Here is a 46757-nt window from a genome sequence, read left to right as displayed (position 1 = left end):
CGTGGCTTAAACCTACATTACCCGTATTTAACACTTCATTTAAAGGACGGTTATCTGTATAACCCGCTAGATTACGCGTTGCAAATAAATCTGCGTAATTAGGGCGAGAGATAACTTGTGCTGCTGAAGTACGTAAGATTAAGTCGTCAGCTAAGTCCATAACCACGTTTAAGCTTGGTAAGAATTCATTGTAATCGGCTTTATCTGTAGATAATGTCGAGTCGTAAACACCTTCATCACTTAAATCATAGTAATCTGACGAAATATCAGTTGATATGTAACGAACACCTAAATTACCGCGAATACCACCGGTGTCAAAATCAGCCATCGCATACAAAGCAAAATTTTCTTCTATGGTGCCGTATGCTTGTGGACGTGCTGTATAACCTTCTTTCATTGCTAATAAATCAGCAATCATTAGATCCATATCAGGTTCAGGTATTACAAAACCACCACCCGCAGTCACAGTACCTGGGTAGTATTCATTACCATCTTGTACAACTTTGTGATCGGCATATCTTAAGCCCGTTTTAATTGCGGTAATAACACCAAGTTCAACAGGAATTTCAAAGTCTAAATTTAAGTAACTTTCTTCATCTGAATCAGGGTTATATTCAGGCGCCCAAGTTTGTGGGCTGATGGTATCAGGTAAAATGCTAGCATCGTATGATTGGTTAGCTAAATTAAATCTAGTCACGTCGCCAGTCATATCAATAGACCCATTTAAGTCGCTATTGTTATTTGCAAACAAACCATAGTTTGCCGTTGTTACATCACTGTCTGCGCTTGTTTTACCTACACGACCTTTAAAGGTGAATAACTCTGAGTCATATTTCCAATCTAAGTCAACAGTATCAGACTTCATGCTTGCTTTACGCGCCCATGTTTGGAAAAAAGCCGTGCCATTGCCGTTGATATTACGCGAAACACAGTTACCTGAGGCGTTCGTTTGTTCACATGAACCATCACCTGGGAATATAATGATTTGCGAGTTAGCATTGTTAGCATCTAGCTCTAAACTTGTATAAGTTAGACCTAAAACTAGCGAATCTGATGGCTGATATTGCATAGCTACATTATACGCCGTACGCTCACGAGCTTGCTGAAAGGTTGTGGGTGCCATACCGCCACTCCAACCACCTGACGATTCAATACCGTTACGTTGGTAATCTACTTCTGATAATGAACCCGCAGCTAAGATACCAAATGTTTCACTATCATTTTTCCAGCTGTACAAGCCTGAAAGCTCAGGATCTGTCTCTTCAGATACTGTACCGTAATCAGCTTTAATACTGGCAAATACAGTGTTTGCATCTAAATCTAGCGGTTTACGAGTTTTAACAATTACAGTACCGCCGATACCACCTTCAACTAGGTTAGCTTGAGATGATTTATAAACTTCTAAGCCACCTACTAATTCAGAAGGTAGTAATGAATAATTAAAGCTACGATCGACCGCTTGTTGATCGAACCAGCTAGTTGAGGCAACAGTATGACCGTCAAGTAATGTGCGTGTTAATTGAGCTGATGCACCACGGATAGATACTTGCTGATCCTGTCCAAATTGACGAGATACACTGACACCAGAAATACGACCAAGAAATTCACCTACATCGCCATCAGGAAACTTACCAACGTCTTCAGCTGTTACAACATCAACAACGGCATTTGAAAAACGCTTGCCGTTTAAGTTTTCTTTATTTGAAGCGCGAATACCCGTAACTTGGATTACTTCAACATCTTCTTGAACTTTAGTTTCATCGGCTGCGAATGCAGCACCAGTGAACCCGGCTCATTACTAAGCCGATATTTACTGCTAATAAGCTTTTTTTAAAATTTTTAGCTAACACAGGATTCCCCTTGAATCATTTTGTTGGTTTTTGTTTATCATTTTGCCTACCGCCATGATAGCGCTGTAATGGAAGTAACAATCCATACATGCAAAATTACAATTTTGCTACATTTTTCCGCCCTTCCTGTATGAAAAATAGCCAATTCAACATTAAGCAAATGATTTTAAAGAAATTAATTATTGCATGAAAAAGCCGAATTAAATTTATTTAATTCGTTCACATTTCCAGCATGTACTTGAAGCATTTTTAAATTGATTTTGTTTAAAACGACGTGGTGAGTAGGAATTTTCAAACCGTAAAACATGCTTGTGAGTTAGTGTTTAATAAATTTAACCATTTGATTTTTTGGCTATAAGTAAAATTTATTCAGTATTTACAACCGGTGTAAAAGCCTATTTTATACTGCTAATTGTGGAGGCAATACTCAGCATTTCATCTTTATCTCTGCGCTGCTTTTTGTAATTCAGCAAAGAGTAAAACAGATCAGCAATAAAAAAGGTCAGTAGCAAAAGCGACTGACCTTTCATTAAACCATCAATACAAAGAGGTTTAGCGCACATCTAATTTATATTAAAATTAGGGCGCCCAATACACTTCAATGTTGATCTCAGGGTGATTTAATACCGCACGTAACGGCATGTCATTCACATCGCCCCCCGCTAAAGCTTGTTTATAAACAGCCAGCTTTTCATCGCCACTAATTAACAATTTAACCACTTTAGATTGTGCAATCGCATTTAACGTTAAGCTCATGCGCTCAGTAATACTGCCTGTTACGTCACTTTGTATCGCGTTGATAGCGCACACAAGTTGGCTTGAATCTAGGCCGTTTTTCAGGCCTTGTGCATGTGGGAATAATGACGCGGTGTGGCCATCTGGGCCCATGCCTAAAATAGTCACATCAAAAGGACGTTTTAATGCTTGAAACTGCGCTTCACAGGCATCTACCCCTTGCTCTGCAGTGGCTGCTGTATTTTTCATGCTAATAAAATTAGCCGCTGCACCATGGTTTTGTAACAAAGTACGCTTGATGAATGCTTCATTACTCTTTTCATGACTTGCCTCAACCCAGCGCTCATCAACCATAGCAACATCAATGTTTGCCCAATTTAAATCAAGGGTCGATAAATGTTTATAAGCCGGCTCTGGCGATGAACCGCCTGAAACCATTAATACTGCACGGCCATCACGTTCAATACCATCACGTAAAGCATGCTCTAACGACTGAGATAATTCATCAGTCAGCGCAGCTTTATCGTCAAAAAACTTTTCTACTATTGTTGCCATCACTTATGCCTTATCGCCAGTATTAAACCAAACATGATTATTCTCTGCTAATAATTCATCTGCATCTTCAGGGCCCCAACTACCGGCTCTATACAGTGCTGGTTTACCTTTTTCTTGCCAACGTTCAATTATTGGATCAATCCACTTCCATGCTTGGCGTACTTCATCACGATGAATAAATAATGATGGATTATTCGCTGCAGCATCAAGCATTAAACGTTTGTAAGCATCTGAGTGAAAGCCATTACTATATGCTTGCGACAGCTCAATGTTCATCGTTACAGGTTCAAGTTGCATGTCTAAATTATCTAAACGCTTCGACATCAGCGTTAATTGAATGCTTTCTTGTGGTTGTAAACGGATCACCAAACGGTTTGGCTCGATATTACCTACGCTGTCCTCATACACGTTATGAGATACTTTTTTATATTCAACCACAATTTCAGCGCAGCGCTTTGCCATACGTTTACCGGTACGCAGGTAAAAAGGCACACCCGCCCAACGCCAATTATCAATGTGCGCACGAATAGCCACGAAGGTTTCAGTTTTACTTGCCCCTTCGTTTAGCTCTTCTAAGTAACCTGGGACTATTTTACCGTTTAAATCACCCGGTACGTATTGCCCACGAATAATATTGTCATCAACATCGCTGCCCTCTAATGGGCGTAATGCTTCTAATACTTTTAACTTTTCATTGCGAATACTATTGGCTTTAAGTTTATGCGGTGACTCCATTGCGACTAAGCAAAGTAGCTGTAACAAGTGGTTTTGCACCATGTCACGCAAAGCACCGGCTTTATCATAAAAACCAGCGCGGCTCTCAAGCCCTACCGTTTCTGATAAGCTAATTTGGATGTTATCAATCGATTTAGCATCCCACATGTTTTCAAATAATGAATTTGAAAAACGCAATGCCATTAAGTTTTGAACGGTTTCTTTACCTAGATAGTGATCAATACGGAAGATTTGATCTTCGTCGAAGTACTGTGCAATTTTCGCATTAATAACTTCTGCAGACTCGCCACAATAGCCAATTGGTTTTTCTACAACAACACGTGAATTGGCTGTTATTAATTTTTTAGTAGATAGAATTTCACAACAAGTGCCATACACAGCTGGCGGAAGAGATAAGTAAAACACACGAGATTTATCGCTGTCGTCTTCATCAAGAATCTTTTTCAGTACATCCCAGTTATCATCCGCTTCGGTAACATTACTCACTACAGGCACTAAAAACGCTGAGAACGATTTCCAATCCTTAGCGTTATACTCGCCTTCGCTTAAAAATTCTTGTAATGCTTTGTGTGCGGTATCAATGTATTCATCACATTTACTTTGTTCGCGCACGGTAGGCAAAATACGTGAGCCTTGCGGTAAGTTACCTTCTTGATATGCTCGATACATTGCAGGAAGTAATTTGCGTAACGCAAGATCACCACCGCCCCCAAAAATTATAATATCAAAAGGATTAAGCATAGTTACTCTCTACGTTTATGCTACCTGCCACTACCGTATTGGTAATCAGTTATAGCGGTTTATTATCTGGATATGCAGGCCTTAGCACAAAGCCTACTAATGTTGTTCGTTATATGCGCCATAAAAAATGGGTCTAGGGACACTGTAATTCCTCTCACAAAAATACAGGCCCTAGGACTCCAGCGCTACCCGTTCAAAGGTATTTGGTTACTTATTGTGCAATAAGTGAATGTGTTACTGCGTACGGTGTTGTTTGTAGTACGCCATCAAGCCCTGTGTTGAGCTGTCGTGCTCATTAACCACGTTATCGTCGGTTAATTCAGCTTCAATTTTAGAGGCTAAACCTTTACCAAGCTCAACGCCCCACTGATCAAATGAACATATTTGTAAAAGAATACCGTGGCAAAAAATCTTATGTTCATACAGTGCAATTAAACGACCCACCGCTTTTGCATCAACTGTGTCTAATAATATAGACGTTGTTGGGCGGTTTCCTTGATGAATTTTATGCTTTAGTAGCATTTCAATTTGCGCAGGCGTTTTGCCTTTGGCTGCTAAATCAGCGGTTATCTGCTGCGCATCTACCCCGTTCATTAATGCTTCGGTTTGTGCAAAAAAGTTCGATAATAAAATATTGTGATGCTTATCAACGTTAACCTGTGGTTTTACAGAGCCAATAAAGTCCGCAGGGACAATTACATTGCCTTGGTGCAAACATTGATAAAACGCATGCTGGCCATTTATTCCCGTCATGCCCCAAATAATAGGCACGGTAGTGTAAGGTACGGTTTGCCCATCAAAAGTGACGTGCTTACCGTTACTTTCCATTTCACCCTGTTGTAAATACGCAGGCAACATATGTAATGCTTGGTCGTAAGGTAAAATAGCTTGCGAATCAAATCCTAAAAAGCTGGTATTCCATACACTCAACAACGCCATAATTAAAGGAATATTCTGCTCAAGTGGCGCCGACTTAAAGTGCTCGTCAACTTCAAACGCCCCTTCTAAAATAGCTTCAAATGCTTCAAAGCCGGCATAAAGTGCAATAGGTAAACCAATGGCACTCCAAAGTGAAAAACGACCCCCAACCCAATCCCACATGGTAAATACGTTTTCGTCACTAATACCAAATGCCGCGGTTTTTTCTAATTTGGTGCTTACTGCCACAAAATGCTTTGCTATGGCGCTTTTATCTTTGGCGCTATTTAAAAACCAATCAACCGCTGTTTTTGAGTTGGTCATGGTTTCTGAGGTAGTAAAGGTTTTTGACGAAATAACAAATAACGTTGTTTCAGGGTCAACTTTATTCAATACCGACGCGATTTGTACGCCATCAGCATTAGAAACATAATGAACGTTTAACGGTTTATCAACCACTGCTTTAAGTGCTTCAGTTGCCGTTTGAGGGCCTAGGTTTGACCCCCCTACACCAATACTCACTACATCTTTCACCGCTTTACCGGTGTAACCTAACCACTGCCCGCTGCGTACTTTTTCAACAAAGGTTTTAATTTTAGCAAGTTCGCTATCGACCGCCTCAGTAATATTTTCACCGTCAACAATAAGCGGTGTATGGGCGCGATTTCTAAGTGCGGTATGCAATACGGCACGGTCTTCGGTGATATTTATTTTCTCACCGGCAAACATTTTTTCACGCCACGCTTCAATATCACACTCTTTAGCTAATGAGATTAATTGAGCGAAAACTTTCTCATCAATACGTTGTTTTGAATAATCAAACAATACACCAGGAATGTGAGTAGAAAATTGAGAAAAACGAGAATCGTCTTGTGCAAATAAAGTTTTCAGATGTGTTTGTGCCATCTTTTGTGCACTATTTTCTAGTGCTTGCCAACTTACTAACTCAGAACGGCTCGCCATGTAAACATCCCCTAATTTATTAATCTATTGATTTAAAGCACTTTATTTAATTTTTTACGACGCAAAATAACCGAATTTTGTAAAAAGCAAAGCCCAATATTATAGCTTAAAAAGTCTAATTTGCGTTATTTTTATAAGCTTCGATGCAGATAATAGCGCAATTTTTTGCTTTTGACACCGGTATCATAAAATTAAAAATTGAATTTAACAACTGATCAGCCTCTCTCTTTAATGAAGATTTTATTAATTTCTAACTGATCCAAATTAAAGCGAGCAAAAAAAAGGCCGACAAATGTCGGCCTTTCCTCTAAATAAACAATTAACCGGTTAACGCTAAACCACCCGATAAGTTATAAACACTGCTATAACCAAGCTCAGTCAAATTTGCTGCCGCAATTTTTGAACGGTTACCACTGCGACACACTAAAATATACTGGTTGTTTTTGTCCAATTGGCCTTGCGTAAGTGCATGAGCCATTCGACTTAAAGGAATATTTAAGGTTTTAGCTATGGGTACGTTTAGCAATGCGCTTAAATTATTAGCGCCGTGTTCATAAGGTTCTCGGGTATCAATTAAATACGCATTGCCCTCTACCAGTATTTCTTTTGCTTGGTTAAAACTTAATTGCGAAGTTTCTACAGCAGGCTTAGCATTAACATAACCACAGAGCGTGTTGGCTTGTGTGTGTTGTTGTAAATCTGCTTGCTGTTTTTGTGCGGTAAATTCAGCGTCATCAATATCACCTTTAAGTAAGGCTTGTAATAATGGCGTTTGCTGCTGTTGAACAGCCCAGTTCATTGCAAAGCACTGTTGGTAATCATGCCCTGAACACACCACACTTTGCGGATTAAGCTCTGCTGCTAACATCGTCAAGGAATGCGCCATTTTCATTGCATCCCCGCCATCAAGCGCGGTATTTCCAAGCCCTGCAGGTAAAATTAAATCACCGCAAAAGCAATACTGAACATCTCCATTATTCGCTTTTAATAAATAACTCACGCTATCTTGGCTATGCCCTGGTGTGGCTAGCTTTTCGAGTACGTGAGTGGTTAATTGCAATGTGTCGCTATTCGTTGGCCAGCCTAATTTATCAACCTCTCCAGCGACTAAGTATTCTTTAAGTGCGCTGCGCATTAAATCAAGTGCGCAGTGACGTTCTTGATGCTCATGCGTATTTAAAATAGCGGTAATAGTTAAATTTTGCGTAGTTACTATTTTTTCAAAGCGAGGGATCAGTTCAATAATCGGATCGATAATAAATGCATGTTGATCATCTGTTACATACAACCAACTACATGCACCTTGGTGTCTAAATTGGGTAAGCCCTAAAGCACATACTTCTTGCAAAGGAAAACTGCTATCAGAAATCACTAAACAGTTAGCTTGTAATACCGTTTTAAGCGCTCTAATTTGTTCACATGCATCATCTATTTGCGCCATCGTAGCAGCAGGGCCAAATGACAAACGAATAGCGTTTTCACTTTGCCACTGTGAGGCTCCCATCGCATCAAGCACAAAGCTCTGCGTAGCTCCCGTGCTGCATGCAGAGCCACCGCTGACCCTAATACCTGCAGCGTCAAACAAATCAATAACTTCTTTACTGGTTAAATCGTTAACTGCAAAATTAAGCGTTGTGGGCACAGAGCAGGCAAAGTCATGATTAAAGGTAATACTTCCAAAAGTATCAACTAAGGCGCTATGCAGTTTATCTCGATACAAGTTAAGTACATCTATTGATTTAAAAGTCTCGTCTTGTTTATCTAGCAGCAAACTAAACAGCTTATTGAGCCCAGCTATACCAGGCAGGTTTTCTGTACCAGAGCGCATGCCACTTTCTTGGCCGCCACCGGCTATAAAAGGCGTGTATGGGCTGCCTTGACGAATATACAATAAACCTATGCCTTTAGGTGCATAAAGTTTATGCCCTGAAAAAGGCGCATAATCAATCGTTGTTTCACTTAGGTTTAGCTGTTGTTTGCCAAGCGCTTGTACACAATCAACCATCCAAGTGACTTGGCTATTACGACTACGAATCACCTTTTCTATGGCGCTTAGATCTTGGTAAACACCGGTTTCATTATTAACGGCCATCGTGCAAATCATCAAAGCGTCATCAATATGCTGAGCAATAAAGTCTAAATCTAAAATACCATCACGATTAACCGGAATAGCAATAATATCAGCGTTAATCTCAAGCACTGTATTCCAATGCTTTAGCGTATTAGGCACCGCTTTATGCTCAGTTGCCCCATACAATAAAACGGGGTTTGGCTTTGTATGGTGTTTTGCATTAATAAGCGTCGATACGATGGCGGTTTGAATCCCCTCAGTGGCACCGGAGGTGAATAAAATATCACCTTGCTGCGCGCCAATGACGGTACGGGCTTTTTGCCTAGTTTGTTCTAATAAGTGTTTGGCTTGAATGCCGGTTATATGAGGACTTGAGGGATTACCAAAACAAATTTGCATAGCATGGCACACCACCTCTGCAATACAGGGCAATACAGGTGTGGTCGCATTTGCATCGAGATAAACTTGAGCTTTGGGTTCATCTGGCAATAAAAACTCTGACATTAAAAACGCACCTTATTACTAAAAAATATATCTTATTCCCAATAGTACATAGTTTTGACAGGAATGAATAATAATCTTTCGTAATTAAAGTGCGTTTACTATACCTTTTAGTGACCGAGCTCTTGCGCGAGTTCTTCGTGTTTGGATGACCAAGCATTAATAAGTGCTTTGACTAATGATGCTAATGGAATGGCAAAAAACACTCCCCAAAAACCCCATAGCCCACCAAAAAATAGCACCGCAACAATAATAAATACCGGATTTAAATCAACCGCTTCAGAGAACAATAAAGGCACCAATACGTTGCCATCGAGCGCTTGAATAATGCCGTATATAATTAAAACGGTCCAAAATTGAGTTTCTAAACCAAACTGAAACAGCGCTACTGCGGCCACTGGTATAGTTACTAACGCTGCGCCCACAAACGGAATAAGCACCGAAAAGCCTACGAGAACGCCTAAAAGCGCGGCGTACCGTAAGTCCAGTATGGTAAAAGCAATAAACGACACAGAACCAACAATTAAAATTTCAAATACTTTGCCACGAATATAATTCATTATTTGCTGATTCATTTCATGCCACACTTGTAAAATTAAGCGGCGTTGGCGTGGGATCATTTTAGCAATGCTGGCACTGAGCTCTACTTTATCTTTGAGCATAAAAAACACCAGTAGCGGTACCAAAATAAGGTAAATTAACCATGCTACAGCGTCTTTTAATGAATTAAGCGACGCAGACAATACCACTTGGCCAAAGTCGAGAACTTTGGTTTCAACGGTTACTACAATCGATTGTACTTGCTCTGCGCTAATAAGGCTGGGGTATTTATCAGGCAGATCGAGTAAAAACGATTTACCTTGTTCGACCATATGCGGTGTTTCTTGGACTAGGTTACTGCTTTGCTGCCAAAGCACAGGGCCTATAACCAATATTAAAGTGAGCATAATGCCAATAAATATCAGCATTACTATGCTGGTGGCAGTAAAACGCTTAAGGCCAAACCGTTCTAAGTGAACCACAGGCCAATCTAATAAATAAGCTATGATCAGTGCCACTAACACAGGCACAATTAATGGGCCAAAAAAATACAACATGGCAACCAGTGCCAACAATAAAAAAAGTAAAGTGACTGAATCAGGATCAGAAAACTTTTTTTCATACCATGCTTTTACATATTCAAACACGTAACGGCTCCACTAATAACAACCCCTGTTGTTTATTTAACTTGTAATAATACGCTTTTTTTTGCAAATATCGTTCAATATCATCAGTGTTTTGTTCTTGTGAGATATTAAAGGTAATTGCTTGTTTTAACGATATTGCATCACGCAGCCCTAATTTAAACTGAATAAATTGCTGTGGGCATTTATAAGCGCGTAAATTTAGCTCTAGCATACTCGTTTCGCTACCTATTCACATTAATAATAAGTCCTATAACAGGGCCAATTGAGATTAACCGCAGTTAAATTTAACTTTTTCTTAAAACAACCTCTGCAATGGTTTATCCTTATAGCATCGTTAGCTATCAGGATACGTTAATGCCTAATTCGCATAATAAAGCGCAATTGCCTAGCAATCCAACTCTCAAAGAAATTAATTGGTTTAAAAAGCAAATTAATTGGGGGGAGCTGCCGCATTTTTATCATTTAGTGGCTTCGTCGGTAAGTGAATGTGAAAGTATTTTAGATCACGGATTTGATAATGCCATTAAGCGTATTATCGACAAACGCAATTGGAATTTAGAAGCGCTGGGAATAGACCCCAACGAGCTTTATGAAAAAGAAAGCAATAACAAACCACGAATTTCACTGCATCAAGTGTTTACCGAGCGTGGTTTTGAATTACAAGCCTTCCCTTTTTCTAATGATACCGCCATCGATAGGTACGCACGACATGATGAATCAATGGAGTTTAGGTTATGGGATCCATTGACGATGAAAACCGTTATTCGCATTAATCAGTTACATAAATTCATTGGCTTTTACTTAGACCAAGGCGATGAGGCAGATAAAGCGCTTATATTACATTCTCACAAAGTGGTTCATAAAATTATTGCTTTTTTACAAACTCAATTGAACATTGTTAAGGTTGATGGGGTCACAATAAAGGCGTTTTATCAACTATGTGAAAAGGACAGCCGTTTATACACAGATGATCTTTCAAGTGCTAGTGCCCCTGATAAAAAATAAACAAGGAATATAATGCAGCTAAAATCAGCCTTTATCACTTTATGCAGTGCAGCGCTTACATTTAGCCTACTGATAAGTGAGCCGTTAAAGGCACAAACCAATCTTCAACTGCCCGACTTAGGCACTTCAGCCTTACAAGCATTGCCAATTGAAAAAGAAAAAGCGATTGGTGAAGTGATGATGATGCAGATCAGAGGCTCATCGCCTTTGATTAACGATCCGGTGCTTGATGAATACCTAACAACCTTAGGTAGAAAGTTAGTTGCTAACGCCAATGATGTGCGTTTTGGGTTTTCATTCTTTTGGTTAAATAATCCCGAAATCAATGCATTTGCATTTTATGGCGGCCATGTTGGTGTACACACCGGATTAATAGCCCAAGCCGATAACGAGAGTCAATTTGCATCGGTTCTTGGCCATGAAATTGCACACGTCACCCAGCGCCACTTAGCAAGGCGCATTCAGCAGCAACAAGATAATAGCGGGCTTACCATTGCAGGCATGATTGCTGGTATTTTAGCCGCGGTTGTAGCACCTGATGCCGGTATGGCTATTATTTCAGCCAGCCAAACACAATCAGCTTTCAGTCAGCTGACACATAGCCGTTCTGCCGAGCAAGAAGCAGACAGAATGGGCATGCAAACCCTCAACAACGCAGGGTTTGATGCCAGAGCATCAAGTGAATTTTTAACTAAACTTGCCGCACAAATTCGTTATAAATATAAACCACCGGCGTTTTTACTCACTCACCCTCTTCCTGAAAGTCGTGTGTCAGATGTTCGCCTTCGCGCCGAGCAATACCCTAAACGCCAGGTAAGCTCGAGCCTTAACTTTAACTTAGCAAAAAGCCGAGTACTGGCGCGTTACGATAACAAACCCGAAAACGCAGAAGCGTTATTTAGAAAGTTAATGCGCGAAAACACTTATAACAACGTAGCACTACAGTACGGCTTAGCTATTAGTTTGCTTGATCAAAAAAAGACGGATGAAGCACAACCTATTCTTGATGAGTTACTGGCAGACGATCCTAAAAACTTATTTTATATTGATACCAAAACAGATTTACTCATTGCACAAAAAAAAGCAGCAGAAGCTGTTAGTTACTTAAGCGAGTTAAATAATTATCGGCCAAATAACCAAGTGATCACCTTAAATTACGCAAACGCGGCATTAGAAGCTGAGCAATATGAGTTAGCTGAAAATATATTAAAGTCGTTTTTACTGGAAAAACCCGATCACAGTTTAGGCAAACAGCTTTTAACTGACGCCTACAAAAAACAAGAAAAATTGGCAGCCTACCATGAAGCCAATGCCGATGTATTATCCCAGTATGGTGCGTATTTAAAAGCAGCAGACGAAATACAAAAAGCGCTTAATTTTGTAGAGCCAAGTGAAAATGTTAAGCAACAGCGCTTAAAAGCGTTACTCACACAGTATCGGTTATTGCAAAAAGAGCTTGCGAGGCTTTAAGTCTGGGGTGAGTTCACCTAAAATAGCCACAATTTATACTTTGGATGTATTTTTATGTCAGTTACTATTTATCACAACCCGCGTTGTTCAAAATCACGCGAAACCCTTAACCTATTACAAAGTAAAAACATTGAACCGAGTGTTGTTGAATACTTAAAAACACCGCTTTCTCATGAGCAAATTAGTACCTTAGTTTCTCAACTTGGGTTTAATTCGGCACGAGATTTGATGCGCATCAAAGAAGAGCAGTACAAAGCGCTTAATTTAAAAGATGAAAACAGCGAGTCAGTGCTTATTGATGCCATGGTCAATCATCCAAAACTAATTGAGCGCCCTATTGTAGTAAATAACAATAAAGCCGCCCTAGGTCGCCCGCCTGAAAACGTATTAAGCGTTTTATAATGAGCACAACTATCGTGGTGCTGTACCACTCAAGCCATGGCTCAGTTGAAGCTATGGCGCATGAGATTGCAGAGTCAATAGAGCAACAAGGCGCAACCGCATTACTGAGAACTTTTGTGGCCAAAAGCACGCACGACATTGTGATCAGTAAAGATGATTTAGTTGCCTGCGACGGGCTTGCGTTTGGTACGCCGACCCGCTTTGGCATGATGGCCTCACAAGCAAAAACGTTTTGGGAAACCACCAGCGATCTTTGGCTCAAAGGCCAACTTATCGATAAACCTGCCTGTGTGTTTTCATCATCAAGCAGTATGCATGGGGGCAATGAAGCAACCCTACTCAATTTGTCATTGCCCTTGTTACATCATGGGATGATGTTGATGGGCGTGCCCTACGATGTACCTGAATTGCTCGGCACCGAAACAGGAGGAACACCTTATGGTGCCTCGCACGTTGCAGGTAGCAATAACAGCTCAACCCTGAGTAAAGATGAAATTAAAATATGTCAAAGCGTCGGAAAGCGCCTGACTCAAGTTGCGAGTAAACTTAAATGATTCAAGCAAGCGAGCCTGCTAAAAAACCGGTTACCATTAAATTTCAGCGCCTAGCCTTATTTGGTTATATTGGCCTGCTTATTTTAATGCCGTTATGGATGTTTATATTAGCCCCAAGAGACGGCCACAGTAACACCTTTCTTTTCTTAGTGTATGTATTGCCACTATTACTGCCTTTAAAAGGCATATTACAAGATAAAGCCTACACCTATGCGTGGGCTAATTTTATTGTTATGTTTTATTTTATTCATGGCTTTACATTACTGTGGGTCGCACAAGATGAGCTTATATGGGTATTACTAGAGTTATTATTTGCCTCATCTATGTTTATTGGCTGTACTTATTATGCGCGCCACAGAGGGCAAGAACTTGGGCTTAAAATTCGTAAGCTTAAAGATGAGCTCGCTGAAGAAAAAGCCGCACACGAGCATGATAAAAACAATTCGCAATAAATACCCAACAATGCAAAAACGCGCTAATTAGCGCGTTTTTTTGTAGCAAAACATTAAGTTTTAAACTAACTCGCTTAAAGCTGCCAGCCCCACAATACAGGCTAAACCTAATTGAGCTACAAGACTAAAAACCGACATCATTCTTACTAAAAACAACCCCCATGGGTGTTTTACATGCGGATACAATGAGCAACGCTTTAAGTTCGTTGCAAAGAAAAAACACACCACCGCCGTCATGGTCATAAAAAGAGTAAGCTCACTTTTTATAGTTATGTTTTCATCAAAAAAGAAAAATAACTGTAGCGGTAATAATAAAGCCACAACCGCATGTAACACATGCACCTTTTTAATTCGCTCTAGCTGCCCTTCTGGCGATAACTCTTTAATACCAAAGTCGCGCTCAAGGCACTTAACTAAGTTGCTGGCTTTTATACTAACCGCTAATCGGTAACAACTTAACCCCTCGTTATTTCGCGCTCTAAAGTCATATCCTGCTTTGAGCAGTAAAATCATTAACGATTCGTTTTTACTTATCACCGCGTAATGCAGCGCCGTATTACCTTGGCCGTCTACCGCTTTTTTATCTTGGTACTGCAGGAGTGTTTCTACTACATTTACGTAGCCTTTTTCTGCCGCCCACATAAATGCTGTTTTATTATCTTCATCGGTTAAGGTGCCCGTGGCGCCTTGCTCAATAAAGCGCATTGCCATGGTTTGCTTAGCTTTTTTCTTGTTTAAATGCGCAAGTAAGGCATTTTCTAAAAGCACAATAGAGTCAACATCAGGAGACACCTGAGTTAACAAAGTAAAGTAATCTTTGCCAGCAGCCACTTTTTCACTGGTCAGCTCTGCTAAGTGGTCAATATCAGCAATCGACTGGGGAATATGCGCACTTAAACGCTCTCTAAAATCGACCTCTTTCCAAATAGATAAGGTATCTTCAGCTGAGAGCTTTGCACCTTGCTCTAGCGCATGCTCTATCAGAGTAAAAAAGCGTTTACTAAAAAATAAGCTAATTAAAGAAAGTGGCGTTTCAATGTTATTTTGTGCCGACACACTTGCATACTTTTCAAGTCGCTGACACAGCATTAGCACAATATTTTCTATGCTGTAATCATTGGCAAAATAATGCTCTTTCAGTGCAGCAATATACTCTTGTGCGTTTTCATCATATTCAGAAATATGCTGAAAATAACACTCTTCAAATGGCTCTAAGGGGGTTAACCAGGTTAAATAATAAATTGGGGGTAAAACAGTAGTGCATACACCATTATCTTCTTCAGTAGAGCGACAGGCGGGCCAAGCTTCTAAAGCATCTAAAATGAAGGCACCGTTTTGTTCAACCAGCCCTTTGACCAGTAACGGGTATTCCTTTGGCCAAATTAGTACATTTTCCATTAAAACAACACAACTCCAGTGTAGCTCGGGTGAGTAGTCAGTTATAACAGTATTTAGCTGACACCACGCTTAATCAAAGAAGCCAATATTCTACCACAGCTAGGTAGCCAAGCTAGCGTAAACTCATGCAATATAGGCCAAAATACAAAAGCAGCTAACGACATACGTCATTAGCTGCTTTTAGGTTGGAGCTGTTAATTGCAAAAGTACTAACTTTGCTGAAGTTCTGCTGTGACTTGGTCTAATCCCACATCAGAAATACGTTGAATGATCTCTTTTTGCTTAGCACTGAGTAACGAAATTCCCTCTGCAACAATATCGTATACTTTCCACTGGTTGTTGTTACCTAAACGCAATTTAAAGTGCAAATCAATGGTTGGCTTATTCGGTTCAATAATTTGCGTTTTTACCGTAGCAAATTTAGAGTCGCTTGCAGCAGCGTCTTGCTCAAATATTACATCCTGCCCTGTGTACTTCATAAGCGCACCGGCATATGTTCCTGTTAAGTAATGCTCTACAGCATTAATAAACGCAACACCTTGTTCGCGGTTAATACCTTTAATATGCTTACCTAATAATTTAAACGACACAAACTTAACATCAATATGTGGCATTAAACGCTGCTGAACAATTAACGACATGGCTTCTTTGCTGGCATCGCCTTTCGCATTTACCTGTCCAATATCGTTAAATAATGATTCTGCTACAGTTTGCAATAACTGCTTAGGTGATGGCTGCGTTTGTGCATACAAAGTGCTACTGAAAAAAACAGCAATAACCACTAAAAGCTTTATAAGTTTCATAAAAAATGCATAGTTTAAATAATTAATTTAAGCGTAATTTACGCAAATAACAGGCAATAAAAAAGGCATAAATAAGCAACTTATTAATGCCTAATTGGCACCAATTGAATTAATTAAATAAATTCAATTGGTTAAATAAATCGGTTAACAAGCCATATACAAGCGGCTTTTTGTCCTCATTGAAAACACCAATTCACCGCCCTTATTATCCCTTTAATATTTTGACTTAAACCCTAGTTGGCCGTTATGAAAACCTCATACAACAGACTTTTTGTTCTTGTTTTTACCCTGTTTATATTGGCTACCAAAGCCGCTTATGCATCCTCTAACCATGGTTATGCCGTCGATTTTTTAAAAGGAGAAGGCAATGTAACAGGGACAAAGCTTGCGTATCAATATCACCCTCAAGGAATGCAAAACTTTGTCGGCGATGCTCGTTTTTATTTAGAAAGCAGCGTTAACGTGTGGCAATACCGCCATGATCAACAATCACAATCCAACGTGGTCTTGGCTGTGTCACCGGTGGTGCAATTTCCAGCATTTAGTGTATACAACACCCCCTTTTATGTAGAGGCTGGCATTGGTTTTTCATTACTTGATGAGCGCTATTTTGCTGGTAAAAACCTAAGTACTCACTATCAGTTTGAAGATAGGATAGGCCTAGTGGCAGATTTTGGTGAAACTAATGTAGCGCTGCGAATTATTCACTATTCAAACGCCGGATTTAAATCGCCAAACCCAGGCATTAACTTTTTAACGTTATCGGTGGCACAACGGTTTTAATTGCTTATTTACAGTCCTAGAGAGGATTGCGGCTTTTATTTAAAGTGGTCATAATTACCGCTTAATAAAAAATAAGAGCATCGCAATGCAAATTTGGCAAATCGTACTCGTTATCGTGATTGTACTGGCTATTGTTATCGGCAATTTAGTACTGCTGCGTTTAAGTGCAAAAAGCGAGTTTAAACCTTCAGCACCACGCTCATCTGCGCAAAGCAAAGAAACAAAAAAGCCCTGAATAATCAGGGCTTTTTTGTTTAAATGATTGTTCTAGCCAACTAACCAGTGTGCCATTAAGGCAATAACTGGCAAGGTTACTAAAGTTCTGAGAATAAATATAACAAATAACTCAAAAATATTAACCGGTATTTTACTACCTAATAAAAGTGCGCCCACTTCAGACATATAAATAAGTTGCGTTACACTCATGGCAGCAATAATAAAGCGTGTTACATCGCTTTCAATTGAGCCTGCGGCTAAAATAGACGGAATAAACATATCTGCAAATCCCACCATAATCGTTTGCGCCGCCATTTCAGCTTCAGGTATTTGTAGTAATTCTAAAAATGGAATAAACGGCATACCTAAATATTGAAATATCGGCGTGTACTCAGCAATAATTAACGCAAATGTACCCACAGCCATTACCACAGGTAATACTGCAAACACCATATCAAATGCGTTGTGTAAGCCCTCTTCAATTGTGCCTTTTAAGCCTGGTGCTTTTTCTGCTTTAGTTAATGCAACATCAAGTGAATGCTTAAATAATGTTTTGCCTTCAGGAACCAATTCAGCGTTTCCATCGGGCTCTTCACCGTCAATAAGCACGTCCTTTTTAAAACGCAGTGGCGGTAAACGCGGAACAATTATCGCAGCCACTACACCCGCTAAACACACGGTTAGGTAAAAAGGTGCAAATAAATATTCAAGCTTTACTTGGCCAATAACAACCAAACAAAAGGTAATTGATACAGCAGAGAAAGTGGTACCAATAATCGCAGCTTCACGTTGAGTGTAGTATTTATCTTCATACTGGCGTGCAGTCATTAAAATACCGACGCTGCCATCACCTAACCACGAAGCAACACAGTTAACTGCACTGCGCCCTGGTACGCCAAACAATGGACGCATTACTTTAGTAAGTAAGGTACCCACCAGCTCAAGTAAACCAAAATTAAGTAATAACGGCAGTAACAAGCCCGCTAAAATAAACACCGAAAACAACACCGGTAGTAAATCTTTTAATACTAATAAACCGGTATTTTCTGAGGTAATAGCATGCGGCCCAACTTGAAAATAAGTTAAAAGCACAAACGCCATACCAAATAACCGTGTTACTAACCAAATCCAACTCACATTAAACAAATGATTTAATAAGCGAAATTTGGTTAAGCTTTTCGGTTTAAACACACTAAATATCAACGACATAACGCCAGTAATACAAATAATTGTCGCTATTAACCCAAGCGCTATCTCACTAAATAAAGCTTGAATTGCTTTTGCCATTACCGCAATAGGAATCGTCATTATTTCGCCAGACGGTACTGGCGTCATGAACAAAAAAACACCGATTAAAGAAGGAATTAAAAAAACCAACCATACTTTCAAATCATAACTTTTTTGGACCGGTGCTGGGCGTGATGAATCTAACTGAGACATATTTTCAACCTGTAAAAACCACAAAAAGAGCTAAGTGCTCTTTTTGTGGGAAGTATTTATATTTATTAAATTTTAATACCGCGCTTGATTAACGCCGCTTCTAATGCTTGTTGTAACCCATTCATTGTACCTGGTTCAAGCGTTTCGCCTTTGTCATCCATCCACGTTAGACTGGTGCCACCTTGTTTGATTTTGCTAACCAAAATTTGGTATTGACCTTCATCAATTGGAAGCTCTGTTGGTTCATCGCCCCAAATTGAATCCCACACACTGCTTTCTACTTTCGCATAATCTGCTGTAATTAAACCTGTCTCTTGGTTTACTTCAACAATTGTGAACGACAAACGCTCTAAAAATCCAGAAAAGCGATCGAATACGGTGTCATACGTTTGCTCAGTAACAAGTGCGGCATTGCCTTTGTTATCAAACCCGAGTTCTAACGAGATGATCCCTTGACGCTTACGCATATCAACTTCAAGCTGACGGTAGCGGTAATCAAACTCGCTCACTACTTGGTTAAGCGCACGCACTTCAAGCTGTTGTTTTAATAAATCAGTTAGCGGCTTATCACCTTTAAAATCAATAAGCTCAGCGGTTAAAGACGCTGTGCGTTGGTGTTCTTTTTCTTCAATGGTAAATTTAAAACGCTCTAAATCAACGCTTTCATCATTGCCCCATAACCAGCTTTCTTCAGGCTTTACAATAGCGTACCAATCGGTTACGAGTGTTCCTTGCGTTTTATCTTGCTGTGTTGCGTTAATGTTATTATCAGCAAGCACGGCTTGAATCGAATCCCAAATGAACACATCTAAATCTTCAATGCCGTCATTTTTATCAAAATAAATACGCGCTTGTTTATCTGCTTCCTCAACCCAACTGCCTTTAGCAATGGTTAAAACTTGCGCCGGCGGACGATAGTTTGTTGCCTCCGGATTATTATCATATTGACCAACATCCATTTTATAAACAGGATCTTGAGCGGGTTGAGATAACGATGCAGGCGCTTTAACCGGCTCATGGGCGCGGTAATTACGCTCATTATGAGCATCACTTGTAAATACACTACACCCTGACAAACTTACCAATACACTTACTGCTAGTGCTTTTGGGATCCAATACTGCACAGATAATTCTCCTTAGCATACCCTTAATTGTTTTAACAAATATATGAGTGGGTAATACCGATTTGGTTCAGTGTAAAATCAATATTAACTTTACATTTATAATTTGCTTGCCTAACTGCATTCAGCCTATGAGATAACAAACGGACTAGGCTACAAATAGACACATTTTTGCTATGGTACTTTCACAAGCTTGTAAAAACAAGAAACACTGCACTATTAACCGCCTAAAATTAACCGCCGCTATAGTTTAACGCGGGTTTTGTGTTAAACTTTGCCGCCGTGCAACGCTACGTGTTTATTTTTTTGTTGCCAAGTCGGTTGTTTTCATCCAAGTAACTTAGGTACTTTAAAACCCATGACTGCATTTTCAAATCATCAAATTGTTTTAACCGCAATTGGCGAGGATAGATCGGGCATCGTCAGTGAACTTACGCAACTCGTAAGCGATTGCCACTGTAATATTATAGATAGCCGTATTGCAATTTTAGGCAACGAATTCACCTTTATTATGCTACTAAGCGGTGATATGTCAGCCATTAGCCGCATAGAGCATACATTACCGACCAAAGGTATGGAGCTTGGCCTGCTCACTATGATGAAGCGTACTTCAAGCCATAATCAAAGCGAATTTTGTGCAGGCTATACCTTAGAATATACCGGCATAGACACCCCTGGCACATTAAGTAAAGTAACGCGTTTTTTTGCAGATAATAATATTAATATTTGCTCATTAAAGTCAGACACCTACGAAGAAGAAACTGAGCTAAAAATGCGCTGTGAACTTGAATTTAATATTCCCGTTGACGTTGATATTGACCAATTTAAAATTAGTTTTGAAAACCTTTCGCACGTTTTAAACGTAGATTACATCTTTCGACGTATTCGCTAAGGAGTTTAGCATGAACAAAATTACCCCATTACAAAGTGGCGACACAGCACCGGCTTTTAGCTTACAAAACCAAAATGACGAAACCGTCGTGCTCAGCGAGTTATTAAAAGAAAAACAAGTACTGGTATACTTTTATCCTAAGGCGTCAACGCCTGGCTGTACAGTACAAGCCGAAAACCTGCGTGACCAACAAGCCGAGCTTGCTAAATTTAACACCCATGTTGTTGGCATAAGCCCAGATCCGATTAAGCGTCTTAAAAACTTTGAAACAAAAAAAGAGCTTAACTTTGACCTACTCTCAGATGAAGATCATGCCATTGCTGAGGCATTTGGGGTGTGGGGCTATAAAAAGTTTATGGGCAAAGAATATGACGGTATTCACCGCCTCACTTTCTTAGTAGGCCAAGACGGTAAAATTAAACACTTGTTTGATAAATTCAAAACCAAAGATCACCACCAAGTGGTATTAGATTATTTAGCAGCTGAATAAAGGCTAAAGGCTAAAGGCTAAAGGCTAAAGGCTAAAGGCTAAAGGCTAAAGGCTAAAGGCTAAACAAGATAAAAATAAAAGCGTTGCTCAAGAGCAACGCTTTTTTGGTTTTTAAAGCACCAAATCAATTAAGCTATTGTTGCCAATAAAGCGGTTCACCGAAAACATCAGCAAAGTAATCAATAAGCGCCCTAACATTTAAAGGGGCATAGCGTGTGTGTGGATAAATAGCCGCTATTTGCTGAGGCTCTGTTTTAATTGCTGCATCATAATTAGGTAACACCTTTACTAAAGTACCCGCCTTTAAATGCTCACCAATAAGCCAATCAGGAAACAGCACTAAACCCATGCCTTTTAATGCACAAGTTAATAATGTATCAGCGTTATTTGAGGCAAGTAATGGTGCAACAGAGTAATGAGCCCATGATGCATTTTTAGCTTTAAACAGCCAACGATTCGCGCCTGAAGAACCTTTGTAAATTAAGCATTGATGATTTTTAAGTGCAGATGGGTTAGTAATTTTAGGGTTGTTTTTCAAATACGCTGGTGAGGCTGCTAAATGATACACTTGAGTACCAAATACGCGCGCATGTAACGAAGAGTCGGTTAACGCACCGATACGAAATATAACATCGGTGGCATCTCGATGCGGGTCAATAAAGTCATCAGTAAGTGTTAACTCTATTTGTAAGTTTGGGTAGCGAATACTTAACTCAGGCAACCAAGGAGCAATGTGCCTTTGGCCAAAAAATACAGGCGCATTAATTCTAATTAACCCGGTTGGTTCGAGCGTTCTGTCTTGCAGCTCTTTTCTCGCGTCATTCATTTGCTCGGTGATTGTTTGTGCATAATCTAAAAACAACCGACCCGCTTCTGTTGGCACAACAGCACGGGTATTTCGATAAAAAAGCTGCTGCCCTAGTGCATCTTCTAATTGTTGAATAGTGCGTGAAATATTTGACGCAGACACCCCCTCCCGCCTAGCCACCTCTGAAAAACTATGGGTATTAAAAACACCGATAAACGTAACGAGTGTTTTAATGCTCACTGTATTTATGTCATTCATTTGTGCAATTCCTGCAAAAGTCATTTCTGGATTGTAGCGTTTTTCTGGCTTATTAGCTGGGTTAAAATGGTATTAATTACTATTTGGAGGATATAAATGCAATTTCTATTAATATTACTGACCTTTATGGGCGGTATGGGTTTGTCCGTAGAAGCGGGGTTATTAGGGCCTTTGGGTAGTGAAGTGGGTGAACTGTGGGCCACATTTAGTATATTTGCGGTTGGTGCCGCCTTAACATTTTTGCTAATGCTGTTTTTTAGCCCTCGTAATAGTCCTTCATTTTTTAGCCAGCCCCCTTCTTTATTATTAGGTGGTGTGCTTGGCCCTGTTTACGTGGTTATTTTAACAATTGCAACGCCAAACATCGGCATAGCCATGACAATGATCGGCATACTCGCAGGGCAAATTTTCAAAAGCTTAATTATTGACCATTACGGTTTGTTTGGCACCACTGAACGCAAAATCGATGTTAAACGCATTATTGCTTTGGCGTTTATTATTATCTCTCTGGTTTTTATGGCACAAGGATAAACTCACTATGACTATTATTATGATTTTTCTAGCTGTAATTGGTGGCGCAACATTAAGCATTCAAGCAGCCTTAAACGGACGACTAGGCGGTAACGTCGGTGTTTTTAAAAGTGCTTTTTTAACCTTTTCTGTTGGTGCACTAGTAACCGCACTGCTCATATTTTATTTTGAACCAAATCATGCTGTAACCTTAATGGATGTACCAAAATGGCAGCTACTTGGTGCCATGTGTGGCGTACCATACATTGTTATTATGGTGCTTGCGGTGCAAAAAATAGGTACAGCGGTGGCAACCGTCGCGGTTATTTTTGGTCAACTAACCATGAGTGTATTAATTGATAATTTTGGCTGGCTTGGTAATGAGGCTATTGCATTGTCACCCAGTCGACTAGCGGCGTTAGTGTGTTTAGCCATTGCATTATTTTTTATTTATTCAAGCGGTAAAGTTGAAAACAAAAAATCGTAGTATAAACCTAAAAAACGTAGCTCAAAGGCAACGTTTTTTATTGCTTTAGCACTTTAAACTTTGGCATCGCGGCCGATAACAACATTAATAAACATACTATTATGGATAATAAACCGTGATACAGCTAAATAAACACTCAGCCTTTGACGTTAAAATTACAGCCGAAAAAACAAATATTGCACAACAAACAAAAGACACAACAAAAAATCAGGACAACACTGATTATCAATTATCAGACAAAGAACGCAATAAACTCTCAGGAAAAGAGGCTGAGCAAAACGCTGAAAAAGCAACAAATTCAGAAATGCCTGAATATATCGCAAAAATGATAGAGCAACTTAAAGAGCTCAAACAGCAGCTTGAAGAACAAAAAGAACAACTCACTCAATTACAAGCTCAATTCGATCCGGAAGACGAGGTCATACAAGCACAAATTGAAGCACAGGCAAATATTGTTTCATCAACACAATCTCAAGTAGTCGCGCTAGTGCAAATGATTAGCCAAGCCATGAAAGACGCCGGTATTACTGACGCGGGTGCACTTGTTAGTGCCATTGTTTGAATTTTCAGAGCCAAGTATTCAGCGTTATACTAATCTACCTTGCAAAGGCGGCTTTATTTTTATCATCGGCTTATTATTTCAATGATAAATGTGCCTACCCTAGCGGTTAAACAACCACGTTGTGTTTGCGTTCTCACTCTTCATCTAACAGTGCATGCTGATAAATTTTATTAAACTGTTCAGCAGGTAAGTCTGCCGCAAAGTGGTAGATAAGCGCTTTATACTCATCGCTTTGAATTAATTTTGAGAGTGTATTATTAAAGTTCTGCATAAATTTTATATTTTCTTCACTGCGCTCACACATTAAATGCCCAACAGTAAACGATGTTTTTAATTTCAAATCAAAGGAGTAAATATCAGCGTCTGTTATATCGTGCCAATACGTGGCTACATCGCTGGGGTATTCAATAGACGCATCAAACTCTTGCAACTTCGCTAATTGTTGTAATCTAGAGAATATATTAGTGGGAGCTGGTTTTATTTTAGTTTTATCTACCTCTTCAAGTAGAGACATAATGTCTTCGGAGAATATTCTGAATTTTGATAACCCCAACCTTAATTCACTTTGTGACACCAACTCGTCTAAATTTTTTATATGTTTAAATTGAGCCAAGCTATTTGGAGAATAAAGTCGCGGTGCGAGATACAAAGAAAACGGCTTTGATATTAAATAGCGGCTTGCTCGTTCTGACGTGTTAATTTTATTGGCAAAACAATGACTAATGCCAAATTGCACCTCCGCATTGGTATCTGGCGCTTTTACAAACTCAATTCTGTAATCTCGCATTTCAGCCAAAATTAACTTATAAAGCTGCGCGTCGAGTGATTTTCCTTCGGTAACTGAGTTCAGTCGTAGCAAAGACTCATCGTTACTACTCAATACAATTTTTGTTTTATTTGCGTCAAACTCTGCAAAACGCGTATTTTCATAATCTGATTTATATAATGCCTGCAACCTTCCCGATGATTTTAATTTTGGCATTGTTTGGTCAAATCTTCGCGCCAAGGCTTTCCCTTTTTCATTATTCGAAAAGGCTAAATAAATAGGCCTTGCGGGCACAACCTCTACATAGTTAAGCTTTGATTTGTACTCTTTGGGAATGTTGTAGTCAAAATCAACGAAAGCATCTATGCGTTTATTAAGTAGCAGTGCCACTGCGTTTTCAATAGTAGAAGCCGGGTAATAATCGTGTGGGTATTCAATAAACTTATCGAAATTGTAGCCATCAAGCCAGCTTAATACTTTGTTGTTTAAATCAGACAGTTTATTAAACTTATGAGCAGAATCTACAAAATACGCATTAATTGGGTAATCGTAGTCTAAATACCAATTAGGATAATAAGCTAAAGGAATATCCTCTTTAGCAACACCAACAACAATATCATATTGTTTTTGTTCAAATAAATTGGTAATTCGTTTGTAAGTACTAAAATCGAACTCGAGCTGTTCATCCGCATAAACTTCTTTTAATAATTCAATATAAACGCCTGTTTCATCCGGATTAGTGTAATCAACCCAGTGAGTCACGCCCACTTTTACAGTAGCAAAAGCCGAGTTTATAAAAACATAAGAAAAAACAAACAACAGTAGTAGGTATTTAGCCAAGCGCATTCTCCCAATCACTTAGTTTAATATAAGCACCACCTAATACACTTTGCAAACTTGGGTTTTAGTTTGGTACTTTAAAAAGGTTCAAGGTTCAAGGTTCAAGGTTCAAGGTTCAAGGTTCAAGGTTCAAGGTTCAAGGTTCAAGGTTCAAGGTTCAAGGTTCAAGGTTCAAGGTTCAACAAAATAAAAACAAAAGCGCTGCTCAATAACAACGCTTTTAAATATTAGCTTTTCTTGAAAGTCATAGAAAAGTTAGTGATAGTAATATCTTAGGTAATTTGTTAAAACTTTACAGAAGAAAAGTGAGCGTGGTATGGATATAAACCTGCACGACTCGCGCACTATAAGATTATTAAATCGCTCAATAAGGACAAGTATTGAATAAAGAAGAGTACAAGGAAAGTGGGATCTTATATGCGGTGTTTACTACCGTTTTATTATGTTTCTTTTTTAAGATTACTTTAATTTTCTCTATGGGGTTAGATTGGAGTTCAATTTGTCTAAGCTTCCTTTGGGATAATATTGATACTGCAATTACACCTTTTACGGCATTTTTAATAGTGGCAGTTTTAAGCTGTGTCTGGTTTTTTTATTGCGCCATAAAGTACAAGCGAAAAGTTGGCAAATCAGCATATTTCTTATTGGCTGTTGGAGCGGTGTTTTGTTACTTTTGGTTCAAAGGTTTTTACGGTTTTTGGCAGCTAATGAGCTACGAGAAAAAAGAAATTACATTACAAGAGTTTTATGAAAAAACGGGTGGTACAGAAAGGTTGAAATTTTTGTTTGGTAATAAACTTAACGAAAATGTAGTGTGCAAATCGCAATTGAACAAAACAAATTAGAAGTGGGATAAAAACAGATTATTTTGTTCGTTCCCAACAAGTTATCGCCAACTATTTTCTGCCGTTTATTTACGGCGTTAACATGTTATACACTTTTCAAAAAATGGAGTTTGAAAATGAGAAAAGAGTTCGAATTCACGGTCAAGGGTCATAAAATTAAAATTGTTAACTCATGGTTTGGTGGTGCAAAACTATATGTTGATGGCGATTTTCGTGATCAAGATTCTACTTTTATTGTTAATGGCAAAACAGCACTTCTTTCAGCTAAACTTGCTGATCTTGGTATTTTAGAGATTTTCCCCATATCTGCTTTAATATCTGTAGAAATGGATGCATTTTTAATTACGGACGATGAAAGGTTGCAAGTATACAGCTCACATAAGCGTTTAACCTTAACACAGCAGCGATTAGCAAAATAAACACATAGGTAAAATATGAAACTATTAATGGCCCCTTTATTACTCATTATTGCTGGATGCAGTAGTGTTGCGCAAAAAGATGAACAATATTCGCCGTGCTCTGAGGCATGGTTTAACTATGTTGAGCAGCAAATTAATACCGGTGACGGTTATGGACATGGGCCAGACATTGGCTCTTTAGAATGGCGCTCTGCGATCATGTTTAAACTCGGTATTAGAGATAAGCCAAATGTACCAGAATTAAATACACAGCTGTGGTGTCAGTTTATTGATGAAAATTATATTTAAAGCCAGCTTAACTTTATGAGTTGAAAGTTGTTTAATTAGGTTGGGTTTATAACCCAACCTTGTATCTACGTTATATAACTTAACGCAGAGCAGCTTACAGCTGCTCTTTAATTAATCCCCAAATACTTATGTACTTGAATTGATAAGCGCCAGTTTTTGGCGATACAAGTATCAATGGCTAATTTAGTGGCTGAGGCTTTTTGGCTGATTGGCTGCAAATATACCAGTTTTGGGTTTACGCCGGTGGCGGTAAATAGCTCTTCCAGTTCTTCTACGTGTTTTTGCATAGCAACTGGGTGTTTAATTTCATCGGCGCGTTGCATGGCACTACTGAGTACTTTGTAGCCACCGCGCATATTAATTTTTGGCGATACCGTGACCCACGTTTGTGCAGGGGCGAGTATTTCGAAGGTGCCACTGGTTTCTATTTGTGTGCTAAAGCCATGATCATGCAGTAAATTACATACTGGGTTCAAATCATACATGCAAGGTTCGCCACCGGTTATAACAACATGCTTGGCGGTATAGCCACGGGACTTAAATAACTCAAGTACCTGCGCTGCACTGGCCTCGGCCCAATGATCTGAGTCGGCTTTTTTTTCTACCGTGTCATCAAGTGATACTTTATATACGTTATCAACATCCCAGGTTTGCTTTGTGTCGCACCATGAACATCCCACAGGGCAACCTTGCAGGCGTAAAAAAATAGACGGCGTACCAGTAAAACTCGCTTCACCTTGAATGGTTTCAAACACTTCATTAATTTTGTACAAAAGAAATCTCACTTACAACCTGACGGCAAAATTGTTACTATTAGAAATCACAAAGCACGGTGCAAAAATTGTCATTTATGCCTTGGCCGTGTAGTATATCGCGCCCTGATATAAACCTCTATCAAAACTAAAGAGCAAACCACGTATGACGCAAAAAGTAGTTGTTATTTATTCCGGCGGTATGGACTCATTTACTGTATTAAATAAAGCCCTGCAGCAAGGCCATGATGTTTATGCCCTCTCGTTTGATTATGGTCAGCGTCATGTTAAAGAACTTAAAGTCGCCGCCAGCGTATGTGAAAAGCTAAATGTACCGCACAAAATTGTTGATATATCGGCAATTAATCAGCTTATTGGTGGTTCGTCGTTAACAGACGATATTGATGTGCCAGAAGGCCATTACGAAGAAGAAAGCATGAAAAGCACCATTGTGCCTAATCGCAACATGATTTTACTTTCTTTAGCGGTAGGTTATGCGGTGTCGCTTAAAGCAAGCAAAGTATATTACGGTGCGCATTCGGGCGATCATGCTATTTACCCAGATTGCCGCCCTGAGTTTGTTAAAAAGATGGATGATGTGTGTCGTATTGCTAATTACGATGCGGTAGAAATTTTTAGCCCGTATTTAAATAATACTAAAATCGATATTTTAACCGATGGTATTAAAATGGGATTAGACTACAGCCAAACATGGACCTGTTATAACGGTCGTGATAAGGCCTGTGGCAAATGTGGCGCTTGCCAAGAACGTTTAGAAGCCTTTGAGCTGAACAACGTAACCGACCCGCTTGAATACGAGTAAAGTTTAAAATAAGCACACTATAAGGCTACCAAGGGTAGCCTTTTTTAGTATGAAAAAACATTAAAGCCAGCGTTTTACCCGCGATTTGTAATCCTCAAATTGCTCACCAAATAACTGATGTAACGCCCGCTCTTCGGGAATGATTTGAAACAGCGTTAAATAACCAACGTAGCCCACAATACCTAAAAAAGCCCAAATAGAGCTTAGCCACACGCCCCACCCCGCCAGTATAAAAGCAAAGCCTAAATACATAGGGTTACGTGAGAGTTTATATACCCCTGAGGTAACTAAGCTTGTTGCTTGCTCAGGTTTATTGGGTAGTACCGTGGTTTTGGCTAAACGAAAACTGACGACCCCAGCAATACAAAAGAAACAACCTATAGCGACTAATCCTAATGCTAGGTAAGTTATGAAGGCGGTAAAGTCTATTACTGTGTAATGCGCAATCAGTGCCATAACAGCAGCGAAAAATACCACAACGACAACCGGTGGAATTTTATTATTTAACATACCTATTCCTTGTATCGATTAAAAAAACTACATGGTTACTATATGGTGGCGGCACAAATAATAACAATGACTTTATAAATACAAATAAAGTTACAATTAATTAGCTTTATCAGCGCTTAATTATGGTTATAATTTAAACTTAAAATAAAATTAAAGGAAGTAATTATGTCTGGCACAACAATGATAGTTCTCATTGTACTTATTTCTGTAGGTTCGGGGGTTATTTACGATATGTATAAAAAGCACCTTGAGTTTAAACATAAAGTTCAAGACAACAATCAAGATGCTCATAAGCAACTAGCAGAAGTAACCGCGCAAGTGACTGAACTCAAACAGCGAGTACAAACACTTGAAGCCATTGTTACCGACTCAAGCTATAGCGTAAAACAAGAAATAAACAAACTATAGCTGTCCCTTAGTTATAAATAATTAGGGTATAAATGTGCATTTTCTGGCTGCTCTATACCATGGGCAGCTAAAAACCCGCCAATGGCTTGTCCACACCCTTGGGGTGCCCTGCCGCTGTCTATTTCAAAGTTTAACTGATTCGCCTCTTGCTTACCCATAGAACATAAACTAACTGAACTTGGTGAACGCATGGCAATGCTTAGCTCCCCGACCTGCTCTGCGTGTACATCTTTACTAAAGCGCGCAAAGCCTTGGTATTTAAAATGCTCACTCACATACTCGTTACTTACAGCAACCAGTGCGGCAATAAAGCTATGTAAAAAGCTGTTGGTTGTTGCATCAGGTGCTAAAAATGACAAAGTTTTATTATTAAATTCGCTTAGCTGACAACTATCGCAATGAAGTTTAACCGTATACACCTGCTCGCCGGTGATTATGGCTTGGCAGTTAATTAGCGCAATTTTATTATCCGCAAACACCAGGCGCTCTATCAGGTCGTTCAATGGAATATTTTTAAACGATGTGCTTTTAACAAGCTCAGGGTTTTGCGCCATAACAGGTAAATCATGATGATTATTAAACGGCGTACTGGTTGCGCCTTGATGCTGCAGCTGAAAAAGCTCTCTTACTTCATGCTCGCGTGCCACTTTCAATGCTAAAAATGCTGTTTGAATAAGCTCTGAGGTTGGCAAATTTTGCTCTACTGGCCAGCGACGACCAAACAGTAACTTTTTTGCTTTGTTCTCAGCACGGTAATTATCTGGACTAAGTACCGCCACTTGCAGATAAATATCACTGTTTTTTTCTGCAGCTAACACACTAAAGTGAGTAGAAAAACTAATGTCGTTAAGCACTTCATTAACGCTGGCTAGCGTATGTTTGTAACGTAAAAAATGCTGGGGAACAATCCAATTATTATTGGCCAGTTGTACTAACGGCGCATACGAAATCGGTTGCTCGTAACTGTGTTGCCACTTTTGCCCATCGCCTAATAATGGCTCAATTTTTATATTTTTATCTGACATATATAAACCAAATAAATCCGCCTGATGGCAAGATATTAACTATGAAGCACTTTACGTAGTTAATCACAAAAACCGATCACACTGACAGGAGTATTTAGCATTCAAATACTCGTTGATACTCTGTTATAACTTTTTGATAGTAAAGTCTATCTTTATTGAGCATTCGAGTATAATGGTTAAGCAATTGCTGCTGATATTGATGATGTTGTGGATTGTGTTTATCCCACATTTGAGCACCGGTTTGAGTGAGTGTTTGGCTGGCATTTACACTAACGTGTAATACTTCGTAAAAACGTTTGTTTTCAACAATAATTTGCTCGTTTTCGAGCTTTAAATTACAGGCTTTTAAACCTGCACGCACTTTGTAAAGATGCTGAATGGGGCAAATAATAAAACTGAGTTGGTGCAAGCTTTGCGGGTTGTTGGCAATAATTTGTTCAATAAGCTTTAAACATAAATCGCCCCCCACACCAGCAATAACCACCACTTGCTTTGCAGCTGTTGGCAATTTAATTTGCGCAACATCTTCGCAGCGCACTTGCCATGAAGGTAAAGATTTACCTTGCTCAAATTGTTGCAGCGACTGTTCGAGCGCTTCCATTAACGTTGGAATAATATCCACAAAATTTATATGTTTTGCTATACCGCGCTCAAGTAACGCCATCCCTAAAAAGCCATGATCGCAGCAACAATCCCAAACAATATCGTAAGGCTCTGTAATTAATGAATTGATGGCGTTTAAACGTTTACTCAGTTTCATTTAACTCACTATGTTTTTGTTTTGTACACCAATGCTTTTAAGCTTTTATCGCTATCAATTTCAATAAAGCGATCAGTCGGTTCTAGGCGTTTAACAAACTCAATAGCACCTTGAGTATGTTCTTGAATAAGTACTTTAAAGTCGTTTTCTGAAAGCTCTGGGCTATTAGCACATAACAACAGCTGTGTAGTATCGTTTAAAAGCTCAGGAAGTCTGCGCAACACTTTTTGGTAGTCTTTAGTTAATATAAAACTGCCTTTTTGAAAGCTGGGTGGATCAACAATAATTAAATCAAACGGTGCGGCTTTTTTTAGCTTACCAAACGACTTTAAAATATCATGCGGTAAAAAACTGACACCCCTATCAACATTGTTTAGTTGATGGTTTTGCTTACCGACTTTTAACACGCCTTTGCTCATATCCATGTTCATCACATGATCGGCACCGCCGTGCATAGCCGCTACCGAAAAGCCACAAGTATAAGAAAACAGATTAAGTACTTTGGCATGTTTACTATTGTCCATGACAAACTCACGGCCTTTTCGCATATCAGGAAAAATACCGGTGTTTTGCTTACTCATTAAATCAACCAAAAAACGCACACCATTTTCGGCTACGCTATGGCGCGCGGGCAATTGCCCATGCACTAAGGTGTTATGACTTTGTAGCCCCGCTCGCTGCTGATACACCAATGCAGTAATTAGCTCTGGATGATGTTGTTGTGCCCACTGCCATAACGTATCGGTGAGCGTAGTGAGTGTTACCTCATCAATTTCACTGTATGACACCAAAAACAAACTCGGTGGATAAAAGTCTAAGTTAATATGGCTTAGCGCTTCTACGCTGTGGCCGCGACCATGAAATACGCGGCATAATTCGTTATCTGCAAAAGGCGTATCTGCCAAAGCATTTATAAGGGGAGTAAAATCGATTGTCATTTAATTAATCAACTGTTGTTGTAGTTCATGTATTTCGTCGCGTACAGAGGCGGCTTTTTCAAATTCTAAATCACTGGCGTAGGCATGCATTTTGGTTTCAAGCTGCTTAATTTGCGTGGCAATTTCTTTCGCACTAAGAATTTTTTTAGACTCTTTACGAATAAGCTGTAAGTTATCTTGCGGTGAAGCATCTTCACCTACATCCATTACATCGAGTATCTTTTTGATCAGCGCTTTAGGCTCAATACCGTGCTTAACATTATAAGCATGCTGTATATCACGGCGTCGCTGGGTTTCATCAATGGCTTTAGCCATCGACTTAGTGATTCTATCGCCGTATAAAATAGCACGACCATCAAGGTGGCGCGCAGCACGGCCTATGGTTTGAATAAGCGAGCGAGCTGAGCGTAAAAAGCCTTCTTTATCAGCATCTAAAATAGCTACTAATGCCACTTCTGGCATATCTAAACCTTCACGTAGTAAGTTAATGCCTACTAACACGTCAAACACACCGGCACGTAAATCACGAATAATTTCAACCCGCTCTACGGTGTCTATGTCAGAGTGTAAGTAGCGTACTTTTACATTATGTTCGCTTAAATAATCAGTTAAATCCTCAGCCATGCGTTTGGTCAGTGTTGTTACTAACACGCGCTCGCCTTTTTCAACACTTTTATAAATTTCTGAGAGTAAGTCATCAACCTGATCGCCAACCGGACGCACTTCTATTAATGGGTCAAGTAAGCCGGTTGGACGAATAACCTGCTCTGCAACCTCGCCATTGCTGCGCTCTAATTCAAAATCACCCGGTGTGGCCGACACATAAATAGTTTGCGGTGCAATGGCTTCAAATTCTTCAAAACGCAGTGGGCGGTTATCCATGGCCGAGGGCATCCTAAAACCGTATTCAACGAGGTTTTCTTTACGACTTCTATCGCCTTTATACATAGCGCCAATTTGCGAGACAGTTACGTGCGATTCATCAATAATCATTAATGCATCGTCGGGTAAATAATCAAGTAATGTCGGCGGTGGATCGCCAGGTGTACGCCCCGATAAGTAACGGCTGTAGTTTTCAATGCCTGAGCAATAACCAAGTTCGGTCATCATTTCTATGTCGTATTGGGTACGCTGCGCAATACGTTGCTCTTCAACTAATTTATTAGCGCTGAGTAATTGTGCCCTGCGCTCTTTAAGCTCAACTTTTATTTTTTCGATGGCTTCGAGTATTTTTTCTCGTGGCGTTACATAGTGAGTTTTAGGGTAAATAGTAGCGCGCACTATGTGTTTTTCAACAGCACCAGTGAGGGGATCAAAAATACTCAAGCGTTCAACTTCATCATCAAACATTTCTACACGTACTGCATAGGTATCTGATTCAGCTGGAAATATATCCACCACTTCGCCGCGAACACGATATGTACCTCGACTAAAATCAATATCGTTACGGGTGTATTGCAGCTCTGCAAGGCGGCGCAACATGTCACGTTGATCAACCTTTTCACCCACTTTTAAAAGCAGCATCATTTTCATGTATGAATCAGGATCGCCCAGACCATAAATCGCCGATACCGACGCAACGATTATGGTATCGCGACGCTCTAATAGCGCTTTAGTGGCGCTGAGCCGCATTTGCTCAATGTGTTCATTGATGGATGCATCTTTTTCAATAAAGGTGTCACTGGCTACCACATAGGCTTCAGGTTGGTAGTAATCGTAGTAAGATACAAAGTACTCAACCGCATTATGCGGGAAAAATTCTTTCATCTCGCCGTATAATTGCGCCGCTAAGGTTTTATTGTGCGCCATAATAATAGTGGGGCGATTTAAATCACTAATGATGTTAGCCATCGTGAAGGTTTTTCCCGTCCCTGTTGCGCCCAATAAGGTTTGATGAGCAAGCCCTGCTTCTAAACCTTCGCACAACTGAGCGATAGCGGTAGGCTGATCCCCAGCGGGTTTAAATTTTGATTCTAACTGAAAATGATCGCTCAATGACTACACTCCTGTAATGCTTGACTGCTTAACGCTTCAATTTCTTTCATAAACCACTTATAGGCTACAAGGGCTGTGAATAAATTACCAATGGCCGCGCCAATAAACAAGCCGATTAAACCTGCCAGTTCATTCCCGATATACGCAAAGGGAACATAAAAAATAAATAACCGAATGACGCTCAAAACTAAGGCGTTCATGGGTTTGTGTAAAGCGTTAAACGAGGAGTTGGATAAAATGATCACTCCTTGCAAGCCATAACTTAATGGGATGGTATAAATAAACAGTTTTATGACATCAATAACGGCTTGCTCCTTACCAAATATTTCACTTATGACGCCTGAGAACATAATTAATAAAATATAAATAACAAACTGCCATAACATCACAAATTTTAAGGTTCCTAGGTAGGCATCCTTTACGCGAGAAAAATGACTGGCTCCAAAATTTTGACTAATAAAAGGTGGCAAAGTCATCGATAATGCTAATACCACCAAACTCGCTATTGATTCTATTCGACTCCCTACTCCAAAAGCAGCCACAGCCTCTGGACCATGATGTGCAACCAATGCCGTCATTACTGCCATAGCAACCGGTGTTAGCATGTTAGCACCTGCTGCGGGTAAGCCTATTTTTAATATTTTACGAATAGCTCCAATAACCGTTTGCGACCCTGCTTTTAAACTCAATAAGCGCTTTTTAGCAATTAATAAGTATAAAATAATTGCCACAGCAACTGCCCATGCTATAACACTGGCGATGGAGGCTCCTTTAATGCCAAACGCAGGAATGGTGCCAAAACCAAAAATAAGTACAGGATCGAGTACCGCATTGATAAGCCCCGCTCCACCCATAATAATACTCGGTGTTTTAGTATCGCCACTGGCACGCAGTACAGAATTACCAATCATCGGGGTAATTAAAAATACACTGCCTAAAAACCAAATACTGATATATTCATGAATGAGCGGTAATACTTGCTCCCCAGCTCCGAGTAAAGTAAAAATAGGATCAATTAATAAATAGCCACACGTAGATAAAACCAACACTAATACCACCGCAATCAACAACGATATACTGGCATCAAAACGCGCTTCTTCAATATTGTTACTGCCTAATGCTTTTGCTATTACCGCTGAGGTACCTATGCCTAAACCAATCGCTAAACTAATAACGGTAAAAGTAACGGGAAATGTAAAGCTCACTGCAGCAAGCGGCTCAGTACCCAATAAGCTAATGAAAAAAGTATCAACTATGTTGAACATCATTAGGGTGATCATCCCAAAGATCATCGGAATGGTCATTTTCTTTAGTGTAGGCAAGATTGGGGCGGTGAGTAAATCAGGGCGAGTATGTGATTGAGAATGTGCGCGCATAAAATAAATAAGCCTCTTTTACTGAACAGCATATTTTAAAGCATCCGAGCTGTTCAAGCCATGCTTTATTAAATCTAAACAACTAAATCAGCCTTTAATCTACAAACTATTACTTTTACGCTGTTGTAAATAAATTTTGCACAAACACATTAAAAATCAAATTAAATACATTTATGTAACTTTTGCAACATTTATTTTTAGGTTTTGTTGATTTATCACACAGTCAGAGACTGTGTTTTATCGTCACGAAAAATTTTATTTATCGATTAAGTGAGTAACTTAGCAGAATCGTAAGCTATTGTTTTTAAATGTATAAAAAAAAAGCTTTTAAATACTTGAAATCGTTGTAGCGCCCTACAATGCTGGGGGTGCTGATGTTCTTAAAGTTTCATAAACAGAGTTATCCACAGAAACCGTGGATAACTCCATCAACCCCACGTTTATAAAGGGCTACAACCGGGTGCTAAATTGTCTGATCATTTGGTTTTTTCCGTTACCAATATGCAAACAGCATTGTATGCCCCTGTTATGTGTATGAAGGCGATATTTTCTTAGACTAATATCAGTGAGTAACACACTCAAACAGGTAGCTAACTCATTGATTGTTTTATTTTTGTACAAAGCATTGCTGCTGCAGTCAAAATTTATATTATGTTTTAGCGCTAGTTTTAGTTTACGTAACTAATACGCATTTAGTTCAACCGTTTTAACGTACCAAAAATAAAAAGGAGCCATTTTTTTTTAAATAAGTTAATTATCGCTTTATAAAAATACAGGAAATAGAACGCGTTTTTGCTATTAAAAGCCGTTTTCTTAAATTTTACTCATCACTTTATTGCCTCAAATTACAAACTTCATGCAAATATTGCCTTGTTTTTATAAAACAATATCACTGCGCTTGACTTAAATAGTGTTACAAAACGCGCAGATTGCACATAAAAACAACGAATAGACCTCTTTTTTGAATTTATGATCTTTTATATGTTGACACTTTGCTATGCGGTCATTAATATTTCGCCCCGTTGAAAGGCAAGACGCTTCCCCCTTAGCTCAGTTGGTTAGAGCGACGGACTGTTAATCCGCAGGTCCCCCGTTCGAGTCGGGGAGGGGGAGCCAAGTTTTTCAGCCATAAACGATTCCCCCTTAGCTCAGTTGGTTAGAGCGACGGACTGTTAATCCGCAGGTCCCCCGTTCGAGTCGGGGAGGGGGAGCCAAGTTTATGTTTATGATGTAGTTCCCCCTTAGCTCAGTTGGTTAGAGCGACGGACTGTTAATCCGCAGGTCCCCCGTTCGAGTCGGGGAGGGGGAGCCAAGTCATAAAAAGTATATTTTAGTTCCCCCTTAGCTCAGTTGGTTAGAGCGACGGACTGTTAATCCGCAGGTCCCCCGTTCGAGTCGGGGAGGGGGAGCCAATTTACTACAATCACATAGACATACCCTTCAATTTGCTCTACCATTCTTCTTTTAAAATAAAAACTTTTTTGCTTAAAAAACTAACCATTTGATAACTATTGATATCGAGCTATAATTAGTTTAATAATCATGAGGTTGTGTCCTCCCCCATTTGACATAAAAAGATTAAATAATGGCAGCTTTCAAAAAACTTATTCTTATACAACTGTTAGCTTGGCTGGTACTTGTGTCCGCTGGTAGCTATTTTATTAGCCAAAATTTTGATAATGCCATCGGCAATGCTCAAAAAAATGCACAAGCGACCGTTGAGCAATACATTAAAAATCTCTCTGCGACAGATATATCAGCAGAAAATCTTAAGAACACGCTTGCAACTAGTGAAACCTTTTCAAATTTTGTTTTACGTGACTATCAAGGCGTTGAAGTATTTTCGGTTAACAATGCAGTGCAATTACCTTTTATTGCTGAGCTTATTCAATCTAGTAGCAACTCAGTACGTACTCAGTACGCCACAAACAATAACGCCGATATAAAAATTGAATTTAAATTAAACATTACTCACTTGGGTGAGCAGTTTCAAACCGCGTTTTTTGTTATTTTAATTGTTAGCACCCTACTCGCCCTAATACCTATTATATTGATGAAAACCATTGTTAAGCACATTAACGACAATATATGTACGGACGTTGCTGATGTTATTGATGTATATATCAATCAAAACCAACTAGGTGATGATTTTGCAACTAAAATTGATTCACCTGAGTTAGCTAAGTTGGGGAAAAGTTTAATTCCTAGCTTTAATCGTTTATCGCACTTTTTAAAAAGCAAAAACGACAATATAAAAAATGCAGCCCACGATATTAAACGTGAAGCCTACAAAGACGGCGTTACTGAATTAGGTAATCGCAATATGTTTGTTGATTACTACGAAAAAAATATAGAAAACACCGAAATAAGTACATTTGGCTCTTTAGCACTTGTCCGCTGTAGTGAGTTACAGTCAATTAATCAAAGTCGAGGCTATCAAAAAGGTGATGAGTACATTAAGTCGGTTGCAGATATCATAGTACATATCAGTGGTACCTATTCCGGCAGTCAAGTTTTTAGAGTAAACAGCTCTGACTTTATAATTATATTGCCGAATACCCCGTTAAAAGAAGCTGAAAAATTTGGTGAAAACTTACAATCTCGCTTTACTCAATATATGCAAAACCAAGAGCTTAGCTCGGTTGCAAACACAGGTATTGTGGGGTACGAAAAAGCCAAACCTTTAGGTGAGTTGCTCTCTATCGTTGATAACGCAATGAGTATGGCGCAATCTAAGCAAGCTAATGCGTGGCATGTGCAGCGCGATACTGATCTTGTTAATAATGTGAGCGCAGGGTTTGGTAACCAAAACTGGCGTAAAGTGATTAACGAAGTGATCGAGTCTAAAAGCGTCCATTTAGTGATCCAAAATATTATGCCATTAGGCAAAAGCATTAAAGCCTATGCTGAAATTCAAGCCCGCTTTAAAACAGAAGAAAACCAAGCTTTGCCTACCGCTTCATTTTTAGCAATGGCTGAAAAACTCGATATGGCGATAGAAATTGACAAGTTAATAATAGAATCGTCATTAGAAAGAATAAAATCGAGTAATTTATCTGAAAAATACTTTGGCTTAAATATTACCCCTTCAAGTGCGCACAGTGACCAATTTATGATTTGGTTAGAGCGTCGTTTGCTTAAAGATACCCATATTGCTTCTAAGTTAATTTTTGAGGTGAGTGAATTTGGTCTGCTACAAAACATTAAAGCAAGCAAACGTTTTATTGATATGGTGCATCGCGTTGGAGCCAGAATTACTGTTGAACGCTTTGGTGTAGGACTCACATCATTTAAGTTTTTCAGAGATTTAAAACCAGACTTTATTAAAATGGATGCAAGTTATACCCGAGGCTTAGAGGATGATAAAAATAATCAGTACTTTATGCGTTTAATGGTCGACCTTGCACACCGAATTGGCGTCAGTGTTTTTGCTGAGGGCGTTGAAAGCCAAGAAGAAAAACACATTGTAGAAACGTTATGCCTAGATGGTGTTCAAGGTTACTACATTGAAAAGCCCAAAGACATCTAACGCCTCTACTCCAATTAACGTAAAAAAGAGCATGTATGCTCTTTTTTACGTTCTAAAGTGTGCTTTTATGAATTTTCAGCCGTTAAAATGCTGACAGTTTTTTAATTGCAATGTCCCTTGATTTTAACCCTTTACAATTAGCCCATTATTTAACGTTGTTTATTTAACTGATAATCACTCAACGTGTTGTTTATCACAGTAGAAAAAAGGATAATACACGGGATTTTATTAGCGTGAGGCACACATGACAGAATACGTCTTGTTATTAATTGGAACAGTGTTAGTCAACAACTTTGTATTAGTACAATTTTTAGGCCTTTGCCCGTTTATGGGTGTGTCTGGGAAACTTGACACAGCCATAGGTATGTCTTTGGCAACTACCTTTGTGCTAACGCTTGCCTCTGTGACAAGCTATTTAGTAAATGAGTATATTTTATTACCATTGGATATTACCTACCTGAAAACAATGAGCTTTATTTTAGTGATAGCTGTTGTTGTACAATTTACTGAAATGGTTGTCAGAAAAACCAGTCCAACGCTTTACCGGTTACTGGGAATATTTTTACCTTTAATAACCACTAACTGTGCGGTATTGGGTGTTGCTTTATTAAATATCAAAGCAGATCACACGTTTTTACAATCGGCCGTTTATGGCTTTGGTGCTGCGGTGGGGTTTTCATTAGTATTGGTTTTATTTGCTGCATTGCGCGAACGTTTAGCCGCAGCAGACGTACCAACCCCATTTAAAGGTGCCTCAATCGCAATGATAACGGCAGGTTTAATGTCAATGGCCTTCATGGGTTTTACTGGATTAGTGAAGTTTTAATATGACCTTGTTGTACGCTTTAATAGCGCTGGGTTTGCTGGCGTTAATTTTCGGATTAATTTTAGGGTTTGCAGCAGTACGCTTTCGAGTTGAAGGTAACCCTGTTGTAGAACAAATCGACACCATTTTACCGCAAACACAATGCGGCCAATGTGGTTACCCGGGCTGTCGTCCTTATGCAGAAGCCATTGCCAATGGCGATGAAATAAATAAATGCCCTCCAGGTGGTGAAGCGACCGTTAAAAAGCTAGCTGATTTAATGGGGGTTGAGGCTAAACCCCTCGCTGGCGGAGAACAAGCCGAGCCAGTTAAAACGGTGGCCTACATTCGCGAAGATGAATGTATTGGTTGTACCAAATGTATTCAAGCCTGCCCTGTTGATGCCATTGTTGGTGCAACCCGACAAATGCACACCGTTCTAATTGACGAATGTACAGGCTGTGACTTGTGCGTTGAACCTTGTCCGGTTGATTGTATTGACATGCTACCCGTTGCACCAACAAAACAAACTTGGAAATGGCAACTAGACGCTATTCCTGTTACCCAAATAGATTAGAGGTTTGAGTGGAAAAGTTACTTGAACAAATAAAAAAAGGCACCGTTTGGGCATTTCCTGGCGGCGTACATCCTCCTCAGCAGAAATCATTATCTAATAGTGCGCCTATAGCCAGACTCCCTTTGCCTGAAAAACTTGTTCTGCCTTTAAAGCAGCACATTGGCGCTAGTGGTAAATTAATAGTTGAAAAAAACCAGCACGTGTTAAAAGGCCAAGCGTTAACAAAGCCATCAGCTAATTGGTCGGTGCCAATACATGCACCGACTTCTGGCACTATTATTGATATTACGCCTATGCCATCAGCGCATCCTTCGGCATTACCTGAATTAAGCATTATTATTGAACCCGATGGCAACGATACCTGGTGTGAATTATCGCCTTTAGCAAACCCAGCCACTGCATCACACGATGAACTAGTTGATGTTATTCATAATGCGGGTATTTCTGGTATGGGCGGCGCAGGCTTCCCAACCTATGTAAAAGCTGATATTAAACAACCTATTGAATTTTTGATTGTTAATGCGGTTGAGTGTGAACCTTACATCACGGCTGACGATACCTTAATGCGTGAGCACGCCGCTGAAATAGTCAAAGGTATTGAGCTAATGCAACAGCTGCTCAATCCGACGCTGTGTATTATTGGCATTGAAGACAATAAGCCCGAGGCTATCACAGCCATGACAGAAGCGGCGAAGCATAGCGAGCATATTTTAATACAAACCGTGCCTACTGTTTACCCTTCTGGCGGTGAAAAACAGCTGATAAAACTGCTCACTAACCGTGAAGTACCAAACGGCGGTATCCCTGCTGATATCGGCATTTTAGTACATAACACCGGCACTTTATTTGCGATTCAGCAAGCTGTATACGAAGGTAAACCGTTAATTGAACGTGTCGTTACCGTTACCGGCAATACTATACATAATCCTGGCAATGTATGGGCGTTATTAGGTACTGAAATTAAGCACTTACTTGATTGCCAAGGTTTTTCACCGGTGCCACAACAACGCGTGGTCATGGGCGGCCCTATGATGGGCTTTACCTTACCCACAGTTCGTATTGGCGTTGTTAAAACAACAAACTGCATACTTGCCCCAGATCACAAAGAATTAGCAGAGCCTGGCCCAGAAAAAGCCTGTATTCGCTGCAGTGCCTGTGCCGATGCCTGCCCTGCTTCATTGTTACCACAGCAGTTACAGTGGTTTGCTAAATCAAAAGAATACGACAAACTCCAAGAACATAACTTATTTGATTGTATTGAATGTGGCGCGTGTGCCTATGTTTGCCCAAGTGAAATACCACTCGTTCAGTACTACCGCGTTGCAAAAGTTGAGATTAAAGAGCAAATTGCCGAGAAGATAAAATCTGATCGCGCTAAAGAACGCTTTGATGCACGTAAAGCGCGTTTAGAGCAAGAACAAGCTGAGCGAAAAAATCGCCACAAACGTAAACCTGCAGCTAAATCTACCGAAGAGCAGCAAAAAGTAGCCGATGCCCTTGCCCGCGTTAAAGATAAAACTAGCGATGGTGACAATAAATCAGCTGTAGCAGCGGCAATTGCGCGTGCTAAAGCGAAAAAGCAAGGTGGCGAACTTGAGCCAGATAACAGTGAAGTTGCAAAAGAACGCGCAGCCCGTAAAGAGCAAGCTCGCCTTTATAAAGAACAAAAGGCACAAAACAATGGTGATGACGAGCCTGTAGATGATAAAAAATCAGCCGTTGCTGCCGCTATTGCCCGTGCTAAAGCTAAAAAAGCAGCACAAGCCAATGAACAAGCGCAAAGTGATGACACAGAAAGTGAATCGCCAGTCGCTACCGATGATAAAAAAGCCGCCGTCGCTGCAGCTATTGCCCGTGCTAAAGCCAAAAAAGCAGCACAAGCTAATGAGGAAACAGCAAGCGATGACACTGCAAGTGAATCACCCGTCGCTGCCGGTGATAAAAAAGCCGCCGTCGCTGCCGCTATTGCCCGTGCTAAAGCCAAAAAAGCAGCACAAGCAAATGAGCAGGCAGCAAGTGATGACACTGCAAGTGAATCTCCAGTTGCTGCCGATGATAAAAAAGCTGCCGTGGCTGCTGCTATCGCTCGTGCTAAAGCCAAAAAGGCTGCACAAGCCAATGAGCAAGCGCCAAGTGATGACACAGTAATTGAATCGCCAGTCGCTGCCGATGATAAAAAAGCCGCCGTAGCTGCTGCTATTGCCCGTGCTAAAGCTAAGAAAGCAGCGCAAGCTAATGCATTAGCACAACAGAATGAAAATGCTGAGCCACAAGGCAACGATGAATCTTCAGAAGGTTCACAACAAACAGCTCAAGAAAAAAAGAAAGCCGCCGTAGCCGCCGCCATTGCCCGTGCTAAAGCTAAAAAGCAACAAAAAGAAGGAAACGATCAGTCATGAAACTAACCATGGCCAGTTCACCCCACAATCATAGTCACAAGTCTGTGACACGGTTAATGCTAACTGTGATTGCGGCCTGTATTCCTGGTGTTATTGCACAAGTTGTATTTTTTGGTACCGGTGTACTTATCCAATTATTATTAGCATTAGTGTGTGTGAGCGCATTTGAAGCAGCCATTATGTTAATGCGTAAGCGCCCTATTTGGCCTTCATTAAGCGATGGCAGCGCATGGCTAACCGGTGTGCTATTAGCTATTAGTATTCCACCTTTAGCGCCGTGGTGGGTTATTGTTATAGGGTGTTTATTTGCCATTGTTATTGTTAAGCAACTTTATGGTGGTTTGGGCTTTAATTTATTTAACCCTGCAATGGCGGCCTATGTACTTTTATTAGTTTCATTTCCTGTGCAAATGACGGCCTGGTTACCAGTTACAGAGTTACTCAATACGGGCATTACTTTTAGCCAGCAGCTTAGTCTAATATTTAGTGACTTTACAACTCTTGGATATAGCTTAGATCAGCTCAGAGTGGGTATTGATGGCAGCACGATGGCCACCCCACTTGATACCTTAAAAACAGATATTACTCATAGTCTTACCGTCACTGAAAGTATGCAAAAACCGGTATTTAATGAATGGGTTGGCCTAGGTTGGGGTTGGGTTAACTTAGCCTTCTTACTCGGCGGCCTTTACCTGTTAAAAACAAAAGTAATTAACTGGCATATACCAGTGAGTTTTATTGCAAGCTTAAGCTTATGCGCAGCAATTGGTTATATTGCCTCGCCAGGTACAGAGCCGGGTGTAGTGTTTCACTTGTTTAGTGGTGCGACTATGCTGGGGGCCTTTTTTATCGCCACCGATCCTGTATCAGCTGCAACCACCAATCGAGGTCGCCTTATTTATGGTGCCGCGATTGGTTTAATTGTGTATTTAATTCGTACATTTGGTGGCTTTCCGGATGCGGTTGCATTTGCCGTATTACTGATCAATATTACAGTACCGCTTATTGATTACTACACACAACCAAGAACTTATGGCCATGGAGCAGTAAAATGATTATTTCTTCAATGGTAAAAAATGGCGCAATATTGTGTGGGTTTGCGTTACTAACAACGGGACTCGTTGCCACAATTAATACACTTACCGCTGATAAAATTGCAGAGCAAGAGCAACTGCAATTAACTAACCAGTTACAAGAAGTATTACCGCATTCCAAATACAGCAATGAGCTATCGCAAGATTGTGTAATTATATCTGATCCTTTACTGGGGCCATACGACAACCAAGTAATTTACCGTGCACGTAAAGATGACGAACCCGTTGCATTAGTCATTCGTCATGTCACTCCTAGCGGCTACAGTGGCGATATAAACTTGCTTAGCGCGGTATATCGCGATGGCAGCGTTGCTGGTGTAAGGGTTACTAAGCATGAAGAAACCCCAGGTTTAGGCGATAAAGTTGAAATTAAAAAGTCAGACTGGATCACCTCATTTAATTCAAAAACAGTACAAAGCGAAAGTGACGCGCGTTGGGCCGTTAAAAAAGATGGCGGTCAGTTTGATCAGTTTACTGGCGCAACCATTACGCCTCGCGCTGTAGTTGGCTCAGTTAAAAATGCGGTAGTGTATGCACAAAATAACTTTGATGATCTTTTTGCAGCAGCGAATGCTTGCCCTGAGGTAACACCATGAGTGAATTAAAAACCCTTTATAAAGAAGGCCTATGGGGAAATAACCCCGCCTTAGTACAGTTATTAGGTTTATGTCCTTTACTTGCTGTTACCTCCACGATTACTAATGCGCTAGGTTTAGGCTTAGCAACCTTGTTAGTGTTAGTGGGCTCTAATATTACCGTATCATTTGTTCGCAATTGGGTGCCTAAAGATATCAGAATACCGGTTTTTGTAATGATCATTGCCGGTTTTGTGACGATTGTGCAGCTGTTAATGAACGCCTACACTTTTGGCCTTTATCAATCTTTAGGGATTTTCATTCCGTTGATTGTGACTAACTGCGCCATTATTGGTCGTGCTGAAGCATTTGCCTCTAAAAATCCAGTGCATTTATCTGCCTTTGATGGCTTGATGATGGGCTTAGGCTTTATGTTGGTTCTGGTTGTCCTTGGCGCTATGCGAGAGTTGATTGGCCAAGGCACCTTATTCGATGGTGCCGATTTATTACTCGGGCCTTGGGCTGCTATATTGCGCATTGAAGTGTTTAGCTTTGATAGCCAGTTTTTACTGGCCATTTTACCACCGGGCGCATTCTTAGGGCTTGGGCTGCTGATCGCCGCTAAAAACGTCATTGATGCACAAATAAAATCAAAACAAGTAACGCCGCCAGAAGCTGAAAAAGGCCCGCGAGCGCGTGTTACTAGCTTAACTTAAGGGGAAAACGCATTAACTTAATAAAAGCGAATGCGTTTTAAGTTACATGAATAAAGAAAAACGTCACCAAATACTCTCGCGTTTACGTGAGCAAAACCCACACCCTGAAACCGAGCTTGAGTACTCAAGCCCGTTTGAGTTGCTAGTTGCAGTAACACTCTCAGCACAAGCAACCGATGTTGGGGTAAATAAAGCCACCCGTAAGCTCTTTCCAGTGGCTAACACACCCCAAGCCATTTTAGATTTAGGCCACGACACACTACGTGATTACATAAAAACCATCGGTTTGTTTAATTCCAAAGCCGCCAATGTTTATAAAATGTGCCAAATACTGGTTGATCAGCATAATGGCATCGTGCCTGAAAACCGTGAAGCCCTAGAAGCCCTGCCCGGCGTTGGCCGTAAAACTGCTAATGTAGTACTGAACACTGCTTTTGGCTGGCCGACCATCGCTGTAGATACGCATATTTTCCGTGTTTCAAACCGCACTAAGCTTGCTATGGGTAAAGACGTGGTTGCGGTTGAGCAAAAGCTCGAAAAAGTTATCCCCAAAGAATTTAAAGTAGACGTGCACCACTGGCTCATTTTACATGGGCGTTATACTTGCGTGGCACGTAAACCAAAATGTGGTTCATGCATTATTGAAGATTTGTGTGAGTTTAAGGATAAAACAGAGTAATCAAAGCCTGCTTTTGCCATGAGCGGACATTGGTGACACGCTTTGTGGGGCGTGCGACTTCAATGATTGTTATATGTATCACAGCGACGACCAAATGAGTGAGCCTACAAAATAGGTTATTCCAAGCACAATAGATAAATATACTGCCCAGCGAATAACTTCACTTAATTTTGCAGCTATGACACCTACTAATATAGCCGAGCCGATAATTATGGAAAATCTCATTAATTTGAGGTCAATTTGTCCATCTGTAATATTTGCTACAACTAACCCAGTAAACAATGCAGCTATGATAAATATCCATATTTTCCAATTTTCTGATTGATGCTCAGAGAGCTCTTCATCTGATAAATATGAATTACCAACACGATGTCTAGCCATTAAATTCTCCCTTTCCATGCCAAACCATATAACCCTATTTTAGCGCGAAACGTCCTTATTTTGTGAACATACATTAATAGCAAAAAACATGAGTTATTACTAGCTATACATATTATGATTAGTAAGTGCTATTTCGTCAGGTAGAAAAAGGGAAAAGTATCCTCTTAGTCTTACTTAGCTGACGGCAAATCTCCTGAATGACCGTTCCTCGCTCTAGGCGGACTTCGCCAAAGTGCCACTAGCAGACGATCACGCTAACAAACAAATAAATCGCTGAATCATGAAAACGGACGTCACTCTAACTCACTTTTGGACAAAAACGAGTTAGAGCCGAAGGTCGGCTCTGTGCC

General features: G+C 40.0%; 46 protein-coding genes and 4 tRNA genes. 29 read left to right on the top strand and 21 right to left on the bottom strand.

Features of this window, described 5'->3' with window-relative positions; all coding sequences use genetic code 11:
- The 7 genes from ACTRWE_RS13790 to ACTRWE_RS13760 all read right to left on the bottom strand — a co-directional run.
- A partial coding sequence (locus ACTRWE_RS13790; RefSeq protein ID WP_462880148.1) for a TonB-dependent receptor occupies positions 1–1714 on the bottom strand: 1714 nt, incomplete at its 3' end.
- A 715-nt stretch (positions 1715–2429) separates the two neighbouring features.
- Entirely contained in the window at positions 2430–3140 is a 711-nt protein-coding gene (gene pgl, locus ACTRWE_RS13785) for a 6-phosphogluconolactonase (protein ID WP_013465246.1), read from the bottom strand.
- A gap of 3 nt (positions 3141–3143) precedes the next feature.
- Positions 3144–4616 (bottom strand): glucose-6-phosphate dehydrogenase, encoded by a 1473-nt coding sequence (gene zwf / locus ACTRWE_RS13780; RefSeq protein WP_013465247.1) that lies wholly within the window; start codon positions 4614–4616, stop codon positions 3144–3146.
- A 234-nt stretch (positions 4617–4850) separates the two neighbouring features.
- On the bottom strand, positions 4851–6497 hold the full coding sequence (pgi, locus tag ACTRWE_RS13775; protein ID WP_462880147.1) for a glucose-6-phosphate isomerase: 1647 nt from the start codon (positions 6495–6497) through the stop codon (positions 4851–4853).
- Positions 6498–6816: 319 nt separating this feature from the next.
- Entirely contained in the window at positions 6817–9072 is a 2256-nt protein-coding gene (locus ACTRWE_RS13770; protein ID WP_462880146.1) for an aminotransferase class V-fold PLP-dependent enzyme, read from the bottom strand.
- A gap of 107 nt (positions 9073–9179) precedes the next feature.
- A complete protein-coding gene (locus ACTRWE_RS13765) occupies positions 9180–10256 on the bottom strand; it encodes an AI-2E family transporter (protein WP_033104405.1) in 1077 nt (358 codons plus the stop codon).
- Positions 10249–10467 carry a hypothetical protein gene (locus tag ACTRWE_RS13760; RefSeq protein ID WP_013465251.1) on the bottom strand — a complete coding sequence of 73 codons (219 nt, stop codon included), beginning with the start codon at positions 10465–10467 and terminating at the stop codon, positions 10249–10251. The genes ACTRWE_RS13765 and ACTRWE_RS13760 overlap by 8 nt, the downstream gene beginning before the upstream one ends.
- A gap of 143 nt (positions 10468–10610) precedes the next feature.
- On the opposite strand from ACTRWE_RS13760, the gene ACTRWE_RS13755 reads away from it, so the two are divergent.
- Genes ACTRWE_RS13755 through ACTRWE_RS13735 form a run of 5 tightly spaced genes read left to right on the top strand, consistent with a single transcriptional unit; the run spans position 10611 to position 14139 of the window.
- A complete protein-coding gene (locus tag ACTRWE_RS13755) occupies positions 10611–11261 on the top strand; it encodes a hypothetical protein (RefSeq protein ID WP_033104407.1) in 651 nt (216 codons plus the stop codon).
- A gap of 12 nt (positions 11262–11273) precedes the next feature.
- Entirely contained in the window at positions 11274–12731 is a 1458-nt protein-coding gene (gene bepA / locus ACTRWE_RS13750; protein ID WP_350314788.1) for a beta-barrel assembly-enhancing protease, read from the top strand.
- A 54-nt stretch (positions 12732–12785) separates the two neighbouring features.
- Complete coding sequence (gene arsC, locus ACTRWE_RS13745; RefSeq protein ID WP_013465254.1) at positions 12786–13133, top strand: arsenate reductase (glutaredoxin); 348 nt, start codon at positions 12786–12788, stop codon at positions 13131–13133.
- The gene (gene wrbA / locus ACTRWE_RS13740) at positions 13133–13687 is read left to right on the top strand and encodes an NAD(P)H:quinone oxidoreductase (RefSeq protein WP_024601121.1); all 555 of its coding nucleotides are present in this window, start codon (positions 13133–13135) and stop codon (positions 13685–13687) included. Before arsC ends, wrbA begins: the two co-directional genes overlap by 1 nt.
- The gene (locus tag ACTRWE_RS13735; protein WP_024601120.1) at positions 13684–14139 is read left to right on the top strand and encodes a DUF2069 domain-containing protein; all 456 of its coding nucleotides are present in this window, start codon (positions 13684–13686) and stop codon (positions 14137–14139) included. Before wrbA ends, ACTRWE_RS13735 begins: the two co-directional genes overlap by 4 nt.
- A gap of 60 nt (positions 14140–14199) precedes the next feature.
- Here ACTRWE_RS13735 and ACTRWE_RS13730 read toward each other — a convergent pair whose 3' ends face one another.
- Positions 14200–15537, bottom strand: coding sequence for an ankyrin repeat domain-containing protein (locus tag ACTRWE_RS13730; RefSeq protein WP_024601119.1), 1338 nt, complete (start codon positions 15535–15537; stop codon positions 14200–14202).
- A gap of 209 nt (positions 15538–15746) precedes the next feature.
- The gene (locus tag ACTRWE_RS13725) at positions 15747–16340 is read right to left on the bottom strand and encodes an MlaC/ttg2D family ABC transporter substrate-binding protein (RefSeq protein ID WP_024601118.1); all 594 of its coding nucleotides are present in this window, start codon (positions 16338–16340) and stop codon (positions 15747–15749) included.
- Between the two features lie 246 nt (positions 16341–16586).
- On the opposite strand from ACTRWE_RS13725, the gene ACTRWE_RS13720 reads away from it, so the two are divergent.
- Both ACTRWE_RS13720 and ACTRWE_RS13715 read left to right on the top strand, forming a co-directional pair.
- Positions 16587–17123, top strand: a complete 537-nt coding sequence (locus ACTRWE_RS13720) for an acyloxyacyl hydrolase (RefSeq protein ID WP_024601117.1) — start codon at positions 16587–16589, stop codon at positions 17121–17123.
- Positions 17124–17208: 85 nt separating this feature from the next.
- Positions 17209–17358, top strand: a complete 150-nt coding sequence (locus ACTRWE_RS13715) for a DUF2897 family protein (RefSeq protein ID WP_076916055.1) — start codon at positions 17209–17211, stop codon at positions 17356–17358.
- A gap of 32 nt (positions 17359–17390) precedes the next feature.
- Here the strand turns inward: ACTRWE_RS13715 and ACTRWE_RS13710 are convergent, their stop codons facing one another.
- Together ACTRWE_RS13710 and bamC are read right to left on the bottom strand one after the other, a co-directional pair.
- Positions 17391–18779 carry a YjiH family protein gene (locus ACTRWE_RS13710; RefSeq protein WP_024601116.1) on the bottom strand — a complete coding sequence of 463 codons (1389 nt, stop codon included), beginning with the start codon at positions 18777–18779 and terminating at the stop codon, positions 17391–17393.
- 65 nt (positions 18780–18844) lie between these two features.
- Entirely contained in the window at positions 18845–19903 is a 1059-nt protein-coding gene (bamC, locus tag ACTRWE_RS13705; protein WP_024601115.1) for an outer membrane protein assembly factor BamC, read from the bottom strand.
- 355 nt (positions 19904–20258) lie between these two features.
- On the opposite strand from bamC, the gene ACTRWE_RS13700 reads away from it, so the two are divergent.
- Both ACTRWE_RS13700 and bcp read left to right on the top strand, forming a co-directional pair.
- Positions 20259–20792, top strand: a complete 534-nt coding sequence (locus ACTRWE_RS13700; protein WP_013465263.1) for a glycine cleavage system transcriptional repressor — start codon at positions 20259–20261, stop codon at positions 20790–20792.
- A gap of 10 nt (positions 20793–20802) precedes the next feature.
- Complete coding sequence (gene bcp, locus ACTRWE_RS13695) at positions 20803–21282, top strand: thioredoxin-dependent thiol peroxidase (RefSeq protein ID WP_024601114.1); 480 nt, start codon at positions 20803–20805, stop codon at positions 21280–21282.
- 133 nt (positions 21283–21415) lie between these two features.
- Here bcp and ACTRWE_RS13690 read toward each other — a convergent pair whose 3' ends face one another.
- On the bottom strand, positions 21416–22348 hold the full coding sequence (locus ACTRWE_RS13690) for a LysR family transcriptional regulator (RefSeq protein ID WP_010388467.1): 933 nt from the start codon (positions 22346–22348) through the stop codon (positions 21416–21418).
- 96 nt (positions 22349–22444) lie between these two features.
- On the opposite strand from ACTRWE_RS13690, the gene ACTRWE_RS13685 reads away from it, so the two are divergent.
- The 3 genes from ACTRWE_RS13685 (at position 22445) to ACTRWE_RS13675 (ending at position 23907) form a co-directional block, all read left to right on the top strand.
- A complete protein-coding gene (locus ACTRWE_RS13685) occupies positions 22445–22879 on the top strand; it encodes a DMT family transporter (RefSeq protein WP_054201161.1) in 435 nt (144 codons plus the stop codon).
- 7 nt (positions 22880–22886) lie between these two features.
- Positions 22887–23345 (top strand): DMT family transporter, encoded by a 459-nt coding sequence (locus tag ACTRWE_RS13680; protein WP_054201162.1) that lies wholly within the window; start codon positions 22887–22889, stop codon positions 23343–23345.
- Positions 23346–23460: 115 nt separating this feature from the next.
- Positions 23461–23907, top strand: coding sequence for a hypothetical protein (locus ACTRWE_RS13675; RefSeq protein WP_010388464.1), 447 nt, complete (start codon positions 23461–23463; stop codon positions 23905–23907).
- A 133-nt stretch (positions 23908–24040) separates the two neighbouring features.
- On the opposite strand, the gene ACTRWE_RS13670 is transcribed toward ACTRWE_RS13675, so the two are convergent.
- Complete coding sequence (locus ACTRWE_RS13670; RefSeq protein ID WP_462880145.1) at positions 24041–25519, bottom strand: substrate-binding periplasmic protein; 1479 nt, start codon at positions 25517–25519, stop codon at positions 24041–24043.
- 374 nt (positions 25520–25893) lie between these two features.
- Between ACTRWE_RS13670 and ACTRWE_RS13665 the strand changes: the two genes are divergently transcribed.
- The 3 genes from ACTRWE_RS13665 (at position 25894) to ACTRWE_RS13655 (ending at position 27065) form a co-directional block, all read left to right on the top strand.
- Positions 25894–26358, top strand: a complete 465-nt coding sequence (locus ACTRWE_RS13665; RefSeq protein ID WP_138687284.1) for a DUF3810 domain-containing protein — start codon at positions 25894–25896, stop codon at positions 26356–26358.
- Positions 26359–26474: 116 nt separating this feature from the next.
- Positions 26475–26777: a hypothetical protein gene (locus ACTRWE_RS13660; protein WP_096038561.1), complete on the top strand. Its 303-nt coding sequence runs from the start codon at positions 26475–26477 to the stop codon at positions 26775–26777.
- Positions 26778–26792: 15 nt separating this feature from the next.
- Entirely contained in the window at positions 26793–27065 is a 273-nt protein-coding gene (locus ACTRWE_RS13655; RefSeq protein WP_411737451.1) for a hypothetical protein, read from the top strand.
- A 107-nt stretch (positions 27066–27172) separates the two neighbouring features.
- Here ACTRWE_RS13655 and queE read toward each other — a convergent pair whose 3' ends face one another.
- Positions 27173–27838, bottom strand: coding sequence for a 7-carboxy-7-deazaguanine synthase QueE (gene queE, locus ACTRWE_RS13650; RefSeq protein WP_090492243.1), 666 nt, complete (start codon positions 27836–27838; stop codon positions 27173–27175).
- 145 nt (positions 27839–27983) lie between these two features.
- Between queE and queC the strand changes: the two genes are divergently transcribed.
- Positions 27984–28640: a 7-cyano-7-deazaguanine synthase QueC gene (gene queC, locus ACTRWE_RS13645; protein WP_013465272.1), complete on the top strand. Its 657-nt coding sequence runs from the start codon at positions 27984–27986 to the stop codon at positions 28638–28640.
- A gap of 60 nt (positions 28641–28700) precedes the next feature.
- On the opposite strand, the gene ACTRWE_RS13640 is transcribed toward queC, so the two are convergent.
- The gene (locus ACTRWE_RS13640) at positions 28701–29150 is read right to left on the bottom strand and encodes a methyltransferase family protein (RefSeq protein ID WP_013465273.1); all 450 of its coding nucleotides are present in this window, start codon (positions 29148–29150) and stop codon (positions 28701–28703) included.
- A gap of 165 nt (positions 29151–29315) precedes the next feature.
- Between ACTRWE_RS13640 and ACTRWE_RS13635 the strand changes: the two genes are divergently transcribed.
- Positions 29316–29558: a hypothetical protein gene (locus ACTRWE_RS13635; RefSeq protein WP_013465274.1), complete on the top strand. Its 243-nt coding sequence runs from the start codon at positions 29316–29318 to the stop codon at positions 29556–29558.
- A gap of 11 nt (positions 29559–29569) precedes the next feature.
- On the opposite strand, the gene ACTRWE_RS13630 is transcribed toward ACTRWE_RS13635, so the two are convergent.
- The 5 genes from ACTRWE_RS13630 to ACTRWE_RS13610 all read right to left on the bottom strand — a co-directional run bounded on the left by ACTRWE_RS13630 (position 29570) and on the right by ACTRWE_RS13610 (position 35652).
- The gene (locus ACTRWE_RS13630) at positions 29570–30583 is read right to left on the bottom strand and encodes a hypothetical protein (protein WP_013465275.1); all 1014 of its coding nucleotides are present in this window, start codon (positions 30581–30583) and stop codon (positions 29570–29572) included.
- Positions 30584–30677: 94 nt separating this feature from the next.
- The gene (locus ACTRWE_RS13625) at positions 30678–31343 is read right to left on the bottom strand and encodes a tRNA (adenine(22)-N(1))-methyltransferase TrmK (RefSeq protein WP_069439670.1); all 666 of its coding nucleotides are present in this window, start codon (positions 31341–31343) and stop codon (positions 30678–30680) included.
- An 8-nt stretch (positions 31344–31351) separates the two neighbouring features.
- Positions 31352–32281 (bottom strand): class I SAM-dependent methyltransferase, encoded by a 930-nt coding sequence (locus ACTRWE_RS13620; protein ID WP_138765363.1) that lies wholly within the window; start codon positions 32279–32281, stop codon positions 31352–31354.
- The gene (uvrB, locus tag ACTRWE_RS13615; RefSeq protein WP_013465278.1) at positions 32282–34276 is read right to left on the bottom strand and encodes an excinuclease ABC subunit UvrB; all 1995 of its coding nucleotides are present in this window, start codon (positions 34274–34276) and stop codon (positions 32282–32284) included.
- Complete coding sequence (locus tag ACTRWE_RS13610) at positions 34273–35652, bottom strand: MATE family efflux transporter (RefSeq protein ID WP_462880144.1); 1380 nt, start codon at positions 35650–35652, stop codon at positions 34273–34275. The genes uvrB and ACTRWE_RS13610 overlap by 4 nt, the downstream gene beginning before the upstream one ends.
- A 1039-nt stretch (positions 35653–36691) precedes the next feature.
- Between ACTRWE_RS13610 and ACTRWE_RS13605 the strand changes: the two genes are divergently transcribed.
- From ACTRWE_RS13605 to nth, 12 genes are all read left to right on the top strand, one after another.
- Positions 36692–36768 (top strand) — tRNA-Asn (locus ACTRWE_RS13605).
- 21 nt (positions 36769–36789) lie between these two features.
- Positions 36790–36866, top strand: a tRNA-Asn gene (locus tag ACTRWE_RS13600).
- A 21-nt stretch (positions 36867–36887) separates the two neighbouring features.
- Positions 36888–36964 (top strand) — tRNA-Asn (locus ACTRWE_RS13595).
- 23 nt (positions 36965–36987) lie between these two features.
- A tRNA-Asn gene (locus ACTRWE_RS13590) sits at positions 36988–37064 on the top strand.
- A gap of 173 nt (positions 37065–37237) precedes the next feature.
- Positions 37238–39181, top strand: a complete 1944-nt coding sequence (locus tag ACTRWE_RS13585) for a bifunctional diguanylate cyclase/phosphodiesterase (RefSeq protein WP_462880143.1) — start codon at positions 37238–37240, stop codon at positions 39179–39181.
- Positions 39182–39425: 244 nt separating this feature from the next.
- Positions 39426–40007, top strand: coding sequence for an electron transport complex subunit RsxA (gene rsxA / locus ACTRWE_RS13580; protein ID WP_462880142.1), 582 nt, complete (start codon positions 39426–39428; stop codon positions 40005–40007).
- A 1-nt stretch (position 40008) separates the two neighbouring features.
- The gene (rsxB, locus tag ACTRWE_RS13575) at positions 40009–40563 is read left to right on the top strand and encodes an electron transport complex subunit RsxB (RefSeq protein ID WP_033104423.1); all 555 of its coding nucleotides are present in this window, start codon (positions 40009–40011) and stop codon (positions 40561–40563) included.
- An 8-nt stretch (positions 40564–40571) separates the two neighbouring features.
- A complete protein-coding gene (rsxC, locus tag ACTRWE_RS13570; RefSeq protein ID WP_024601101.1) occupies positions 40572–42962 on the top strand; it encodes an electron transport complex subunit RsxC in 2391 nt (796 codons plus the stop codon).
- A complete protein-coding gene (gene rsxD / locus ACTRWE_RS13565) occupies positions 42959–44017 on the top strand; it encodes an electron transport complex subunit RsxD (protein WP_024601100.1) in 1059 nt (352 codons plus the stop codon). Before rsxC ends, rsxD begins: the two co-directional genes overlap by 4 nt.
- On the top strand, positions 44014–44652 hold the full coding sequence (rsxG, locus tag ACTRWE_RS13560) for an electron transport complex subunit RsxG (protein ID WP_024601099.1): 639 nt from the start codon (positions 44014–44016) through the stop codon (positions 44650–44652). The genes rsxD and rsxG overlap by 4 nt, the downstream gene beginning before the upstream one ends.
- Entirely contained in the window at positions 44649–45347 is a 699-nt protein-coding gene (locus ACTRWE_RS13555) for an electron transport complex subunit E (protein WP_024601098.1), read from the top strand. The genes rsxG and ACTRWE_RS13555 overlap by 4 nt, the downstream gene beginning before the upstream one ends.
- A 46-nt stretch (positions 45348–45393) precedes the next feature.
- Positions 45394–46026 (top strand): endonuclease III, encoded by a 633-nt coding sequence (gene nth / locus ACTRWE_RS13550; protein ID WP_033104425.1) that lies wholly within the window; start codon positions 45394–45396, stop codon positions 46024–46026.
- A gap of 78 nt (positions 46027–46104) precedes the next feature.
- Here nth and ACTRWE_RS13545 read toward each other — a convergent pair whose 3' ends face one another.
- On the bottom strand, positions 46105–46407 hold the full coding sequence (locus ACTRWE_RS13545; RefSeq protein ID WP_033104426.1) for a hypothetical protein: 303 nt from the start codon (positions 46405–46407) through the stop codon (positions 46105–46107).
- Between the last annotated feature and the right edge of the window lie 350 nt (positions 46408–46757).

Source organism: Pseudoalteromonas sp. G5_S1_54_S4, from assembly GCF_054968565.1.
The sequence above is the reverse complement of the archived record's forward strand: the minus strand, read 5'-3'. Positions and strand labels throughout refer to the sequence as shown.

Bases quoted from the DNA above. Each gene is read 5' to 3' on its own strand.
- ACTRWE_RS13660 (WP_096038561.1), top strand. From the start codon at position 26,475: ATGAGAAAAGAGTTCGAATTCACGGTCAAGGGTCATAAAATTAAAATT.
- rsxB (WP_033104423.1), top strand. From the start codon at position 40,009: ATGACCTTGTTGTACGCTTTAATAGCGCTGGGTTTGCTGGCGTTAATT.
- ACTRWE_RS13630 (WP_013465275.1), bottom strand. From the start codon at position 30,583: ATGTCAGATAAAAATATAAAAATTGAGCCATTATTAGGCGATGGGCAA.
- ACTRWE_RS13655 (WP_411737451.1), top strand. From the start codon at position 26,793: ATGAAACTATTAATGGCCCCTTTATTACTCATTATTGCTGGATGCAGT.
- ACTRWE_RS13555 (WP_024601098.1), top strand. From the start codon at position 44,649: ATGAGTGAATTAAAAACCCTTTATAAAGAAGGCCTATGGGGAAATAAC.
- ACTRWE_RS13715 (WP_076916055.1), top strand. From the start codon at position 17,209: ATGCAAATTTGGCAAATCGTACTCGTTATCGTGATTGTACTGGCTATT.
- ACTRWE_RS13545 (WP_033104426.1), bottom strand. From the start codon at position 46,407: ATGGCTAGACATCGTGTTGGTAATTCATATTTATCAGATGAAGAGCTC.
- ACTRWE_RS13585 (WP_462880143.1), top strand. From the start codon at position 37,238: ATGGCAGCTTTCAAAAAACTTATTCTTATACAACTGTTAGCTTGGCTG.
- rsxD (WP_024601100.1), top strand. From the start codon at position 42,959: ATGAAACTAACCATGGCCAGTTCACCCCACAATCATAGTCACAAGTCT.
- zwf (WP_013465247.1), bottom strand. From the start codon at position 4,616: ATGCTTAATCCTTTTGATATTATAATTTTTGGGGGCGGTGGTGATCTT.
- ACTRWE_RS13725 (WP_024601118.1), bottom strand. From the start codon at position 16,340: ATGAAACTTATAAAGCTTTTAGTGGTTATTGCTGTTTTTTTCAGTAGC.
- ACTRWE_RS13770 (WP_462880146.1), bottom strand. From the start codon at position 9,072: ATGTCAGAGTTTTTATTGCCAGATGAACCCAAAGCTCAAGTTTATCTC.
- ACTRWE_RS13640 (WP_013465273.1), bottom strand. From the start codon at position 29,150: ATGTTAAATAATAAAATTCCACCGGTTGTCGTTGTGGTATTTTTCGCT.
- arsC (WP_013465254.1), top strand. From the start codon at position 12,786: ATGTCAGTTACTATTTATCACAACCCGCGTTGTTCAAAATCACGCGAA.
- ACTRWE_RS13735 (WP_024601120.1), top strand. From the start codon at position 13,684: ATGATTCAAGCAAGCGAGCCTGCTAAAAAACCGGTTACCATTAAATTT.
- bepA (WP_350314788.1), top strand. From the start codon at position 11,274: ATGCAGCTAAAATCAGCCTTTATCACTTTATGCAGTGCAGCGCTTACA.
- rsxA (WP_462880142.1), top strand. From the start codon at position 39,426: ATGACAGAATACGTCTTGTTATTAATTGGAACAGTGTTAGTCAACAAC.
- rsxG (WP_024601099.1), top strand. From the start codon at position 44,014: ATGATTATTTCTTCAATGGTAAAAAATGGCGCAATATTGTGTGGGTTT.
- ACTRWE_RS13635 (WP_013465274.1), top strand. From the start codon at position 29,316: ATGTCTGGCACAACAATGATAGTTCTCATTGTACTTATTTCTGTAGGT.
- ACTRWE_RS13720 (WP_024601117.1), top strand. From the start codon at position 16,587: ATGAAAACCTCATACAACAGACTTTTTGTTCTTGTTTTTACCCTGTTT.
- ACTRWE_RS13755 (WP_033104407.1), top strand. From the start codon at position 10,611: ATGCCTAATTCGCATAATAAAGCGCAATTGCCTAGCAATCCAACTCTC.
- bcp (WP_024601114.1), top strand. From the start codon at position 20,803: ATGAACAAAATTACCCCATTACAAAGTGGCGACACAGCACCGGCTTTT.
- queC (WP_013465272.1), top strand. From the start codon at position 27,984: ATGACGCAAAAAGTAGTTGTTATTTATTCCGGCGGTATGGACTCATTT.
- ACTRWE_RS13625 (WP_069439670.1), bottom strand. From the start codon at position 31,343: ATGAAACTGAGTAAACGTTTAAACGCCATCAATTCATTAATTACAGAG.
- pgl (WP_013465246.1), bottom strand. From the start codon at position 3,140: ATGGCAACAATAGTAGAAAAGTTTTTTGACGATAAAGCTGCGCTGACT.
- ACTRWE_RS13685 (WP_054201161.1), top strand. From the start codon at position 22,445: ATGCAATTTCTATTAATATTACTGACCTTTATGGGCGGTATGGGTTTG.
- ACTRWE_RS13700 (WP_013465263.1), top strand. From the start codon at position 20,259: ATGACTGCATTTTCAAATCATCAAATTGTTTTAACCGCAATTGGCGAG.
- nth (WP_033104425.1), top strand. From the start codon at position 45,394: ATGAATAAAGAAAAACGTCACCAAATACTCTCGCGTTTACGTGAGCAA.
- pgi (WP_462880147.1), bottom strand. From the start codon at position 6,497: ATGGCGAGCCGTTCTGAGTTAGTAAGTTGGCAAGCACTAGAAAATAGT.
- ACTRWE_RS13680 (WP_054201162.1), top strand. From the start codon at position 22,887: ATGACTATTATTATGATTTTTCTAGCTGTAATTGGTGGCGCAACATTA.
- ACTRWE_RS13610 (WP_462880144.1), bottom strand. From the start codon at position 35,652: ATGCGCGCACATTCTCAATCACATACTCGCCCTGATTTACTCACCGCC.
- ACTRWE_RS13670 (WP_462880145.1), bottom strand. From the start codon at position 25,519: ATGCGCTTGGCTAAATACCTACTACTGTTGTTTGTTTTTTCTTATGTT.
- ACTRWE_RS13760 (WP_013465251.1), bottom strand. From the start codon at position 10,467: ATGCTAGAGCTAAATTTACGCGCTTATAAATGCCCACAGCAATTTATT.
- ACTRWE_RS13620 (WP_138765363.1), bottom strand. From the start codon at position 32,281: ATGACAATCGATTTTACTCCCCTTATAAATGCTTTGGCAGATACGCCT.
- ACTRWE_RS13730 (WP_024601119.1), bottom strand. From the start codon at position 15,537: ATGGAAAATGTACTAATTTGGCCAAAGGAATACCCGTTACTGGTCAAA.
- ACTRWE_RS13710 (WP_024601116.1), bottom strand. From the start codon at position 18,779: ATGTCTCAGTTAGATTCATCACGCCCAGCACCGGTCCAAAAAAGTTAT.
- wrbA (WP_024601121.1), top strand. From the start codon at position 13,133: ATGAGCACAACTATCGTGGTGCTGTACCACTCAAGCCATGGCTCAGTT.
- ACTRWE_RS13690 (WP_010388467.1), bottom strand. From the start codon at position 22,348: ATGAATGACATAAATACAGTGAGCATTAAAACACTCGTTACGTTTATC.